64 protein-coding genes and 4 tRNA genes (1 of these 68 only partly in view) are annotated in these 54,023 nt (G+C 62.8%); 58 read left to right on the top strand and 10 right to left on the bottom strand.

The window, feature by feature from the left end; genetic code table 11:
- Window positions 1-719: 719 nt before the first annotated feature.
- Together ABID26_RS11070 and ABID26_RS11065 are read left to right on the top strand one after the other, a co-directional pair.
- Window positions 720-1,283 carry a DUF2569 family protein gene (locus tag ABID26_RS11070; protein WP_354415344.1) on the top strand — a complete coding sequence of 188 codons (564 nt, stop codon included), beginning with the start codon at window positions 720-722 and terminating at the stop codon, window positions 1,281-1,283.
- 316 nt (window positions 1,284-1,599) lie between these two features.
- Window positions 1,600-1,911 carry a DUF3303 domain-containing protein gene (locus tag ABID26_RS11065; protein ID WP_126100212.1) on the top strand — a complete coding sequence of 104 codons (312 nt, stop codon included), beginning with the start codon at window positions 1,600-1,602 and terminating at the stop codon, window positions 1,909-1,911.
- A gap of 138 nt (window positions 1,912-2,049) precedes the next feature.
- On the opposite strand, the gene ABID26_RS11060 is transcribed toward ABID26_RS11065, so the two are convergent.
- Window positions 2,050-2,125, bottom strand: a tRNA-Thr gene (locus tag ABID26_RS11060).
- Window positions 2,126-2,275: 150 nt separating this feature from the next.
- Between ABID26_RS11060 and ABID26_RS11055 the strand changes: the two genes are divergently transcribed.
- The 3 genes from ABID26_RS11055 (at window position 2,276) to ABID26_RS11045 (ending at window position 3,348) form a co-directional block, all read left to right on the top strand.
- Window positions 2,276-2,443, top strand: coding sequence for a hypothetical protein (locus ABID26_RS11055; RefSeq protein ID WP_292303059.1), 168 nt, complete (start codon window positions 2,276-2,278; stop codon window positions 2,441-2,443).
- Window positions 2,444-2,602: 159 nt separating this feature from the next.
- Window positions 2,603-2,800 (top strand): hypothetical protein, encoded by a 198-nt coding sequence (locus ABID26_RS11050; protein WP_292303058.1) that lies wholly within the window; start codon window positions 2,603-2,605, stop codon window positions 2,798-2,800.
- 230 nt (window positions 2,801-3,030) lie between these two features.
- On the top strand, window positions 3,031-3,348 hold the full coding sequence (locus ABID26_RS11045) for a BA14K family protein (RefSeq protein ID WP_292303057.1): 318 nt from the start codon (window positions 3,031-3,033) through the stop codon (window positions 3,346-3,348).
- Between the two features lie 72 nt (window positions 3,349-3,420).
- Here ABID26_RS11045 and ABID26_RS11040 read toward each other — a convergent pair whose 3' ends face one another.
- On the bottom strand, window positions 3,421-3,849 hold the full coding sequence (locus ABID26_RS11040; RefSeq protein WP_292303056.1) for a hypothetical protein: 429 nt from the start codon (window positions 3,847-3,849) through the stop codon (window positions 3,421-3,423).
- 165 nt (window positions 3,850-4,014) lie between these two features.
- On the opposite strand from ABID26_RS11040, the gene ABID26_RS11035 reads away from it, so the two are divergent.
- Complete coding sequence (locus ABID26_RS11035; protein ID WP_292303055.1) at window positions 4,015-4,374, top strand: hypothetical protein; 360 nt, start codon at window positions 4,015-4,017, stop codon at window positions 4,372-4,374.
- Here the strand turns inward: ABID26_RS11035 and bhcR are convergent, their stop codons facing one another.
- Entirely contained in the window at window positions 4,375-5,193 is an 819-nt protein-coding gene (bhcR, locus tag ABID26_RS11030; protein WP_292303054.1) for an HTH-type transcriptional regulator BhcR, read from the bottom strand.
- Window positions 5,194-5,395: 202 nt separating this feature from the next.
- Here bhcR and gcl point away from each other — a divergent pair, with 202 nt between their 5' ends.
- The 3 genes from gcl to ABID26_RS11015 all read left to right on the top strand — a co-directional run bounded on the left by gcl (window position 5,396) and on the right by ABID26_RS11015 (window position 9,079).
- On the top strand, window positions 5,396-7,177 hold the full coding sequence (gene gcl, locus ABID26_RS11025) for a glyoxylate carboligase (protein ID WP_292303053.1): 1,782 nt from the start codon (window positions 5,396-5,398) through the stop codon (window positions 7,175-7,177).
- A gap of 26 nt (window positions 7,178-7,203) precedes the next feature.
- Window positions 7,204-8,001, top strand: a complete 798-nt coding sequence (otnI, locus tag ABID26_RS11020; RefSeq protein WP_292303052.1) for a 2-oxo-tetronate isomerase — start codon at window positions 7,204-7,206, stop codon at window positions 7,999-8,001.
- Window positions 8,002-8,194: 193 nt separating this feature from the next.
- Complete coding sequence (locus tag ABID26_RS11015; RefSeq protein ID WP_292303051.1) at window positions 8,195-9,079, top strand: 2-hydroxy-3-oxopropionate reductase; 885 nt, start codon at window positions 8,195-8,197, stop codon at window positions 9,077-9,079.
- Window positions 9,080-9,198: 119 nt separating this feature from the next.
- Here ABID26_RS11015 and ABID26_RS11010 read toward each other — a convergent pair whose 3' ends face one another.
- Window positions 9,199-10,062, bottom strand: a complete 864-nt coding sequence (locus ABID26_RS11010; RefSeq protein WP_292303050.1) for a TrmH family RNA methyltransferase — start codon at window positions 10,060-10,062, stop codon at window positions 9,199-9,201.
- A gap of 199 nt (window positions 10,063-10,261) precedes the next feature.
- On the opposite strand from ABID26_RS11010, the gene ABID26_RS11005 reads away from it, so the two are divergent.
- Together ABID26_RS11005 and ABID26_RS11000 are read left to right on the top strand one after the other, a co-directional pair.
- Window positions 10,262-10,346: transfer RNA gene (locus tag ABID26_RS11005), tRNA-Tyr, on the top strand.
- 87 nt (window positions 10,347-10,433) lie between these two features.
- Window positions 10,434-10,507 (top strand) — tRNA-Gly (locus ABID26_RS11000).
- Window positions 10,508-10,702: 195 nt separating this feature from the next.
- On the opposite strand, the gene ABID26_RS10995 is transcribed toward ABID26_RS11000, so the two are convergent.
- The 3 genes from ABID26_RS10995 to ABID26_RS10985 form a co-directional block, all read right to left on the bottom strand.
- Window positions 10,703-11,275 carry a dihydrofolate reductase family protein gene (locus tag ABID26_RS10995; protein ID WP_292303049.1) on the bottom strand — a complete coding sequence of 191 codons (573 nt, stop codon included), beginning with the start codon at window positions 11,273-11,275 and terminating at the stop codon, window positions 10,703-10,705.
- Window positions 11,276-11,419: 144 nt separating this feature from the next.
- The gene (locus tag ABID26_RS10990; RefSeq protein ID WP_126100223.1) at window positions 11,420-12,217 is read right to left on the bottom strand and encodes an SDR family NAD(P)-dependent oxidoreductase; all 798 of its coding nucleotides are present in this window, start codon (window positions 12,215-12,217) and stop codon (window positions 11,420-11,422) included.
- 120 nt (window positions 12,218-12,337) lie between these two features.
- A complete protein-coding gene (locus ABID26_RS10985; protein WP_292301383.1) occupies window positions 12,338-12,796 on the bottom strand; it encodes a YidB family protein in 459 nt (152 codons plus the stop codon).
- Between the two features lie 123 nt (window positions 12,797-12,919).
- Between ABID26_RS10985 and ABID26_RS10980 the strand changes: the two genes are divergently transcribed.
- On the top strand, window positions 12,920-13,177 hold the full coding sequence (locus ABID26_RS10980) for a GlsB/YeaQ/YmgE family stress response membrane protein (RefSeq protein ID WP_059184786.1): 258 nt from the start codon (window positions 12,920-12,922) through the stop codon (window positions 13,175-13,177).
- A gap of 152 nt (window positions 13,178-13,329) precedes the next feature.
- Here the strand turns inward: ABID26_RS10980 and ABID26_RS10975 are convergent, their stop codons facing one another.
- Window positions 13,330-14,217: a DMT family transporter gene (locus ABID26_RS10975; RefSeq protein ID WP_292301385.1), complete on the bottom strand. Its 888-nt coding sequence runs from the start codon at window positions 14,215-14,217 to the stop codon at window positions 13,330-13,332.
- Window positions 14,218-14,502: 285 nt separating this feature from the next.
- Here ABID26_RS10975 and tuf (ABID26_RS10970) point away from each other — a divergent pair, with 285 nt between their 5' ends.
- The 15 genes from tuf (ABID26_RS10970) to ABID26_RS10900 all read left to right on the top strand — a co-directional run bounded on the left by tuf (ABID26_RS10970) (window position 14,503) and on the right by ABID26_RS10900 (window position 33,322).
- Entirely contained in the window at window positions 14,503-15,678 is a 1,176-nt protein-coding gene (gene tuf, locus ABID26_RS10970; protein ID WP_066989565.1) for an elongation factor Tu, read from the top strand.
- Between the two features lie 150 nt (window positions 15,679-15,828).
- The gene (locus tag ABID26_RS10965; protein WP_292303517.1) at window positions 15,829-16,959 is read left to right on the top strand and encodes a COG3904 family protein; all 1,131 of its coding nucleotides are present in this window, start codon (window positions 15,829-15,831) and stop codon (window positions 16,957-16,959) included.
- A gap of 115 nt (window positions 16,960-17,074) precedes the next feature.
- Window positions 17,075-18,748, top strand: coding sequence for a COG3904 family protein (locus tag ABID26_RS10960; RefSeq protein WP_435528562.1), 1,674 nt, complete (start codon window positions 17,075-17,077; stop codon window positions 18,746-18,748).
- Window positions 18,749-18,849: 101 nt separating this feature from the next.
- On the top strand, window positions 18,850-19,335 hold the full coding sequence (locus tag ABID26_RS10955) for a group II truncated hemoglobin (protein ID WP_292344914.1): 486 nt from the start codon (window positions 18,850-18,852) through the stop codon (window positions 19,333-19,335).
- Window positions 19,336-19,423: 88 nt separating this feature from the next.
- Complete coding sequence (locus ABID26_RS10950; protein ID WP_292303514.1) at window positions 19,424-19,933, top strand: metal-dependent hydrolase; 510 nt, start codon at window positions 19,424-19,426, stop codon at window positions 19,931-19,933.
- 36 nt (window positions 19,934-19,969) lie between these two features.
- A tRNA-Trp gene (locus ABID26_RS10945) sits at window positions 19,970-20,045 on the top strand.
- A gap of 347 nt (window positions 20,046-20,392) precedes the next feature.
- The gene (gene secE / locus ABID26_RS10940; protein WP_040974128.1) at window positions 20,393-20,596 is read left to right on the top strand and encodes a preprotein translocase subunit SecE; all 204 of its coding nucleotides are present in this window, start codon (window positions 20,393-20,395) and stop codon (window positions 20,594-20,596) included.
- A gap of 27 nt (window positions 20,597-20,623) precedes the next feature.
- Window positions 20,624-21,151, top strand: coding sequence for a transcription termination/antitermination protein NusG (gene nusG, locus ABID26_RS10935; RefSeq protein ID WP_059189556.1), 528 nt, complete (start codon window positions 20,624-20,626; stop codon window positions 21,149-21,151).
- Between the two features lie 174 nt (window positions 21,152-21,325).
- Complete coding sequence (gene rplK, locus ABID26_RS10930) at window positions 21,326-21,754, top strand: 50S ribosomal protein L11 (protein WP_059189557.1); 429 nt, start codon at window positions 21,326-21,328, stop codon at window positions 21,752-21,754.
- A 4-nt stretch (window positions 21,755-21,758) separates the two neighbouring features.
- A complete protein-coding gene (gene rplA / locus ABID26_RS10925) occupies window positions 21,759-22,457 on the top strand; it encodes a 50S ribosomal protein L1 (RefSeq protein ID WP_126100228.1) in 699 nt (232 codons plus the stop codon).
- Window positions 22,458-22,884: 427 nt separating this feature from the next.
- Entirely contained in the window at window positions 22,885-23,403 is a 519-nt protein-coding gene (gene rplJ / locus ABID26_RS10920) for a 50S ribosomal protein L10 (RefSeq protein ID WP_354415331.1), read from the top strand.
- Between the two features lie 54 nt (window positions 23,404-23,457).
- A complete protein-coding gene (gene rplL, locus ABID26_RS10915; RefSeq protein ID WP_126100230.1) occupies window positions 23,458-23,838 on the top strand; it encodes a 50S ribosomal protein L7/L12 in 381 nt (126 codons plus the stop codon).
- A 262-nt stretch (window positions 23,839-24,100) separates the two neighbouring features.
- Window positions 24,101-28,237 (top strand): DNA-directed RNA polymerase subunit beta, encoded by a 4,137-nt coding sequence (gene rpoB / locus ABID26_RS10910; protein ID WP_126100231.1) that lies wholly within the window; start codon window positions 24,101-24,103, stop codon window positions 28,235-28,237.
- 145 nt (window positions 28,238-28,382) lie between these two features.
- On the top strand, window positions 28,383-32,579 hold the full coding sequence (gene rpoC, locus ABID26_RS10905) for a DNA-directed RNA polymerase subunit beta' (RefSeq protein ID WP_292303510.1): 4,197 nt from the start codon (window positions 28,383-28,385) through the stop codon (window positions 32,577-32,579).
- Between the two features lie 77 nt (window positions 32,580-32,656).
- Window positions 32,657-33,322, top strand: a complete 666-nt coding sequence (locus ABID26_RS10900) for an O-methyltransferase (RefSeq protein WP_354415327.1) — start codon at window positions 32,657-32,659, stop codon at window positions 33,320-33,322.
- Window positions 33,323-33,344: 22 nt separating this feature from the next.
- Here the strand turns inward: ABID26_RS10900 and ABID26_RS10895 are convergent, their stop codons facing one another.
- Together ABID26_RS10895 and ABID26_RS10890 are read right to left on the bottom strand one after the other, a co-directional pair.
- A complete protein-coding gene (locus tag ABID26_RS10895; protein WP_354415325.1) occupies window positions 33,345-34,289 on the bottom strand; it encodes a Gfo/Idh/MocA family protein in 945 nt (314 codons plus the stop codon).
- A 200-nt stretch (window positions 34,290-34,489) separates the two neighbouring features.
- Window positions 34,490-34,771 (bottom strand): transcriptional regulator, encoded by a 282-nt coding sequence (locus ABID26_RS10890; protein WP_126100235.1) that lies wholly within the window; start codon window positions 34,769-34,771, stop codon window positions 34,490-34,492.
- Window positions 34,772-35,233: 462 nt separating this feature from the next.
- Between ABID26_RS10890 and rpsL the strand changes: the two genes are divergently transcribed.
- The 31 genes from rpsL to rplQ all read left to right on the top strand — a co-directional run.
- Complete coding sequence (gene rpsL / locus ABID26_RS10885) at window positions 35,234-35,605, top strand: 30S ribosomal protein S12 (RefSeq protein WP_006202128.1); 372 nt, start codon at window positions 35,234-35,236, stop codon at window positions 35,603-35,605.
- A 62-nt stretch (window positions 35,606-35,667) separates the two neighbouring features.
- Entirely contained in the window at window positions 35,668-36,138 is a 471-nt protein-coding gene (gene rpsG / locus ABID26_RS10880) for a 30S ribosomal protein S7 (RefSeq protein ID WP_027170372.1), read from the top strand.
- 30 nt (window positions 36,139-36,168) lie between these two features.
- Window positions 36,169-38,259, top strand: a complete 2,091-nt coding sequence (gene fusA / locus ABID26_RS10875) for an elongation factor G (RefSeq protein ID WP_126100237.1) — start codon at window positions 36,169-36,171, stop codon at window positions 38,257-38,259.
- A gap of 65 nt (window positions 38,260-38,324) precedes the next feature.
- Entirely contained in the window at window positions 38,325-39,500 is a 1,176-nt protein-coding gene (gene tuf / locus ABID26_RS10870; RefSeq protein WP_066989565.1) for an elongation factor Tu, read from the top strand.
- 65 nt (window positions 39,501-39,565) lie between these two features.
- Entirely contained in the window at window positions 39,566-39,874 is a 309-nt protein-coding gene (rpsJ, locus tag ABID26_RS10865; protein ID WP_006205468.1) for a 30S ribosomal protein S10, read from the top strand.
- Window positions 39,875-39,967: 93 nt separating this feature from the next.
- A complete protein-coding gene (gene rplC, locus ABID26_RS10860) occupies window positions 39,968-40,684 on the top strand; it encodes a 50S ribosomal protein L3 (RefSeq protein ID WP_278077422.1) in 717 nt (238 codons plus the stop codon).
- On the top strand, window positions 40,684-41,304 hold the full coding sequence (gene rplD, locus ABID26_RS10855) for a 50S ribosomal protein L4 (protein WP_126094109.1): 621 nt from the start codon (window positions 40,684-40,686) through the stop codon (window positions 41,302-41,304). The genes rplC and rplD overlap by 1 nt, the downstream gene beginning before the upstream one ends.
- The gene (locus ABID26_RS10850) at window positions 41,301-41,594 is read left to right on the top strand and encodes a 50S ribosomal protein L23 (RefSeq protein WP_059188488.1); all 294 of its coding nucleotides are present in this window, start codon (window positions 41,301-41,303) and stop codon (window positions 41,592-41,594) included. Before rplD ends, ABID26_RS10850 begins: the two co-directional genes overlap by 4 nt.
- A gap of 22 nt (window positions 41,595-41,616) precedes the next feature.
- Window positions 41,617-42,450: a 50S ribosomal protein L2 gene (rplB, locus tag ABID26_RS10845; protein WP_040970375.1), complete on the top strand. Its 834-nt coding sequence runs from the start codon at window positions 41,617-41,619 to the stop codon at window positions 42,448-42,450.
- 16 nt (window positions 42,451-42,466) lie between these two features.
- Complete coding sequence (rpsS, locus tag ABID26_RS10840; RefSeq protein WP_006205463.1) at window positions 42,467-42,745, top strand: 30S ribosomal protein S19; 279 nt, start codon at window positions 42,467-42,469, stop codon at window positions 42,743-42,745.
- Window positions 42,746-42,747: 2 nt separating this feature from the next.
- Window positions 42,748-43,137, top strand: a complete 390-nt coding sequence (gene rplV / locus ABID26_RS10835; RefSeq protein ID WP_059188489.1) for a 50S ribosomal protein L22 — start codon at window positions 42,748-42,750, stop codon at window positions 43,135-43,137.
- Window positions 43,137-43,859, top strand: a complete 723-nt coding sequence (rpsC, locus tag ABID26_RS10830; protein WP_126100239.1) for a 30S ribosomal protein S3 — start codon at window positions 43,137-43,139, stop codon at window positions 43,857-43,859. Before rplV ends, rpsC begins: the two co-directional genes overlap by 1 nt.
- 27 nt (window positions 43,860-43,886) lie before the next feature.
- On the top strand, window positions 43,887-44,300 hold the full coding sequence (rplP, locus tag ABID26_RS10825) for a 50S ribosomal protein L16 (protein WP_027170364.1): 414 nt from the start codon (window positions 43,887-43,889) through the stop codon (window positions 44,298-44,300).
- Window positions 44,301-44,312: 12 nt separating this feature from the next.
- Entirely contained in the window at window positions 44,313-44,513 is a 201-nt protein-coding gene (gene rpmC, locus ABID26_RS10820; RefSeq protein WP_095807484.1) for a 50S ribosomal protein L29, read from the top strand.
- A 4-nt stretch (window positions 44,514-44,517) separates the two neighbouring features.
- Window positions 44,518-44,757 (top strand): 30S ribosomal protein S17, encoded by a 240-nt coding sequence (rpsQ, locus tag ABID26_RS10815; RefSeq protein WP_042642192.1) that lies wholly within the window; start codon window positions 44,518-44,520, stop codon window positions 44,755-44,757.
- Between the two features lie 83 nt (window positions 44,758-44,840).
- Window positions 44,841-45,209, top strand: coding sequence for a 50S ribosomal protein L14 (gene rplN, locus ABID26_RS10810; RefSeq protein ID WP_006205457.1), 369 nt, complete (start codon window positions 44,841-44,843; stop codon window positions 45,207-45,209).
- A 12-nt stretch (window positions 45,210-45,221) separates the two neighbouring features.
- The gene (rplX, locus tag ABID26_RS10805) at window positions 45,222-45,536 is read left to right on the top strand and encodes a 50S ribosomal protein L24 (RefSeq protein ID WP_126054440.1); all 315 of its coding nucleotides are present in this window, start codon (window positions 45,222-45,224) and stop codon (window positions 45,534-45,536) included.
- A complete protein-coding gene (gene rplE / locus ABID26_RS10800) occupies window positions 45,529-46,107 on the top strand; it encodes a 50S ribosomal protein L5 (protein ID WP_095777622.1) in 579 nt (192 codons plus the stop codon). Before rplX ends, rplE begins: the two co-directional genes overlap by 8 nt.
- A gap of 26 nt (window positions 46,108-46,133) precedes the next feature.
- Entirely contained in the window at window positions 46,134-46,439 is a 306-nt protein-coding gene (gene rpsN / locus ABID26_RS10795) for a 30S ribosomal protein S14 (protein WP_095777623.1), read from the top strand.
- A 12-nt stretch (window positions 46,440-46,451) separates the two neighbouring features.
- Window positions 46,452-46,850: a 30S ribosomal protein S8 gene (gene rpsH / locus ABID26_RS10790; protein WP_059188496.1), complete on the top strand. Its 399-nt coding sequence runs from the start codon at window positions 46,452-46,454 to the stop codon at window positions 46,848-46,850.
- 90 nt (window positions 46,851-46,940) lie between these two features.
- Window positions 46,941-47,474, top strand: coding sequence for a 50S ribosomal protein L6 (rplF, locus tag ABID26_RS10785; RefSeq protein WP_126084111.1), 534 nt, complete (start codon window positions 46,941-46,943; stop codon window positions 47,472-47,474).
- 138 nt (window positions 47,475-47,612) lie between these two features.
- Window positions 47,613-47,975, top strand: a complete 363-nt coding sequence (gene rplR, locus ABID26_RS10780) for a 50S ribosomal protein L18 (protein ID WP_126100240.1) — start codon at window positions 47,613-47,615, stop codon at window positions 47,973-47,975.
- Between the two features lie 155 nt (window positions 47,976-48,130).
- Complete coding sequence (gene rpsE / locus ABID26_RS10775) at window positions 48,131-48,694, top strand: 30S ribosomal protein S5 (RefSeq protein ID WP_126100241.1); 564 nt, start codon at window positions 48,131-48,133, stop codon at window positions 48,692-48,694.
- Between the two features lie 25 nt (window positions 48,695-48,719).
- The gene (gene rpmD / locus ABID26_RS10770; protein WP_027170355.1) at window positions 48,720-48,917 is read left to right on the top strand and encodes a 50S ribosomal protein L30; all 198 of its coding nucleotides are present in this window, start codon (window positions 48,720-48,722) and stop codon (window positions 48,915-48,917) included.
- A gap of 22 nt (window positions 48,918-48,939) precedes the next feature.
- Window positions 48,940-49,413 carry a 50S ribosomal protein L15 gene (gene rplO / locus ABID26_RS10765; protein ID WP_126100242.1) on the top strand — a complete coding sequence of 158 codons (474 nt, stop codon included), beginning with the start codon at window positions 48,940-48,942 and terminating at the stop codon, window positions 49,411-49,413.
- Window positions 49,414-49,603: 190 nt separating this feature from the next.
- The gene (secY, locus tag ABID26_RS10760) at window positions 49,604-50,944 is read left to right on the top strand and encodes a preprotein translocase subunit SecY (protein ID WP_126100243.1); all 1,341 of its coding nucleotides are present in this window, start codon (window positions 49,604-49,606) and stop codon (window positions 50,942-50,944) included.
- Window positions 50,941-51,531, top strand: a complete 591-nt coding sequence (locus tag ABID26_RS10755; protein WP_126100244.1) for an adenylate kinase — start codon at window positions 50,941-50,943, stop codon at window positions 51,529-51,531. Before secY ends, ABID26_RS10755 begins: the two co-directional genes overlap by 4 nt.
- A 207-nt stretch (window positions 51,532-51,738) precedes the next feature.
- Window positions 51,739-52,107 (top strand): 30S ribosomal protein S13, encoded by a 369-nt coding sequence (gene rpsM / locus ABID26_RS10750; protein ID WP_027170351.1) that lies wholly within the window; start codon window positions 51,739-51,741, stop codon window positions 52,105-52,107.
- A gap of 123 nt (window positions 52,108-52,230) precedes the next feature.
- Window positions 52,231-52,620 carry a 30S ribosomal protein S11 gene (gene rpsK / locus ABID26_RS10745; RefSeq protein WP_006205444.1) on the top strand — a complete coding sequence of 130 codons (390 nt, stop codon included), beginning with the start codon at window positions 52,231-52,233 and terminating at the stop codon, window positions 52,618-52,620.
- 97 nt (window positions 52,621-52,717) lie between these two features.
- Window positions 52,718-53,728: a DNA-directed RNA polymerase subunit alpha gene (locus ABID26_RS10740; protein WP_059188661.1), complete on the top strand. Its 1,011-nt coding sequence runs from the start codon at window positions 52,718-52,720 to the stop codon at window positions 53,726-53,728.
- 104 nt (window positions 53,729-53,832) lie between these two features.
- On the top strand, window positions 53,833-54,023 hold the start of the coding sequence (gene rplQ / locus ABID26_RS10735; RefSeq protein ID WP_126100245.1) for a 50S ribosomal protein L17. It continues 241 nt past the right edge of the window; only the first 191 of its 432 coding nucleotides appear in the window; its start codon is at window positions 53,833-53,835; the stop codon falls past the right edge of the window.

Genomic DNA, 54,023 nt, shown 5'->3' with positions numbered 1-54,023 from the left:
TTCCTGGCAAAAATATAGTGACGACGGGTCTTGCAGGCAGGGCCAGGGTTCGAAGCCCGCTTCCGGCTTTTCGGTTATCTGGGCCACTCTCGCCACTTAGGCCGCGAAAGGCGCTTTTCCGCAAAACACGGCTGCTCTGGCGGCCGAACCTTTGGCATTTATCGGGAACAAGGGACTGGCGATGCCGGTTAATTGGATATGCCAACCAAGGTCAAAGAGATCCAGCGGAAGCCCGACCCGAAGAAGCCTCCTGTCCGTCGTCCCGACGAGGAAGCGTCGCCAGAGCCTGGGCACGCCGATCCGCCCCCACGAGACTGTCGGGAGGCACCGGTACCAAATCCCAACGGCGATACGAAATCCTAGACGGCGACATGTTGCCCAATGATGATGCCAACCATGCCGGAGGGGCCCAAATCTTTGACGAGATAGCGCTCTTCGAAGCATCGCCACGAACGCCGAGTGAGGGGTGGTCGCCAGCCCGCCGGCATGAACATGTGTTCATCGAACTCGTGAAGCGCGACGAGGGAAGATACCTGAGCTGCGCGCGGCGTTACGGCGGCGGAACCGGATTTTGGTGACGGCGATCGGGGTGAGAGGGTGTCTGGAGAGGGCGGGAGAAAATAGTCGTTTAATCGACTAACAAGGCGGTGCCGGCCACTTGCCTCTTGAGTTGAGATTGAAATCTGATACAACTTTTGAGAGCATATGGGAGGGAGTAAATGGGGGCGTTTTCTATTTGGCATTGGGCGATAGTGCTGCTGATTATCGGCGTGCCTGTTTTCTTTGCCGTTCGCTCGGCGACCAAGCCGTCACAGAATCCGGACAGTCTGGTTGGGTTTGGCGGTTGGCTTATGCTGCTAGCAATCGGTCAGGCTTTGTCACCGTTCCGCACGCTGGGCGAGCTGTTCTCCTCGAGTGAGGGTTACCGGCAACTTATGCCGTTGCCCAATGGCCCTTTGGCCGTCTGTGGCGAAATCGTGCTGTTGCTGGCGTTTGCGTTGCTTCAGGTGGTTGTTCTCTTCGCAATGCTGCGGCGCAGTCCCAGCTTCAAGAGGCTATTCCTTTATCAGTGGATCGCAATTCCGGTCGTGTTCATCCTCGACGCCGTTTGGACGTCCACAGTTCTCGGCGTTCCAATGAGCCAAGTCCTTGCCAGAGATGCGCTGGTCGCGCCCATCGCGTCGTTTGTCGTGACCGGAATTTGGGTCGCCTATGTCTACAAGTCCGTCAGGGTGCGGAACACCTTCGGCGGACTGGCGGTCGGTCAGGTTACTGCTGCCTAGAGCCGGATGATTTCAGGTCGAGTCGACCTGAAATCTGAATCCGGCTCTAAATCAATGAGATAGAGCATGATGTTGTCCGAAAACCGCTCCACACTTTTCGGCATCATGCTCTAGTAGTGGGCTGCTCTAGCTGTTTGCAGGTAGCTTGTGCCGCTCTGCACGCTGAAATTGGATCGCCCTCAAATATCGGACGGATTCACCACCTTCGTGTCGTGATGCCTACCTCTATTGGAGCAGCCGAGGAGACGATCTGACGTTCGCGTCGGGAGCTACAATGCCGCTCCGGCATTCGCGATCACCCGAGAGGGAGGAGATTATGAAATACCTTGTAAATTGGAACGAGCGGCCACAGGGCTCGGCGATTGAATACGAGAACGTCCAAAAGCGCATCCTGAAAATCTTCCAGCACTGGGAGATACCCAGCGAAGTCAAGGTGCATGCCTTCGTGGTGCGCGTGGGCGAATGGGGTGGTAGCATGCTCTGCGAGGCAGATGACCCGCTCGTAGTCCACAAAACGTGTTCGACCTTCCCGGCGCTCCAATTCGACGTCCATCAAGTCATCGACATTCAGGACGCGGTCCGCGTCGAGATGGAAGCTATCAAATGGCGGGATGAACTTCCCTCGTGAGCGGCCGCCGGCAAGGCGGCGCATTCGCTGCGTATACTGCCGCTTACCCACCAGGAAACCCCGAAGAGTGAGGCGCGGACGCGCTTTCGTCTGTCGACTTTCTGGTGGCCCGCCATCCGAAGCTCGAAGAGCGAAGGATGGTGCCCCCGGCAGGGATCGAACCCGCGACCTTCGGTTTACAAAACCGCTGCTCTACCAGCTGAGCTACAAGGGCACGGCGCTCCGGTAGCACATTCCGTGCGCCAGTAAAGACAAAACTCCGTTTTGGGTTGCTAATAGATCGCTGGCTTAGCCGGCATGGTGAAATGCGGCGCGTCGCCTCCTACATCTCTGTCAGGTGCAATTGCTCCGTACGGGGTGTCGCATGATCAGATTCGTCATCATCCTGCCGCTCGTCGTCGTGACCTGGCTTCTGCTGGTGAAGGCCGTCAGCGATCTGAAGAAGGCCAACATCGACTGGACGGGCGTTGCCACCATCGCCGGCTTCATCGCGCTCGCTTTCTGGCTGCGCCACATCACGGGGATGGGATGAAAGAGAGCGAATAGGGAATAGCGAATAGCGCATGCCGCCCTTTCCCTACTCGCTATTCGCTACTCCCCATTTGCTCAATTCCTCGAACCTTTTGCCGCTTCGCCGCGACTGATCTCCAGAGGCGAATGGTCGCCTCGATCAAGGATCCAGGAGATCATCATGTTGAGGCGTATGCTTACGTCCGGCCTCGTCGCTGTCTTCGTCGCCACCGGCGCGCTCGCCGCCACGGTCGAGACGTCCTCGGCTCACGGCAATCATCACCACCATCATCACGACAATCATCACAAGAAGCCTTGGTGGTGGTGGCACCACAACCATCACCACCATCACCACGGCAAGGTGATCATCTTCCTTTGACGAGAAGACCTTTTGCCTTCGGAGGGCGGCCATCGGGCCGCCCTTTTCGTTCGATCCTTGGCTGTCTGAGCCGAAACAGGGGCGCTATCCGCTAGGTGCCTATCCGAACGGGCTATTTCTTCGGCCTTGCGAAAAAATCGAAAAAATCTTCGAACCTTTTTCCTGGGTCGAACGACAGATGATCAAGAGGCGGATGGATCGCCTCGGTCAACGGAACCAAGGAGATCATCATGTTCAAGCGCACGCTCGTTTCGACCCTCATCGCAACCACCGTCGCCGCCGGCACCCTGGCGGGCACCGTCCAGCCTTCGGCCGCCCACGGCCATCATCACCGCCGCGAGCTCGGCATCGGCATCGCCGCCGGCGTCGGCGGCTTCGTCCTGGGCAGCCTGCTCGCCCAGCAGCAGCAGCCGCGCACGGTCTACGTCGAGGACGGCTACGACGGTTCATGGCACGTTCGCCGCTGCCTCGCCCGCTACGCCAGCTACGATCCGGGCTCGGACACCTATATCGGCTACGACGGCTATCCGCACTATTGCCGCCTCTGAGAGGAGCCGGAACAACGAAGGGAAGAGGGGCTGCACGCAGCCCCTTTTTCATCTTGAAACAAGTGTTTAGAGTTAAGTCTTCGGGCCAGGGTCGAGGATCGGCAATCCGGCCGTGCGGCAGGCTGCGCCGACGACAAGCCTGCCATTCGGCGACCCGTCGCCCATAGCGACGAGTTCGAAGCTGCTTCCGGCATCCGGGAAAATCTTGGCGATGAAAGGTTCGTCGCCACCATAGGCGCCTGAAGCGTTCCTGGCGTTGACAGTACCGCAGACCACGATCTCCTGGTGGCCGTTCAGCGCCCGCTCGCCGGCAAGCATCGTCCCGAATTTGGAGAAGGCAGGATCATGCAAGCGCTGGTGGATGCCGGTGGTGATGATCTCCTCCAGGGCCAGCGAAATCGGAATAGGATCGACGCGCTGACCGCCGGCATCGGGCTGAGGTGCCGCCGCCACGCATCCGCAAAGTGAGGCGGCGAGCAAAAGCTGAACCGTTTTCCGCATCGATGCCCTTTCGCACGCATTCTAATACCGCGGCAAGACGGGCAAGGCTCAGCCGCTGCGCCCAGCTTGGCTGTGGTTTGGTCGGCCTTTGCCAAGCAGCCAATGGTGTACAGCGATTTTGCGAGCGTTTAATCTGGCTTTGACGCCAATCGAGGGGAGGGTGGCTTGGACGAGAAGGATCCGAAGGAAGACCTGATCGAGCCGGTTTTTCGCAACGGCACGGTCACCACTGTCGGTATCCTGCTGGCCTTCTCGCTGGGCTTCATCACGCATTGGGCGGCGAACCCGATCCCCTGGCAAACCTACCATCTGCTTGCCGTGGTGCCGATCCTCGTCGGCATCGCCCTGCAAATGCGGGCGCTGGCCATGCTGCTCGACACAAGATCGCTGCAGCGGCCGATCTATGCGCGTGCCAACCGGATCTTCATTGCCGGCCTGGTCTGCACCGCCTGCGGCGTTGGGCTGGCGATCCTGCTCGATTTCTTCGACATAGCGGCCAAAAGCGCCCTGCCGGGCGCGTCCTGATCAACCCGTCACACCGCCGATCATCTTTGTCACTTCCGCCGCGGCCTCGCGAACCAGCGGGCCGATCTCGGCAAGACGTTCGGGCGTCACCCGAACGGTCGGGCCGGACACCGAAACGCCGCCGATCGGTTCGCCGAACTCGTTGAAGATGGCCGCGGCCACGCAGCGCATGCCGGGATGGCGTTCCTCGTCGTCGACCGACCAGCCGCGATGCTTGATGGTCGCGAGATCGTGGGCGAGGGCGGAAATATCGGACAGCGTCTTGTCGGTGTAGCGCTGCAGGCCTGCCTTGCGCAGGATGGCGGCCACCCGCTCGGGCTCGAGATGCGCCAGCACCGCTTTCCCGATGCCGGAAGCATGGAATGAACTGCGCGTACCCGGCCGGAAGAAGGCCCGGATCGCCTGGTGCGTCTCGACCTGGCTGACGAACACGACGCAATCGTCCTCGGCGACGCCGAGATTGGCGGTTTCGCCGGTCTTCTCCATCAATTCCTGCATGACGATGCGGGCGCGGTCGACCAGTTTTCTGCGGCGCAGGAAGGCCGCGCCCATGCGGTAGGTCTCGACGCCGATGGACCAGAGTTGGTCGGTCGTATCGAATTCGACCATGCCGTGGTTCTCCAGCGTCGTCAGCATGCGGTAGGCGGTGGAGGCCGCAATGCCGCTGCGCGCTGCGATCTCGCTCAAGGACAGGCCGCTCGCCTCGGCGACGATCGCCAGGATGCGCAGCGCCCGGTCGAGCGACTGCACCGAGGCCGCTTCCGACGGACCGTTGAAGGCGCGCGGCCGCCCGCGCTGGCGTTTCTCCGTGGTTTCCATGCGCGTACTCTGGCCGATTTCCCGCCAAGCGCAATGAAAAAGTTTTCCACTGATTTCCCAACGCGATTTTCTGGAAAACGAAAAGAGAAGCGGAATCAGTGGATAAGAATGGTTTTCTGGAAATGAAAAAATATTCTGAAAAAATTGAAAAATCTGGAGCGCACTGGCATTCTCAAGCCAACCAACGACGTGGAGGCTGGACATGGCCAGGATGCGCGCTGTCGACGCAGCGGTTCTCGTTCTCGAAAAAGAAGGCATCACCAACGCCTTCGGCGTGCCGGGCGCGGCGATCAACCCGCTTTACTCGGCGCTGAAGGCGAGGGGCACCATCCGCCATGTGCTTGCGCGCCATGTCGAGGGCGCCTCGCACATGGCGGAAGGTTTTACGCGGGCCAAGGCCGGCAATATCGGGCTGTGCATCGGCACATCCGGTCCGGCCGGCACCGACATGATCACCGGGCTCTATTCGGCCTCGGCGGATTCCATTCCGATCTTGTGCATAACTGGCCAAGCTCCCCGCGCGCGCCTCAACAAGGAGGATTTCCAGGCCGTCGACATCGCCGCGATCGCAGCACCCGTCGCCAAGTGGGCGGTCACCGTCATGGAGCCCTATCTGGTGCCGATGGCGCTGCAGAAGGCGTTTCATCTGATGCGCTCCTCGCGGCCGGGCCCAGTGCTGATCGACCTGCCGCTCGACGTTCAGTTCGCCGAGATCGAGTTCGACATCGATGCCTATGAGCCGCTCGCTCCATTCAAGCCGGCGATGACGCGCGCCCAAGCCGAGAAGGCGCTTTCGATGCTGAATGAGGCGGAAAAGCCGCTGATCGTCGCCGGCGGCGGCATCATCAACGCCGATGCTTCCGATTTGCTGGTCGAGTTCGCCGAAGTCACCGGCGTGCCGGTCATCCCGACGCTGATGGGCTGGGGCGCGATCCCCGACGACCACCGGCTGATGGCCGGCATGTGCGGCCTGCAAACCTCGCATCGCTACGGCAATGCGACGATGCTGGCTGCCGATTTCGTCTTCGGCATCGGCAACCGCTGGGCTAACCGGCACACCGGCTCGGTCGACGTCTACACCAAGGGGAAAAAATTCATCCATGTCGACATCGAGCCCACGCAGATCGGCCGCGTCTTCGCGCCTGACTTCGGCGTCGTCTCGGATGCGGGCGCTGCGCTGAAGATCCTGCTCGACGTCGCTACAGAATGGCGCACAGCCGGCAAGCTGCGCGACTGGTCGGATTGGGCGAAGGAATGCCAGCAGCGCAAGAAAACAATGAAGCGCAAGACGCATTTCGAGCAGGTGCCGTTGAAGCCGCAGCGCGTCTATGAGGAGATGAACAAGGCTTTCGCCCGAGACACCACCTATGTCACTACGATCGGACTGTCGCAGATCGCCGGCGCGCAGTTCCTGCATGTCTACAAGCCGCGCAACTGGATCAATTGCGGCCAGGCCGGGCCACTCGGCTGGACGCTGCCGGCAGCCCTTGGCGTGCGCGCCGCCGATCCGGATCGGGATATCGTGGCGCTCTCCGGCGACTACGACTTCCAGTTCATGATCGAGGAACTGGCGGTCGGCGCCCAGCATAAGCTGCCCTATATCCACGTCGTCGTGAACAACGCCTATCTCGGCCTGATCCGCCAGGCGCAGCGCGGCTTCTCGATGGACTACGAGGTCAGCCTCGCCTTCGAGAACGTCAACCGCGCCGATGATCCCGAGGCAGGCTATGGTGTCGACCATGTCGCGGTCGCCGAGGCGATGGGCTGCAAGGCGGTGAGGGTGAGGAAGCCCGAAGAGTTCGCCGGCGCCTTCAAGGAAGCGCAGCGGCTGATGAAGGAGTACCAGGTTCCGGTGGTTCTCGAATTCATCCTCGAGCGCGTCACCAACATTTCCATGGGTGCCGAAATCGACAAGATCACGGAATTCGAGGAGCTTGCCGAAAGCCATGAGGATGCGCCGACAGCGATCGTGATGCTCGATTAAGGTCCGGCGCAGAGAAGGAGAAAAGAATGCCGCGTTTTTCAGCCAATCTTTCGATGCTCTTCGGCGAGCACGAGTTCCTCGACCGCTTCGATGCCGCCGCCCGCGCCGGCTTCAAGGGCGTCGAATATATCGGCCCTTACGACCATGCGCCGGATGTCGTAGCCGCGCGACTGAAGAAGAACGGCCTGACCCAGGTTCTCTTCAATCTGCCGGCGGGCAACTGGGCGAAGGGCGAGCGCGGCATCGCCGCGCTGCCCGACCGGGTGCCGGAATTTCGCCAGGGTGTCGCCAAGGCGATCACTTATGCCCACGCGCTGGGCTGCGAGCGGATCAACTGCCTTGCCGGGATCGCGCCGCAGGGCGCGGATCGAACCGTGTTGGAAAACGTCTTTGCCGAGAACCTTGCCTTCGCAGCCGAGAAGCTGGAGCAGGCCGGCATCAGGCTGTTGATCGAGCCGATCAACACCCGCGACATTCCGGGCTTCTTCCTGAACCATACCGACCATGCGCTGGCGCTGATCGACCGCATCGGTTCGAAGAACCTGTTCCTGCAATACGACATCTATCACATGCAGATCATGGAGGGGGATCTCGCCCGTACCATCGAGGCAAACCTCGGCCGCATCGCGCATATCCAGCTTGCGGACAATCCCGGTCGTAACGAGCCGGGGACGGGCGAGATCAACTATCCCTTCCTCTACGAGCACATCGACCGGCTCGGCTATTCAGGCTGGATCGGCGCCGAATACAAGCCGAAGGCCGGCACCGAGGCCGGACTTGGCTGGTTCCGGCAGTTCGCAGGGCAGGGGAGCGCCGCGGCTTAGGCGGATTTCCAACCACGGCCGGCGCTGCCCCTCACCCTTACCCTCTCCCCGTGAAGGACGGGGAGAGGGGATCGCCAGCGTTGCGGTCGTCCCCTTCTCCCCGTCACCATACGGGGGAGAAGGTGCCGGCAGGCGGATGAAGGGCGGCGCCGACCTTCGATACATTTGAAGAAAGACGTTCAGGAGCAAAATCATGGAAACCATAGGCTTCATCGGACTGGGCATCATGGGCGCGCCGATGGCGGGGCACCTGCTCAATGCCGGCCATCCGGTCGTCGCCAGCGACCATCGCTCGAAGCCGCCGGCCGATCTCGTCGCCAAAGGGCTGAAGACCGTGACCGGCAATGATGCCGTGGCCAAGGCTGCCGACATCATCATCACCATGGTTCCGGATACGCCGCAGGTGGCCGACGTGCTGTTCGGCGAGAATGGCGTCGCTTCGGGCCTGTCGAAGGGCAAGCTCGTCATCGACATGAGCTCGATCTCGCCGATCGAGACCAAGGAATTCGCGAAGAAGGTCAACAAGCTCGGCTGCGACTATCTCGACGCTCCGGTGTCGGGCGGCGAAGTCGGCGCCAAGGCGGCCTCGCTTACCATCATGGTCGGGGGCGAGGAAAAGCCCTTCGAGCGCGCCAGGCCGGTGTTCGAGAAGATGGGCAAGAACATCACTTTGGTCGGGCCGAACGGCGTCGGCCAGACCACCAAGGTCGCGAACCAGATCGTCGTCGCGCTGACTATCGAAGCCGTCGGCGAAGCGCTCGTCTTCGCCTCGAAGGCCGGCGCCGATCCGGCCAAGGTCAGGCAGGCGCTGATGGGCGGGCTCGCCGCCTCGCGCATTCTCGAAGTGCATGGCGAGCGCATGATCAAGCGCACCTTCGAGCCCGGCTTCCGCATCGAGCTGCACCAGAAGGACCTCAACCTGGCGTTGGAAGGCGCAAAGACGCTCGGCGTTTCGCTGCCCAACACCTCGACCACGCAGCAGCTGTTCAACTCCTGCGCCGCCAATGGCGGCGCCAAGGAAGATCATTCAGCGCTGGTCAGGGCGCTGGAGCGGATGGCGGGCCACGAAGTGGCGTAGTAGCGAATAGCGAATAGGGAGTAGCGAATAGAGGATTGAAGGCCCAAAGTCATCGTGTTCAGAATATTCGCTATTCGCTATTCGCTATTCGCTATTCGCTATTCGCTATTCGCTATTCGCTATTCGCTATTCGCCAGGAATTTCCTCGCCGCATAAAGGCTCACCGCCGCCGCGTTCGACACGTTGAGCGAGCGGATGGCGCCGGGCATGTCGAGACGGGCGAGCGCGGCCACGGTCTCGCGCGTCTTCTGGCGTAAGCCTTTGCCTTCGGCACCCAGCACCAGGGCGATCTTGTCGCCGGCGAATGTTTTCTCCAACTCCGCCGGCCCGTCGGAATCGAGCCCAATCGTCTGGAAGCCGGCCTCGTGCAATTGGCCGAGCGCATCGGCTAGGTTCTTCACCTCGATCTGGTCGATATGCTCGAGCGCGCCGGAGGCGGATTTCGCCAGTACGCCCGATTCCTGCGGGCTGTGGCGCGCCGTGGTGATCAGCGCGCCGGCGCCGAAGGCAACAGCCGAGCGCAGGATCGCGCCGACATTGTGCGGATCGGTCACCTGGTCGAGCACAAGAACAAGCCTGGTGTCGCCGAGCGCGTCGAGGCGCTTAGGCTTGAGCGGCTCGGCCTCGATCAGCACGCCCTGATGCACGGCGTCTGAGCCGGTGATCCTGTCGATGTCCTTCGGCTCGACCAGCTCGGTCTTGAAGGGCAGGGCGGAGAGATCGCCGATCGCCAAGCGCTCGGCGGCGTTTCGCGTCACCAGCATTTTCTTGATCTTGCGCCGCCGATTGTCGAGCGCCGCCCGCACCGTGTGCAGGCCATAGAGCCGCACCAACCCCTCGGCGGGAGCTTCGCCCGGCGGCACCGGCTGGCGCGGCCTAAATGCCGCCGCGCCGCCGGCCTTCTGGTCGCGATGCGCACGCCTGAGTTTGGCGTAGTGGGTATCCTTTGGCGTACCCGGCTTGTTGCTTTTGTTGTCGCTCATGCGGCTTCTATAGCCGTCCCGTCCGGCTAAGGATATGGCCTGCGGCGGTGAATGCCGAACATCCTCGAAAAACCCTGGCCACGCCGGTTGACACCCACCGGCCTTGCCGCCATAAGGCGCTTCGCTGATTTCGGAGAAGATCCTTACTCGGGCTCCGGATCGGCATGAATGCCTCGTTGCATGGCTCCGGCGGCAGACTGGAGAGGTGCCCGAGTGGTTAAAGGGGACGGACTGTAAATCCGTTGGCTTAGCCTACGTTGGTTCGAATCCAACCCTCTCCACCACTGCCGGCCCGGAAGCCCTGAAACGAAAAGTCTCGGACCGAAAGTGCATGGCGCTTTTCGGGTGAATCCGGTACTTCAGTGTAAGGCGCGGGTATAGCTCAGTGGTAGAGCAGCAGCCTTCCAAGCTGAATATGCGGGTTCGATTCCCGCTACCCGCTCCAGATTTCAGTCAGCATCGCTGATCGCACGAAAATGCCACGCGCCGTAGCGCGCAGCGCATTCGCTTGCGGTCGCCCGAGGCGAAGGCGAGTCCATGCCGGATCGCAGCCGCTGGCGTCGAGCAATGTCTTCGTCGAGGTTGCTCTCCTGGCGCCAGCCCGGCAAAGGGAAGGCCGACCGCCCCAGGAGAGGTCGGGTCACGGCTTCGGGCGGTAGCGCAGGTGGGTGACGTACGGCGACTGGACCGCCCCCAACTGCTCCAGCTCGATATGTTTTACGCCGAGGTGCTCGAAAAGGCGCGTGCCGGAACCGAGCACCACGGGCGCGATCTGCACCCGGATCTCGTCGACGAGCCCGGCCTTGAGGAAGTGCTGGGACACCTCGGCGCCCATCAGCCGCACCACTGTGTCCCCGGCCGCGGCGACGGCCTGCGCGTAAGCGTCCTTCACGTCGGTGACGAAGGTGAACGTGCCACTCTTCTCGACCCGCGGCTCCAGCGGGGCGTGAGTGAGCACGAAGCACGGGGTCGCGAATGGCGTGTCGTTCCACACCCCGTAGCCGACGTCGAAAGTGCGCCGGCCCAGCACCACCGCGCCCGTCGCCTCGTGGCTGTCGCTCTCGGCTTTGGCATCGACCGGGCTGGACGAGCTGTTAGACAGCCACTCGTGCAGCCGCAGGCCGCCCTCACCCATTGGGTGCGCGACGCTGACATTGGGGCCGGCCATGAAACCGTCCAGCGATATGGTGGCGTCAATGAGCACTTGTGTCATCGGCTATCTTCATCGCAGGGCCGACGCGCTCCAGCGCGTCCGAAGGGAACTAGCTAGCTATGGTCGCGGTAATCCTGAAATTCGCCATGTCGTGAATTTTGGGATTTCTGCGACATTCGCTGATCTGCACTGGCCGGAGGAAATCTAGTCTACCACCGCGCCGCCGGTGAGATTGATGACGGCCCCGGTCATTGACGCCGCATGCGGTGAGGCAGCGAATACGGCGGCATTCGCCACCTGATCAAGCGTGGGAAGCTGCCTTAGCATCGTTCCCGCCGCTACTCCCTCCATCATCTCCTCGAGGCTGATGCCTGCGCTTCGGGCGACAGGCTCGAACACATCGCGGGAGTGAGAGCCCATGGCCGCAGCCTCTGGAATTGCGTGCGACCTTATGCACACGACCCGGACACCGGCCGGAGCGAGTTCTGCGGCCAGCAGCCGTGTCATGCCCTCCGTGGCGGCACAGGAAACTCCGTAGCCGAGAAATCCTGTGCCGGGCATTCGAGCGCCCGGTGTCGATGGCATCATGATAACGCCCGAGCCCCGAGACGCCATGTGCGGCGTCACGGCTCGGGCAGTGATGAAGTATGCCGTCGCGTAGGCCGTGATCGGATGAAGGAAGTCTGCTGCCGACAAATCTTTGAGAAGGATGCCCTGCACATGATTTATGCCAAGTCCATTGAACGCGATGTCAATCCCGCCCGCCTTGGCAGCAACCCGCGCTGAATGCAGTGCGACCTCCTTCTCGTTGAGGGCGTCGATGACAGAAACCTCGGCGCGACCGCCTACGCTACGAATGTCATCTGCGACCGCATCCAGCTTTTCCTTTGTTCGGCCAGCGAGGAAAAGTTCGGCTCCTTCTTTCGCAAAAGCGCGTGCAACTGCCCCGCCTATCGCGCCGCCGCCGCCGTAGACGATCGCCACCTTGTTTTGCAGCATCATTGTTCACCTCGAAAACCGATTGCATTTCGCAATTGGTTTCCTGTACCGTCAGTGATACGAAAATGCAATCGGTTTTCGAGGTGAAGAGGGAATGAGCATTCCCCTTTTGGTCCCTGCCGCCTACCTGTTGAAGGCCGAAGCGACCTGATGGTTCTGCGGGATCTGGCCGTTCGGCGTCAGCTTGTCGACGATGCCGGGCAGCGCCGCGGACAATTGCTGCAGCAGCTCCTGTTCGTTCAAACCCGTCCGCTGCGCGATCTCGCGGATGACCTGCGGGCCGATCGCTGCGCCAAGGTCGTTGGCGTTGATCGGCTGGTTCTGGCCGGTGCCGACCCAGGAATCGGCTACGCCGCCATGCCCGGCATCCTTGAGCTTGTCGAGCAGTCCTCCCAGTCCGCCGAGCAGGCCGCCATCGGCGGAGGTTCCGGCTCCGGCGGGAGTCGGTACCGGGGCTTGAGGTTCGGCCGGCTGTTCCTCGCTCCTGCCGCTCAGCATTTTGCCGACCAGCAGCGCACCGAGAGCGATCATCAGCGGTTTGGTGATGTTGCCGCCGGGGACGGCGTTGTCAAAAAGGCCCATCGAGGATCTCCTATCAAGTCCGCCCCGGCGCCAGAATGGCGCAACCGGGGGGAATTTCAAGCTGTATTGAGCTTTTGACAATCATATGAAAATGATTGGCATGGCGGGGATTGGAGGGAAAAAATGGGCATCATCAGCTGGATCATTCTCGGCGTCGTCGCCGGCTTCATCGGCAGCAAGATCGTCAACAAGACCGGCCAGGGCATGATAATGGACATTGTGCTCGGCATCGTCGGCGCCATCGTCGGCGGGGTGATCTTCAGCGCCTTCGGCGCATCGGGCGTCACCGGCCTCAACATCTGGAGCCTGATCGTCGCCGTCATCGGCTCGGTCGTCGTGCTGTGGGCCTATCACCAGTTCTCCGGCAAGCGCACGCTGTAGGCGGATAGGCTCACAGCCCTTCCGGCTGCGGGCGATCGTCATGTTTTGGCCCGGTCGCGGCGCGCGATCGTATGGCGGCGCATTGGCCAGTGATCCCTGCCCGGCGCCCGCTGGAAGCCGGTAGAGCGGCAGGCTCCACGGACAGGGCAGTCTCAGGCGACCACCGCGAGACGCCGCCGTCTTTCGTCTAGCGATACGATGGCCAGGCCGCTGCCGATGACCAGCAGGATGCCGCAGACGGCAAGCGCATTCGGGAATTGGCCGAACACCAGCAAGCCGGAAATCACCGCCCAGACGGTGAAGCAGTAGTAGAAGGGCGCCACCGCGCTTGTCGGTCCGACGCGATAGGCCATGAAGATGAAGAAATGGCCGAAGATCAGGAACAGACCGGCGCCGGCTATGAGCACCAGGTGGCGACCCTCCGGCACCACCCACTGCTCGGAAACGACATGCGCGATCCCTGAGCCGATCAGCACCACCAGGACAGCAGAGATGGCGACGATCATGCCGGGCACCTCGGCGCCCACCTTGCGCCCGGCGAGGTCGCGCGCCGCGGCCATGGCCGCGTTGCCGAGCGCCAGCAAGGCATAGATGGAAATACCTTGCATCGTCGGCTGCGCCACCATGACGGCGCCGACAAAGCCGAGGCCGATCAGCGCCATGCGTGCGGCGCCGATCTTCTCGCCGAACAGGATCGAGGATCCGACCAGCACGATAAGCGGTGTGATCTGCCCCAGCGCCGTCGAATCGGCGATCTGCATGTTGGCCAAGGCAACGACGTAGCAAAGGATCGCGGCCAGTTCGCAAACGTTCCGGCGCAGCACCTTGCGCTCGAATAGCAGCGGGATCTGCCTGCCGTAGCCCAGCATGAAAAGCAGCGGCATGCCCCACAGCGTCGCGGCCGCGCCGCGCAGCAGAAGCACCTCATAAGGCGGCAGTCCTGCGGTCGCGAGCTTCATCATCGTGTCGTTGACGAGGTAGGACCCCGTCGAGACGATCATGAACAGCGGACCGTGGATATTTGCCGGAATGAACTGCATTTGCCGAAGAAATCAGAGGCGCGTCGCCGCGGCAATGGGCCAGTTCCGGTCGATCTTGCTGCTATCCGCGGAAAGCTGTTGATGAGGAGCCGAGGCGTTGAACCACGCCCATTTGAATTCGTCTGCGGCAATCCTATATCCGCGCCATATCCTGAAATCGGATCATAGGTTCGGGTCGAGCGCCAGAACGCTCAGCCACAAGGCACTTGTGTTTTTCGGCCGTTGTCGCTAATCGCCCCGCATTCGACTGAACTGAAGGTCAAAGGCCGCCCAAGGAAAGAGACTATGGCAAAAGGTAAATTCGAGCGCACCAAGCCGCATGTGAACATTGGCACGATCGGTCACGTCGATCATGGCAAGACGTCGCTGACGGCGGCGATCACGAAGTATTTTGGCGAATACAAGCGCTATGACCAGATCGACGCGGCGCCCGAAGAGAAGGCGCGCGGCATCACGATCTCGACGGCGCATGTCGAGTATGAGACGGCCAACCGTCACTATGCCCACGTCGACTGCCCCGGCCACGCCGACTATGTGAAGAACATGATCACGGGTGCTGCCCAGATGGACGGCGCGATCCTGGTGGTTTCGGCCGCTGACGGTCCGATGCCGCAGACCCGCGAGCACATCCTCTTGGCCCGCCAGGTCGGCGTGCCCTCGATCGTGGTGTTCCTGAACAAGGTCGACCAGGTCGACGACGCCGAGCTTCTGGAGCTGGTCGAGCTCGAGGTTCGCGAGCTGTTGACCAAGAACGAGTTCCCCGGCGACGACATTCCGATCGTCAAGGGCTCGGCGCTGGCCGCGCTTGAGGACTCCAACAAGACCATCGGCGAGGACGCCATCCGCGAGCTGATGGCTCAGGTCGACGCCTACATCCCGACGCCGGTTCGTCCGCTGGACAAGCCGTTCCTGATGCCGATCGAGGACGTGTTCTCGATCTCGGGCCGCGGCACGGTGGTGACCGGGCGCGTCGAGCGCGGCGTGGTCAAGGTCGGCGAAGAGCTGGAGATCGTCGGCATCCGTCCGACGGCCAAGACGACCTGCACGGGCGTCGAGATGTTCCGCAAGCTGCTCGACCAGGGCCAGGCCGGCGACAACATCGGCGCGCTGCTGCGCGGCATCGACCGCGAGGGCGTCGAGCGCGGCCAGGTTCTGGCCAAGCCGGGCTCGGTGAAGCCGCACAAGAAGTTCGTTGCCGAGGCCTACATCCTGACCAAGGACGAGGGCGGCCGTCACACGCCGTTCTTCACCAACTACCGTCCGCAGTTCTACTTCCGCACCACCGACGTGACGGGCATCGTGACGCTGCCGGCCGGCACCGAGATGGTGATGCCCGGCGACAACATCACCGTCGACGTCGAGCTGATCGTGCCGATCGCCATGGAAGAGAAGCTGCGCTTCGCCATCCGTGAAGGCGGCCGCACCGTCGGTGCCGGCATCGTCGTCACCATCAAGGAATAATCGATCCGGCATTCGCCGGTTCGAAAGGAAAGGGCGGTCTTCGGGCCGCCCTTTTTCTTTGGTCCAGCGATCGCGTCCGTATTATCGGACGATCCCTGTTGCGAGCCTTTGAACCTCGTCTAGTATAGGTTGTATCGAGGGGGGACTCGAATGGTTTTGCAACACCGTTTGTATGGTCGTGCATGGTGGTCACTGCGACTGATCTGCCTGGTCTCAATGCTGGTCATGGGCAATGGGGCATCTGCGGAGGATACGCCCACTTATTTCGGCCCGACGATGCAGTTCGCTTTTGTCCGCAGCAATGCACCGGGTTGCGAGCCGACCTGTCCGGAATGGATATCGGCCGAAGGCGCGATCCAGGCCGATACGCCTGCTCTGTTCAAGCGCGTCCTCAAAATACTCGATGGACGAAAATTGCCAATCGTCGTCAATTCTCCCGGCGGCGATGTTAATGCGGCGCTGGCACTCGGCCGGCTGATCCGCAAGAACAAGCTCGACATCGCTGTTGGCAAGACGCAGTGCGATCGCAGTGTTTCGAACTGCACAACATATTCCGAAGGAGTGATCATTCATTATCGCGGTGACTCTTTCGATGCCGGTGCCATGTGCAATTCCGCTTGTCCCCTGATGTTTGCTGGCGGCGTCCGACGTCTGGTGGGCGACCAGGCCTTTCTCGGCGTCCATCAGATCACCACGACCTATGTCCGCACCAGACGCCAATATCGCACCACCTATCGCGTCGTGCATGGCAAAAAATATATGGTCACCACAGAAACCATCACCCAGGACAATGCCGGCGGCTACAAGACTTACAAGATGAGCAAGTCGCTGGAGAAAAAACTCGCCGGCTATTTCAGCGAGATGGGCGTTGAGAAGGGCGTGCTGGTGACGATGAAGAACACCCCGGCCAGCGCAATCCACCAACTGGAGTCGCAGAGCATGCTTCGGATGAAGCTGGTTACCAGCCTGGATTCTCTCGATCTGCTAACTGGGGCAAGTATCTGCCGGGCCAGTCCGATGCCGGAAAACTGCAGGGAAATACAGGCCCCAGCGGATGGGCCTGCGCGAGCAACCAGTGCTGCTGACCCTGTTGGCTCATCCGGTGCTGCTGAATCCCACCTAGAGATGGTACTCTGTGCAGACGGAAATGGCGGAACGCGGATAGTTGCGACGAACCCCAGCCTCGGCGAGGCTTGTGGTGGCCCTGGCGGGACGGCGTGGCCGGCTTTGCGTTCGGGCGTGCCGACCAGCCCTTACGCACCGTCGGACATGAAACCATAATCGGCGCGGAGTATGCGACTGGTTGTCATCCGGTAATTGCGCACGTCTTTCAAAACTGTTGCAAGCGGCCTCGCCGCAACTAGTATGGGTTGCACCCGTGGGGGCTTTGCAAAGCGTGGTTCGGGAACGCCGTTTAGACAGCATTCGGTGGTGGCGCGGGCTCTTCCGTCTGGGGTTGGCCGCCGCGATCGGCTCGGCCAGCTTCGTCGTGGAGGCCAAGGAACAGGCGCCCGATCTCGGTCCGACGATGCGCTTTGCCGTGGTACGCAGCAGCGCGCCGGGCTGCGAACCCAATTGCCCGGAATGGATTTCGGCGGAAGGCACCATCGAGGCGGGCACGCCGGCGCTGTTCAGGCGCCTCTTGAAGACGCTCGGCGGCCGGCAGTTGCCGGTCGTGGTCAATTCTCCTGGCGGCAATGTCGATGCCGCGATCCAGCTCGGCCGCATGATCCGCAAGAACAAGCTCGACATCGCCGTGGGCACGACGGAGTTTTCCGGCTGCTCGCCGGATATGAAGAACTGCCGGGACGATGACAGCAAGGCCGCGCCCTATCTCGGCATCGCCTATGACAGCGGCGCCATGTGCAACTCGGCCTGTCCGCTGATGTTTTCCGGAGGCATGCGCCGCGTCGTCGGCGAGTGGGCCTTTCTTGGCGTCCATCAGATCACCACGACCTATCACCGCGAAAAGCTGCTCTACCGCACCACCTACAGAATTGTGAACGGCAAGAAGAAGGTCATCAGCACCAAGATCGTCAGCCGCAAGAATGCAGGCAGCTACAAGACCTATGAGATGAGCAAGGCGGTCGAGAAACGGCTGTCCGGCTATCTGAGGGAAATGGGCGTCGAGCAGGGCGTGCTGGACGTGATGAAGGCGACGCCAGCAACCGACATAAGGCAGATAGAGCCCGAGGATATGCTGGAGATGAAGCTCGTCACCAGCCTCGATACGCTCGACCTTCTAACCGGGAAGACCATTTGCCAACGCAGTCCCGTGCCGGCGAACTGCAGGGAAACACCGACGGACGGCAACGCCAAGCCGGCCGAGGTTGCAACCGTCGAGGTCAAGCCGACTTCTCCTCAATCGGTAGAGGCTGCACCATCCTTCAAGCCGGAACAGGAGATGCGCTTCGTGCTGGTTCGCGGCAGCAACCCGCTCTGCAATCCCGACTGCCCGGAATGGATTTCGGCGGAAGGGACGATTGCCGCCGGCACGCCGGACAGGCTGCGCGAGCTGCTCGATACGGCCGGCGGACGCCGGCTGCCCGTCGTGGTCAACTCGCCGGGCGGCGACGTGCAGGGCGCGCTTGCCGCCGGCCGGCTGATCCGCGAGCGCGGATTGGATGTCGCGGTCGCCCGCACGGCCTTTCTCGATTGCGACCCCGGCGCGCCGGGCTGCATCGACAACGGCCTCCATGCCGGTCTCACCATCGATGCAGGCGCCGAATGCGACGCCGCCTGCGCGGTGATGATCGCCGGCGGCGCCCGGCGCCTGGTTGGCGCCAATGCGCATTTCCGCGTGCATTCGATGGGCATGGAGGAAAAGGTGAGGGCCTATCTCGACGAGATGGCCGTCGGCTCGGGCCTGTTCGCCGCGATGCAGTCAGCCCAGTATGCGAGCCACCGGGAGCTCAGCCAGGACGAATTGCAGAAGTTCGGGCTGACGACCGGACGCCAATCTGTGGACGCGCTGACGGGCGCCACCATCTGCAGGTCGTCGCCCAAGCCCGACAATTGCCGTGTTCTGCCGTCCGCCAATGCCGAGGCGGAGGCGCCGGCGAAGCTGTAAGCGCGGATGCGCCAGCTGGCCATCGAGGCAGGTTGAGCCGGGGAGGGCTTGCGTTATCCTCCGCGGCCTGTCGAGGCGGATAGGCTCGAGGAGGACCAGCGATGAGCGAGGATATCCCGACTTTGTTCGAATGGGCCGGCGGCGCGGAAGCGCTCAACCGGCTGACGCAGACCTTTTACGACAAGGTGGCCCTGGACCCGATCGTCGGTCCGGTGTTCAGGCATATGTCGCCGGATCATCCCGCGCATGTCGCCGCCTTCATCGGCGAGGTTTTTGGCGGACCGAAGACCTACAGCGAAAAGCGTGGCGGCCACCGCGAGATGGTCATGCATCATCTCGGCAAGCACCTGAGCGAGGAGCAGCGGCGGCGCTGGATCAATCTCCTGGCCGACGCGGCGGACGAAGTCGGCCTTCCCGACGACCCCGAATTCCGTTCAGCCTTCATGGGCTATGTCGAATGGGGATCGCGCCTGGCGAAGATGAATTCCAATCTCGGCGAGACCTGCGACCCGGAGACCGAGCCGATGCCGGCCTGGGGCTGGGGCGTACCTGGCGGGCCATACAAGCCGCCGGCGGGGAAATCGTAGCGGAAGATGCTGGGTTTCTGCAAAATTACGAGAAGATGACGCCGCAAAGACACGGCACGGTCCCCGCATCAATGCGGGACGGCCTTGCATGCTGATCGCCCATCTCCCTTCGGGCTATATTCTGGGAAAATTCGCGCGAAGACGGTGGCGGGATGAGCCTGGCATCGTGACTGCTGCAATGCTCGGCAGCGTCATCCCGGACATCGACATGCTCTATTTCCATCTGATCGATTTCGGTCGCATTCACCACCACGCCTACATCACGCATTGGCCGTTGTTCTGGGCAGCGATTGGGTCCGTAAGCCTGTCGGTCGGCCGGTTGCTCGGTTCATTGCATCTGCCATTGATCGCCGTCTTATTTGCTGGAGCCATGCTGCACATGGCGCTCGACACGGTGGTATCGCCGATCATGTGGCTGGCGCCCTTCAGCCATCATCCTTTTGAGATCGTGATCGTTCCGGCCAGATACGGGAACTGGGTGCTGAGCTTCGTTCTGAACTGGACTTTTGGGCTTGAGCTCGTGATTTGCATCTGGGCCTTGTGGCTTGGATGGCAGCGACCGCCACTTCCGGTCGACACGCCTCAAAAGGGCACTTGAGTTCTCATCAGCTTTGTGAAATAGCAGCGCCCGTATACGGGCATAGCTCAGTTGGTAGAGCGGCGGTCTCCAAAACCGCAGGTCGTAGGTTCGAGCCCTGCTGCCCGTGCCATCTCCCAAGTGCCGGTTGCTTCGCCGTTGAAAACAGGCGGGTGGCTTGCCATATAGGGAAAACTGGGGCATAAGGCCTCGCATAGCCGGAACGGAACGACTGGATGGTTCCGAGGCGGCGCTCGAACATAAAGCGGAACACTTGCCACTTGCGTGGACCAAGAATCGGTTTTATGTAGACTGAACAGACACGCGACGCGTGGAGCTGGGAAGCCGGCTTTACGCGTCTGATTTGCGTGGGCGAAATGGTGGCGCTGATTCGGCGCCGGCACGAAGCCCAGGCGGCACGTCCCGGCCAGCGGGATCATCCAGGAGGCCCGGCCAACGGGTCTCGAAGACAGGCGGCACATGGCTTCGAAAACCACTAATCCTTTCACCTTTCTCCAGCAGGTTCGTGCGGAGACGGCCAAGGTGACATGGCCCTCGCGCCGCGAGACCATGATCTCGACGGTGATGGTCCTGGTGTTCGCGGTCATCGCCATGATCTTCTTTTTCGCCGCCGACATAGCCATGGGCTATGCGATCGAGTGGATATTGGGCCTCGGACATTAAGTTCGGCGATTACGGAGAGGTCGTGAAATGACTGCGCGGTGGTACATCGTCCACGCTTATTCGAACTTCGAAAAGAAGGTCGCCGAGGACATCGAGAACAAGGCCAAGCAGAAGGGCCTGTCCGGCGAGATCGAGCAGATCGTCGTGCCGACCGAGAAGGTCGTCGAGATCCGCCGCGGCCGCAAGGTCGATGCCGAGCGCAAGTTCTTCCCGGGCTATGTGCTTCTGAAGGCCAACCTGACGGACGCCGTGTTCTCGCTGGTCAAGAACACGCCGAAAGTCACCGGCTTCCTCGGCGACTCCAAGCCGGTGCCGATCACCGAGACCGAGGCGCAGCGCATCCTGAACCAGGTTCAGGAAGGCGTCGAGCGGCCGAAGCCGTCGGTCACCTTCGAGATCGGCGAGGCGATCCGCGTGTCGGACGGTCCGTTCGCGTCGTTCAACGGCTTCGTCCAGGAAGTGGACGAGGAGCGGGCGCGCCTCAAGGTGGAAGTTTCGATCTTCGGGCGCGCGGTGCCCGTCGATCTGGAATTCGGACAGGTCGAAAAGGGCTGATCCGAAGATCCCTCAGTCGACAGGCAAAAGGGGTCGGCGGCGCGAAGCAAAGCGCTGCCATCAACGGGTGGGAGGCGAAAGCGGCTTAGCCGGCCGCGGGAACCGCACCACCAGACTGCAACCGCCGGCATTTCCCAGATGGTGGGGCCGGCATGAGAAAAGGCAGGAATAGAGATGGCTAAGAAAGTTGCAGGCCAGCTCAAGCTCCAGGTTGCCGCGGGCTCGGCCACGCCGTCGCCCCCGATCGGCCCGGCGCTTGGTCAGCGCGGCATCAACATCATGGAGTTCTGCAAGGCGTTCAACGCGCAGACCCAGGAGCTGGAGAAGGGCTCGCCCATCCCGGTCGTCATCACCTACTACCAGGACAAGTCGTTCACCTTCGTCATGAAGACGCCGCCGGTGAGCTACTTCCTGAAAAAGGCCGCCAATCTGAAGTCGGGCTCGAAGGAGCCGGGCAAGGTGAAGGCCGGCACGATCTCGCGCGACAAGGTGCGCCAGATCGCCGAGCAGAAGATGAAGGACCTGAACGCAAACGACGTCGAGGCGGCCATGCGCATGGTCGAGGGTTCCGCCCGCTCGATGGGCCTGGAAGTGGTGGGCTAAGATCATGGCAAAGATTGCAAAGCGAGTTGCCAAGAGTCGCGAAGGCATCGATCCGAACAAGGCTTACGCCCTCAACGAGGCGCTGCAGCTGCTCAAGGACCGGTCCACGGTGAAGTTCGACGAGACCGTCGAGATTTCGATGAACCTCGGCGTCGATCCCCGCCATGCCGACCAGATGGTCCGCGGCGTGGTCAACCTGCCGAACGGCACCGGCCGCTCGGTTCGCGTCGCGGTGTTCGCGCGCGGCGACAAGGCCGAGGAAGCCAAGGCCGCCGGCGCCGATATCGTTGGCGCCGAGGACCTTGTCGAGATCGTCCAGAAGGGCACGATCGACTTCGATCGCTGCATCGCCACCCCGGACATGATGCCGCTGGTCGGCCGTCTGGGTAAGGTGCTCGGCCCGCGCGGCATGATGCCGAACCCGAAGGTCGGCACCGTGACCCCCGATGTCGCGGCCGCCGTCAAGGCTTCGAAGGGCGGCGCCGTCGAGTTCCGCGTCGAGAAGGCCGGCATCGTCCAGGCCGGCGTCGGCAAGGTCTCGTTCGACGTCAAGGCGCTGGAAGAAAATGTCCGGGCCTTCGCCGATGCGGTGAACAAGGCAAAGCCCGCCGGCGCTAAGGGCAACTACGTCAAGAAGGTGTCGGTCACCTCGACGATGGGCCCCGGCCTCAAGCTCGACATCGCGACGCTCGCCGCGTCGTAAGTGTCGCCTGACCGGCTTCGGCCGGTCGCTAGAGCATGATCCCGAAAAGTGGGAACCGGTTTTCGGAAAAGATCATGCTCCAACAAAGAAGAATTCCGGACCGCCGATCCGTCGGCGGCCCGGTACCCCGGAAGCCGAAAGGTTTCCGGATATCCTGTCCGAGATTGCAGGCGGCCCAAAAGCCTTAATTCGCATGGGCCTGCATGAGACGGGTGAAGACCCGACAAAGGAGCGACAAGCTCCAATGAAAGGTTCGAACCGTGTTTGCCTTTTGTCAGCGCATCGCCGGCTTGGCCGTAGGTGTGGCGAAAGGGGGCAGGATCCTCGAGCGCCGTTCGGGAGATCCATTTTTTGGATGGCCCGGCCGGCAAAAGGCAACCCGACTTCTGACCTCGTGAATGAGGCAGGGGTCAACTGGAGATAGGCAGTGGACAGAGCGGAAAAACGCGAACTCGTCACGGGCCTGAACGAAGCGTTCTCGATCGCGGGTTCAGTCGTCGTGGCCCACTACGCCGGTATCACCGTCGCGCAAATGAACGACCTTCGGTCGAAGATGCGCGCCGCCGGTGGCACCGTCAAAGTCGCGAAGAACCGTCTCGCCAAGATCGCTCTTCAGGGCACGGACTCCGCATCGATCATCGATCTGTTCAAGGGACAGACGCTGGTCGCTTATTCGGAGGATCCGGTTGCGGCGCCGAAGGTCGCGTCCGATTTCGCCAAGGGGAATGACAAGCTGGTCATTCTCGGCGGCGCGATGGGCTCGACCTCGCTCGATGCCGACGGTGTGAAGGCACTCGCCACACTTCCGTCGCTCGACGAGCTGCGCGCCAAGCTGGTTGGCATGATCGCCACGCCGGCAACCCGGATCGCCCAGATCGTCAATGCGCCCGCGGCTTCGGTCGCGCGTGTCATCGGCGCTTACGCCCGGAAGGACGAGGCGGCATGAGGCCGTTCCTCGCTGTCAACAACACACGTTCGAACCTAGTAAAGGAATATACAAATGGCTGATCTCGCGAAGATCGTAGATGACCTTTCGAAGCTGACCGTCCTCGAGGCGGCCGAGCTGTCGAAGCTCCTGGAAGAGAAGTGGGGCGTTTCGGCCGCCGCTCCGGTGGCTGTTGCCGCTGCTGCTGGTGGTGCTGGCGCTGCTGCCGCTCCGGCCGAAGAGAAGACGGAATTCGACGTCGTTCTCGCCGACGCCGGCGCCCAGAAGATCAACGTCATCAAGGAAGTCCGCGCCATCACCGGCCTCGGCCTCAAGGAAGCCAAGGACCTGGTCGAAGCGGCTCCGAAGCCGGTCAAGGAAGGCGTTTCCAAGGCCGACGCCGACAAGTTCAAGGCTCAGCTGGAAGCAGCTGGCGCCAAGGTCGAGCTGAAGTAACAGGCGAGGGCGGACGGTCTCGCGCCGTCCGCCCCCCTCCCTTGACGAAGGGAGGCATGCGTTGCGCGAGGCGTTTGAAAACCTCTTTCCTGAGGGCCGGAAGCGGCCTTCAGGAAACGGGTTTTCTCCCGTTTTAGCCGGCAGCCGCCAAGCAATTGGACCGGCAGCCGGAAAAACAGACAGGGGCAGCCGGCGAGGCGGCCCGTTGGTGCAAGGCGAACCGCGGCGAGGTTCGTCCCGAGTTTTGAGCTAAGGAGCGACGATGGCCCAGACCCAGACTTTCAATGGCCGCAGACGCGTACGCAAGTTCTTCGGAAAGATCCCGGAAGTTGCGGAGATGCCGAACCTGATCGAGGTTCAAAAGGCATCCTATGATCAGTTCCTGATGGTGGACGAGCCCAAGGGCGGTCGTCCTGACGAAGGACTGCAGGCTGTTTTCAAGTCAGTCTTCCCGATCTCCGATTTTTCCGGCTCCTCGATGCTGGAATTCGTGAAGTATGAGTTCGAAGGACCGAAATTCGACGTTGACGAATGCCGTCAGCGCGACCTGACCTATGCCGCGCCGCTGAAGGTGACGCTGCGCCTCATCGTGTTCGATATCGACGAGGATACCGGCGCCAAGTCGATCAAGGACATCAAGGAGCAGGACGTCTACATGGGCGACATGCCGCTCATGACGTCGAACGGCACCTTCATCGTCAACGGCACCGAGCGCGTCATCGTCTCGCAGATGCACCGCTCGCCGGGCGTCTTCTTCGACCATGACAAGGGCAAATCGCACTCGTCGGGCAAGCTTCTGTTTGCCGCGCGCGTCATTCCCTATCGCGGCTCGTGGCTCGACATCGAGTTCGACTCCAAGGACGTCGTGCACGCCCGCATCGATCGCCGCCGCAAGATTCCGGTGACGTCGCTCTTGATGGCGCTCGGCATGGACGGCGAGGAGATCCTGTCGACCTTCTACAACAAGATCACCTACAAGCGCGCCGGCGACCACTGGCGCATCCCGTTCAACGTCGAGCGTTTCCGCGGCCTCAAGGCCGTCGGCGACCTGGTCGACGCGGACACGGGTGAGATCGTCGTCGAGGCCGGCAAGAAGATCACCGCCCGCCAGGCCCGCCAGCTCGGCGAAAAGGGCCTGAAGGCGATCAAGGCGACCGACGAGGACCTGCTCGGCAACTACCTGGCCGAGGACATCGTCAACTACGCCACCGGCGAGATCTTCCTCGAGGCCGGCGACGAGATCGACGACAAGACGCTGAAAGTGCTGCTCGGCACCGGCGAGGACGAGATCCAGATCCTCGACATCGACCACGTCAATGTCGGTGCCTACATCCGCAACACGCTGGCCGTCGACAAGAACGAGAGTCGCCAGGACGCGCTGTTCGACATCTATCGCGTCATGCGTCCGGGCGAGCCGCCGACGCTCGAGACCGCCGAAGCCATGTTCAACTCGCTGTTCTTCGACAGCGAGCGCTATGACCTGTCGGCCGTCGGCCGGGTCAAGATGAACATGCGCCTCGAGCTCAAGGCCGAGGACACCGTGCGCGTGCTGCGCAAGGAAGACATCCTGGCCGTGGTCAAGACGCTGGTGGAACTGCGCGACGGTAAGGGCGAGATCGACGACATCGACAATCTCGGCAACCGCCGCGTGCGCTCGGTCGGCGAGCTGATGGAGAACCAGTACCGCGTCGGCCTGCTGCGCATGGAGCGCGCGATCAAGGAGCGTATGTCCTCGATCGAGATCGACACGGTCATGCCGCAGGACCTGATCAACGCCAAGCCGGCGGCCGCCGCCGTGCGCGAGTTCTTCGGCTCCTCGCAGCTGTCGCAGTTCATGGACCAGACCAACCCGCTGTCGGAGATCACCCACAAGCGCCGGCTGTCGGCGCTTGGACCGGGCGGTCTGACCCGCGAGCGCGCCGGCTTCGAGGTGCGCGACGTGCACCCGACGCATTACGGCCGCATCTGCCCGATCGAGACCCCGGAAGGCCCGAATATCGGCCTGATCAACTCGCTCGCGACTTTCGCGCGCGTCAACAAGTACGGCTTCATCGAGAGCCCGTACCGGAAGATCGTCAACGGCAAGCTGACCAACGAAGTCGTCTATCTGTCGGCGATGGAAGAGGCCAAGCACCATGTCGCGCAGGCCAATGCCGAGCTCGACAAGCATGGCAGCTTCGTCGACGAGTTCGTCATCTGCCGCAATGCCGGCGAGGTGATGATGGCGCCGCGCGAGAACGTCGACCTGATGGACGTGTCGCCGAAGCAGATGGTGTCCGTGGCAGCGGCGCTCATTCCGTTCCTCGAGAACGACGACGCCAACCGCGCGCTGATGGGCTCGAACATGCAGCGTCAGGCCGTGCCGCTGGTGCGCGCCGAGGCGCCGTTCGTCGGCACCGGCATGGAGCCGGTCGTCGCCCGTGACTCGGGCGCCGCCATCGGCGCCCGCCGCGGCGGCGTGGTCGACCAGGTGGACGCCACCCGTATCGTCATCCGCGCCACGGAAGATCTCGACCCTGGCAAGTCCGGCGTCGACATCTACCGGCTGATGAAGTTCCAGCGTTCGAACCAGAACACCTGCATCAACCAGCGTCCGCTGGTGCGTGTGGGCGACCGGGTGAACAAGGGCGACATCATCGCCGACGGTCCGTCGACCGAGCTCGGCGATCTGGCGCTCGGCCGCAACGTGCTGGTCGCGTTCATGCCGTGGAACGGCTACAACTACGAGGACTCGATCCTGCTCTCCGAGCGCATCGTGGCCGACGACGTCTTCACCTCGATCCATATCGAGGAGTTCGAGGTCATGGCCCGCGATACCAAGCTCGGGCCGGAGGAAATCACGCGCGACATTCCGAACGTCTCGGAAGAAGCGCTGAAGAACCTCGACGAGGCCGGCATCGTCTATATCGGCGCGGAAGTGCAGCCGGGCGACATCCTGGTCGGCAAGATCACGCCGAAGGGCGAAAGCCCGATGACGCCGGAAGAAAAGCTGCTGCGCGCCATCTTCGGCGAGAAGGCGTCCGACGTTCGCGACACCTCCATGCGCATGCCTCCGGGCACCTTCGGCACGGTCGTCGAAGTGCGCGTCTTCAACCGCCACGGCGTCGAGAAGGACGAGCGCGCCATGGCGATCGAGCGCGAGGAGATCGAGCGCCTGGCCAAGGACCGCGACGACGAGCAGGCGATCCTCGACCGCAACGTCTACTCGCGCCTTTCCGACATGCTTGTCGGCAAGGAGGCGATCGCCGGACCGAAGGGCTTCAAGAAGGGCTCGAAGCTGTCGAAGGACACGCTCGACGAGTATCCGCGCTCGCAGTGGTGGCAGTTCGCCGTGGAGAACGAGAAGCTCCAGAGCGAGCTGGAAGCGCTGCGCGGCCAGTACGACGACTCCAAGAAGGCGCTCGAGCAGCGTTTCATGGACAAGGTCGAGAAGGTGCAGCGCGGCGACGAGATGCCTCCGGGCGTCATGAAGATGGTCAAGGTCTTCGTGGCGGTGAAGCGCAAGATGCAGCCGGGCGACAAGATGGCCGGCCGTCACGGCAACAAGGGTGTCGTGTCGCGCATCGTTCCGGTCGAGGACATGCCTTTCCTCGAGGACGGCACGCATGCCGATATCGTGCTCAACCCGCTGGGTGTGCCGAGCCGCATGAATGTCGGCCAGATCCTGGAGACGCATCTTGGCTGGGCCTGCGCCGGCATGGGCAGGAAGATCGGCGAACTGATCGACGCCTACAAGTCGGGCGGCGACATCAAGCCGCTGCGCAAGACGCTGGAAAGCTTCATGCCTTCCAACGACCGCAACGAGCCGATCCGCAACTACGACGACGAGAGCATCGTTCGCCTCAGCGAGCAGATGCGCCGCGGCGTCTCCATCGCGACCCCGGTGTTCGACGGCGCGCACGAGGCCGACATCAACACCATGCTGGAGCAGGCCGGCCTGCACACCAGCGGTCAGTCGCAGCTCTATGACGGCCGCACCGGTGAGCCGTTCGATCGCAAGGTGACGATGGGCTACATCTATATGCTCAAGCTTCACCACCTGGTGGACGACAAGATCCACGCGCGCTCGATCGGTCCGTACTCGCTCGTCACCCAGCAGCCGCTGGGCGGCAAGGCGCAGTTCGGCGGCCAGCGCTTCGGCGAGATGGAGGTCTGGGCGCTCGAAGCCTACGGCGCCGCCTACACGCTGCAGGAGATGCTGACGGTGAAGTCGGACGACGTCGCCGGACGCACCAAGGTCTACGAAGCGATCGTCAGAGGCGACGACACGTTCGAAGCGGGCATCCCCGAGAGCTTCAACGTTCTCGTCAAGGAAATGCGCTCGCTCGGCCTCAATGTCGAACTGGAGAACACCAAGTTCGACGAAGCCCAGGTCCGGCTGCCAGATGCTGCCGAATAGGGGCGCAGCCGAGTAAGGCAATGGCGCGCCGCAAAACCACGCGGCGCGCCCCTCAAATTCTCGGCCGGTCAGGCCGGCCAGTCTGCGGGCATTCGGTCCGCGCTCGATGCAAGGGGTTTTCGAGGACCCCGAAAAGGAGAACGGCATGAACCAAGAGGTCATGAATCTCTTCAACCCCCAGGCGCCTGCGCAGGTGTTCGATTCCATCCGGATCTCGCTCGCCAGCCCTGAGAAGATTCTGTCCTGGTCGTTCGGCGAGATCAAAAAGCCGGAGACCATCAACTACCGCACCTTCAAGCCGGAGCGTGACGGTCTGTTCTGCGCGCGCATTTTCGGTCCGATCAAGGACTATGAGTGCCTGTGCGGCAAGTACAAGCGCATGAAGTACAAGGGCGTCATCTGCGAGAAGTGCGGCGTCGAAGTCACGCTGTCGCGCGTCCGCCGCGAGCGCATGGGCCATATCGAGCTCGCCGCGCCCGTCGCCCACATCTGGTTCCTGAAGTCGCTGCCCTCGCGCATCGGCACGCTGCTCGACATGACGCTGAAGGACATCGAGCGCGTCCTCTACTTCGAGAACTACATCGTCACCGAGCCCGGCCTCACCGCGCTGAAGGAGCATCAGCTGCTCAGCGAGGAAGAGTACATGCTGGCCGTCGACGAGTATGGCGAGGATTCGTTCACCGCCATGATCGGCGCCGAGGCCATCCACGACCTGCTTGCCGGCATGGACCTGGAGAAGATCGCCGGCGACCTGCGCTCGGAGCTGGCTTCGACCTCGTCCGAGCTCAAGCAGAAGAAGCTCTTGAAGCGGCTCAAGGTCGTCGAGAACTTCATGGAATCCGGCAACCGTCCGGAATGGATGATCATGAAGGTGGTTCCGGTGATCCCGCCGGACCTGCGCCCGCTGGTTCCTCTGGATGGCGGCCGCTTCGCGACGTCCGACCTCAACGACCTCTATCGCCGCGTCATCAACCGTAACAACCGCCTGAAGCGGCTGATCGAGCTGCGCGCGCCGGGCATCATCGTGCGCAACGAAAAGCGCATGCTGCAGGAAGCCGTCGACGCGCTCTTCGACAACGGCCGCCGCGGCCGCGTCATCACCGGCGCCAACAAGCGTCCGCTGAAGTCGCTGTCCGACATGCTGAAGGGCAAGCAGGGCCGGTTCCGCCAGAACCTGCTCGGCAAGCGCGTCGACTATTCCGGCCGCTCGGTCATCGTGACCGGTCCGGAGCTCAAGCTGCATCAGTGCGGCCTGCCGAAGAAGATGGCGCTGGAACTTTTCAAGCCCTTCATCTACGCCCGCCTCGACGCCAAGGGCTTCTCCTCGACCGTCAAGCAGGCGAAGAAGCTGGTCGAGAAGGAGCGTCCGGAGGTCTGGGATATCCTCGACGAGGTCATCCGCGAGCATCCGGTGCTCTTGAATCGCGCGCCGACGCTGCACCGCCTCGGCATCCAGGCGTTCGAGCCGATCCTGATCGAAGGCAAGGCGATCCAGCTGCATCCGCTGGTCTGCACGGCCTTCAACGCCGACTTCGACGGCGACCAGATGGCGGTCCACGTGCCGCTGTCGCTGGAAGCGCAGCTCGAAGCCCGCGTGCTGATGATGTCGACCAACAACATCCTGCACCCGGCCTCCGGCGCGCCGATCATCGTGCCGTCGCAGGACATGGTTCTCGGTCTCTACTATCTGTCGATCGTCAACCAGAACGAGCCGGGCGAAGGCATGGTGTTCGCCGACATGGGCGAGCTCCAGCATGCGCTGGAGACCAAGGCCGTGACGCTGCACGCCAAGATCAAGGGCCGCTTCCGCACGGTCGACGCCGACGGCAAGGTCGTGTCGAAGATCTACGACACCACGCCTGGCCGCATGATTATCGGCGAGCTGCTGCCGAAGAACGTCAACGTGCCCTATGAGACCGCCAACCAGGAGATGACCAAGAAGAACATCTCCAAGATGATCGACACCGTCTACCGCCACTGCGGTCAGAAGGAGACGGTCATCTTCTGCGATCGCATCATGGCCCTCGGCTTCGCCCATGCGTGCCGCGCCGGCATCTCGTTCGGCAAGGACGACATGCTGATCCCGGACACCAAGCTGAAGCTGGTCTCCGACACCGAGGCTTTGGCCAAGGAGTACGAGCAGCAGTACAATGACGGCCTGATCACCCAAGGCGAGAAGTACAACAAGGTGGTCGACGCCTGGGCCAAGTGCTCGGAAAAGGTCGCCGACGAGATGATGGCCCGCATCAAGGCCGTCGAGTTCGAGGACAACGGCCGTCAGAAGCCGATGAACTCGATCTACATGATGTCGCATTCGGGTGCGCGCGGTTCGCCCACCCAGATGCGCCAGCTCGCCGGCATGCGCGGCCTGATGGCCAAGCCTTCGGGCGAGATCATCGAGACGCCGATCATCTCGAACTTCAAGGAAGGCCTCACCGTGCTCGAGTACTTCAACTCGACCCACGGCGCCCGCAAGGGTCTGGCCGACACCGCGCTCAAGACGGCGAACTCGGGTTACCTCACCCGTCGTCTGGTCGACGTGGCGCAGGACTGCATCGTCAATTCGGTGGATTGCGGCACCGACAAGGGCCTCACCATGCAGCCGATCGTCGATGCCGGCCAGATCGTCGCTTCGGTCGGTCAGCGTGTGCTGGGCCGTACGGCGCTCGACGACATCAGCCACCCGGTTTCCGGCGAACTGCTGGTCAAGGCCGGCAAGCTGATGGACGAGCGCGACGTGGAGCAGATCGAGAAGGCCGGCGTGCAGTCGGTGCGCATCCGCTCGGCGCTGACCTGCGAGGTCAGGACCGGCGTCTGCGCGGTCTGCTACGGTCGCGATCTTGCCCGCGGCACGCCTGTCAACCAGGGCGAGGCTGTCGGCGTCATCGCGGCGCAGTCGATCGGCGAGCCGGGCACCCAGCTCACCATGCGCACCTTCCACATGGGCGGCACCGCGCAGGTGGTGGACTCTTCGTTCCTTGAAGCCTCCTACGAGGGCAAGGTCGAGATCCGCAACCGCAACGTGGTACGCAACTCCGACGGCCAGCAGATGGTCATGGGCCGCAACATGGCGGTCCTGATCCTCGACGAGACCGGCAAGGAGCGCGCCACGCACCGCGTCGCCTACGGTTCGCGCATCTTCGTGGACGATGGCGACAAGGTGAAGCGCGGCCAGCGCATCGCCGAGTGGGATCCTTACACCCGCCCGATCCTCACCGAAATCGAGGGCAAGGTGGCGTTCGAGGATCTGGTCGACGGCATCTCCGTTCAGGAAACGGCTGACGAGTCGACCGGCATCACCAAGCGCGAGGTCATCGACTGGCGTTCGACGCCGCGCGGCAGCGACCTGAAGCCGGCGATCGTCGTTCAGGACGCCAAGGGCAAGGTGGGCAAGCTGTCGAAGGGCGGCGATGCGCGCTTCCTGCTCTCGGTCGAGGCCATCCTCTCGGTCGAGCCGGGCGCCCATGTCCGTCCGGGCGACGTGCTTGCGCGTATCCCGATGGAAAGCGCCAAGACCAAGGACATCACCGGTGGTCTGCCGCGCGTGGCCGAACTGTTCGAGGCTCGCCGTCCGAAGGATCACGCCATCATCGCCGAGATCGATGGCACGATCCGCTTCGGCCGCGACTACAAGAACAAGCGCCGCATCATCATCGAGCCGCATGACTCGACGCTGGAGCCGGTCGAGTACCTGATCCCGAAGGGCAAGCCGTTCCACCTCCAGGACGGCGACGTCATCGAGAAGGGCGACTACATCCTCGACGGCAACCCGGCGCCGCACGACATCCTGGCCATCAAGGGCGTGGAGGCGCTTGCGTCCTACCTCGTCAACGAGATCCAGGAAGTCTACCGCCTGCAGGGCGTGTCGATCAACGACAAGCACATCGAGGTGATCGTTCGCCAGATGTTGCAGAAGGTCGAGATCACCACGCAGGGCGACTCGACCTACATCCCGGGCGACCACGTCGACGTGATCGAGCTGGAAGAGGTCAACGAGCGGCTGATCGAGGACGGCAAGAAGCCGGCCGAAGGCCAGCCGGTGCTGCTCGGCATCACCAAGGCCTCGCTGCAGACGCCGTCCTTCATCTCGGCCGCCTCCTTCCAGGAGACGACCAGGGTGCTGACCGAAGCTGCGGTTGCCGGCAAGACCGACATGCTGCAGGGCCTGAAGGAAAACGTCATCGTCGGCCGTCTGATCCCGGCCGGCACCGGCGGCACGATGAGCCAGATCCGGCGCATCGCCACCTCGCGCGACGAGCTCATCATCGACGAGCGCCGCAAGGCCTCGGGCGTCGAGGTCGCCGAGCCGATGCTGACCAACATGGTCAATGCCGCGCAGTAAGCGCGGGACGAGAAGAAAAGAAGGAAAGGGGCCCGCGTGGCCCCTTTCCGCATTTTGGCTCAGCGAGGAAGAGAACCATGAGCAGCAGGACCTGGACGGCTGTCGACGACTACATTGTTTCCTCGCTCTTCGAGACCGATCCCGCCCTCGACGCGGTGCTGGCAACCAACCGGGACCAGGGCCTGCCGGCGATCGACGTCTCCGCCGCGCAAGGCAAGCTTCTGTCGCTGCTGGTGCGGATACGCGGTGCGAAAAAGGTGCTCGAGATCGGCACGCTTGGCGGCTATTCAACCATCTGGATGGCAAGGGGATTGCCTGCAGACGGCAAGGTCGTGACGCTGGAGCTCGACCCGCATCACGCCAAAGTCGCACGCTTGAACTTCGAGCGGGCAGGGGTTTCCGACAAGGTGGAACTGCGCCTCGGCCCGGCGCTTCAGTCGTTGACCGAGTTGAGCAGCGAAAATGCCGGTCCGTTCGACCTGATCTTCATCGATGCCGACAAGCCGAACAACCCGAATTACCTGAATTGGGCGATGCGGCTGTCGCGCGCCGGAACTGTGATCGTCTGCGACAATGTCATCCGCGACGGCGCGGTCGTGAAGAAGGACAGCGGCGATGCCAATGTCGAGGGCGCCCGCGAAGCGTTTTCCTTCATTGGCAGCGAAAAGCGGCTGGACGGCACCGCCATCCAGACCGTCGGCGCCAAGGGCTATGACGGCTTCGCCATCGCCATCGTGGACTGACGGGCCCGCCAGTCCCGTCAACTCAATCGAAAAATGCCTCGACCACGTTGCGCTTGCCGAGCATGAAGGCATCGGCGACATGCTGCAGCGGTGCCAGGTCGACGTCGGAGACGCCGGCCCGCACGATCTCGGCGAAACGCTTGTAGAGCATCGGATATTCGGCTTCCGGCTCGTCATGGACGATCTTGCCGTCGACGGCGAGCTTTGCGCCGCCGCCCGAAAGCACCATCTTGCCCTTGTCGGTCTCGGCCAGGATGTCCCAGCTCTGCGGACCGGTCTGCAGCCAGTCGAGCTCCATCGTCACCGGCAGCCCGTTCGAGGTGCGGAAGCTGACATGCGCCGCGACCGGCGACGCGCGGTTCTCGGGGAAGTCGAGAACGGCCGAGGTGATGAACATCGGCGGCAGGATGTGGGTGGCGATCGACAGCGCGTTGATGCCGGGATCGAACACGCCGAAACCACCCGGCGCCCAGATCCATTCCTGGTTCGGGTGCCAGCGGCGCACGTCTTCCTTCCAGTTGATGGCGGCCGAGCTGATCCTGGCCGAGGCGAGGAAGGCGCGCGCGGCTTCGACCGCCGGCGCATAGCGCGAATGCCAGCTGGCGAAAAGCGAGACGCCGTTCTTCACGGCAAGCGCCTTGAGGTCTTCGACCTCGCTGACGGTTGCGCCTGGCGGCTTCTCCAGGAAGACATGCTTCCTCGCTTCGAGCGCCGTGCGCGCCGCGTCGTAGCGGAACTGCGGCGGCATGCAGAGCGAGACGGCTTCCAGGCCGGGTTCGGCGTCAAGCATCGCCTCGATCGTCGGATAGTTCGGGATGTCATCGACCTTGCCGTGGCGGCTGGCCGCGGCGGCAAGCTGGTAGTTGGCGTCCTTCGCCAGGGCGGGAAGATGCTGGTCGCGGACGATCTTTCCCACGCCGACTATGCCGAGCTTGATGGGGCCGAGCCTGGTGGGATTGCTGGTCATGGGAACTCCGAGGATTGGAAGAGGTGGATGTTTCTAAAGCATGTCTCCCGAGAGTGGGAACCGGTTTCGGGGCGAAGACATGCGCAAAATCAAAACCTAAAGCGCGCTGAGCGAATCTGAAAGATCGCGATGCGCTTTAGGCAAGACAAAAAGGGTCCGGCAAGCCAGACGCATCGCGATCTCGCGATCGCCTTCGGGAATCAGACCGGTTCGTCGAAGGTGACGATCGACACTTCGCCCTCCAGCGCGCCCTGATAAGCCGATAGATGCGGCTCTTCGTCGGGCGCGCCCTCCATGTCGCCGATCTGGTCCAGCTCGGCTTCCGCGAATCCTTCGGCCGCGAGCGATTCGAGCGCGCGGCGCACGGCAGAATCATCGTCGGGCGCGACCAGCATCACATGCACGCCTTCCGGCTTGCCGCCCTTGCGCCGCCAGACCCGGCCGGTGATGATGGTGACCGGACGCTCTTCATTGTCGTTCACGGGCTGATTCCTCCGGAAGAGGGGGGATTTGCCATTCATGCCGCCTTCTTGCACGAAGCCGGCTGAGAAGACAGCCGGAAGCCGGTCACTTTCTTCCTCGTCCTTGAAAAAAGGCGCAAGAAAATTACATGCGTTTTTCGCATGGCTGCCAAGCTCCGGATCGGGCGCAATATTTGCCGTTCCGGGGTTGACGGATAGCGACCTTGCGAGTAGAAGCCGCCCCGTCAGAACCGATGTGAGACTTGCCTTTCCGAGGCGACGCGCCTTGGAGTTTGCCTCAAACAGGGTTCGTTTTACGAGCGAAAAGACATTTCCGGCGCGCATGAAGCGGCTTCCGCTTCCTCTGCAATTTGTTCGGGCAGGACCGCGAGACGCGGTGTGTTGCCCGAATTCGCGTATGGAAATGACGCTTTGAGCGGCCCTGACAGGGCAAGACACGGAATTGAGAGACAAGAGGGTTTAATGCCTACCGTCAACCAGCTGATCCGCAAGCCGCGCCTGGCGCCGGTGAAGCGCAACAAGGTCCCGGCCATGCAGCAGAACCCGCAGAAGCGGGGCGTCTGCACGCGCGTCTACACCACGACGCCGAAGAAGCCGAACTCGGCGCTGCGCAAGGTCGCCAAGATTCGCCTGACCAACGGTTTCGAAGTGATCGGCTACATCCCGGGCGAAGGCCATAACCTTCAGGAGCACTCGGTGGTCATGATCCGTGGTGGCCGCGTCAAGGATCTGCCGGGCGTCCGCTATCACATCATCCGCGGCGTGCTCGACACGCAGGGTGTGAAGAACCGCAAGCAGCGCCGTTCGAAATACGGTGCCAAGCGTCCGAAGTAAGGGTTTCCGGCTTCGGCGCTTTTTTTGACTGCGCCGTGCCCCGAGATTGAGAGACAAGAGCCATGTCCCGTCGTCACAGTGCAGAAAAGCGTGAGATCAACCCGGACCCCAAGTTCGGCGACCTGATCGTCACCAAGTTCATGAACGCCGTCATGTATGACGGCAAGAAGTCGGTAGCCGAGACGATCGTCTACGGCGCGCTGGACCAGGTCCAGGCCAAGACCAAGCAGGAGCCGGTCACCGTCTTCCATCAGGCGCTCGACAACGTCGCGCCGCATGTGGAAGTGCGCTCGCGTCGCGTCGGCGGCGCCACCTACCAGGTTCCGGTCGACGTGCGCCCCGAGCGCCGTCAGGCGCTGGCCATCCGCTGGCTGATCGCCGCCGCGCGCAACCGCAACGAGACCACCATGGTCGACCGCCTCTCCGGCGAGCTGATGGACGCGGCCAACAACCGCGGCACCGCCGTCAAGAAGCGTGAAGACACCCATAAGATGGCGGAAGCCAACCGCGCCTTCGCGCATTACCGCTGGTAAAGCGCGAACGAGACTGAGAGGCACCTCCCAATGGCCCGCGAATACAAAATCGAAGACTACCGCAATTTCGGTATCATGGCGCATATCGACGCCGGCAAGACGACGACGACCGAGCGCGTCCTGTACTATACGGGCAAGTCGCACAAGATCGGCGAAGTCCATGACGGCGCTGCCACCATGGACTGGATGGAGCAGGAGCAGGAACGCGGCATCACCATCACCTCGGCCGCGACCACGACCTTCTGGAAGGGTCGTGACGGCAAGATGCGCCGCTTCAACATCATCGACACTCCCGGACACGTCGACTTCACCATTGAGGTCGAGCGTTCGCTGCGCGTGCTCGACGGCGCCATCGCGCTGCTCGACGCCAACGCCGGCGTCGAGCCGCAGACCGAGACCGTGTGGCGCCAGGCCGACAAGTACCATGTGCCGCGCATGATCTTCTGCAACAAGATGGACAAGATCGGCGCCGACTTCTACCGCTCGGTGGAAATGATCGGCTCGCGCCTCGGCGCGCAGGCCGTGGTCATGCAGCTGCCGATCGGCGCCGAGACCGAGTTCAAGGGCGTCGTCGACCTCGTCGAGATGAACGCGCTCGTCTGGCGTGACGAGACGCTGGGCGCTGCCTGGGACATCGTCGAGATTCCGGCCGACCTCAAGGAGAAGGCCGCGCAGTATCGCGAGAAAATGATCGAGGCCGCCGTCGAGATGGACGAGACCGCGCTCGAGAACTACCTCGAAGGCAACATGCCGTCGAACGACGAGATCCGCGCGCTGATCCGCAAGGGCACCATCGCGGTCAAGTTCTTCCCGATGTTCTGCGGCTCGGCCTTCAAGAACAAGGGTGTGCAGCCGCTGCTCGACGCCGTGGTCGAATACCTGCCGTCGCCGATCGACGTGCCGGCGATCAAGGGCGTGGACGCCAAGACCGATGCTGAGATCGAGCGTCACGCCGACGACAACGAGCCGCTGTCGATGCTGGCGTTCAAGATCATGAACGACCCGTTCGTCGGTTCGCTGACCTTCGCCCGCATCTATTCGGGCAAGCTCACCAAGGGCACCTCGCTCGACAACACCGTGAAGGGCAAGAAGGAGCGCATTGGTCGCATGCTGCAGATGCATGCGAACTCGCGCGCCGATATCGAGGAAGCCTATGCCGGCGACATCGTCGCGCTGGCTGGCCTCAAGGACACGACCACCGGCGATACGCTGTGCGATCCGCTGCATCCGGTCATCCTCGAGCGCATGGAATTCCCCGATCCGGTCATCCAGATCGCCATCGAGCCGAAGACCAAGAACGACCAGGAAAAGATGGGCCTCGCGCTGCATCGCCTGGCGGCTGAGGATCCGTCCTTCCGCGTCAAGACCGACGAGGAAAGCGGCCAGACCATCATCGCCGGCATGGGCGAGCTGCATCTCGACATCATCGTCGACCGCATGCGCCGTGAGTTCAAGGTGGAAGCCAATGTCGGCGCTCCGCAGGTGGCCTATCGCGAGACGATCACCCGCACCCACGAGCAGGATTACACGCACAAGAAGCAGACCGGCGGTACCGGCCAGTTCGCGCGCGTCAAGATCGTGTTCGAGCCGAACACCGAGAGCGAAGAGTTCGTGTTCGAGTCCAAGATCGTCGGCGGCGCGGTGCCGAAGGAATACATCCCGGGCGTCGAGAAGGGCATCCAGAGCGTCATGGGCTCCGGCCCGTTCGCAGGCTTCCCGATGATCGGCGTCAAGGCGACGTTGATCGACGGCGCCTTCCACGATGTCGACTCCTCGGTGCTGGCGTTCGAAATCGCTTCCCGCGCCTGCTTCAAAGAGGCGGCGCCGAGGCTCGGCGTGCAGCTCCTGGAGCCGATCATGAAGGTCGAGGTCGTGACGCCGGAAGACTATGTCGGCGGCGTCATCGGCGACCTCAACGGCCGTCGCGGCCAGATCCAGGGCCAGGAAGCGCGTGGCGTGGCGGTTGTCATCAACGCCATGGTGCCGCTCGCCAACATGTTCAAGTACGTCGACAATCTGCGTTCGATGTCGCAGGGCCGCGCCCAGTACACGATGCAGTTCGACCACTACGAACCGGTTCCGACCGCGGTCGCCCAGGAAGTCCAGAAGAAATACGCGTAACTCGAGCGGGTTGCACGAGACCTTAATTTGAGCCCCGCACGGGCAAGCAGGAATGGAGACATCACATGGCAAAAGGTAAATTCGAGCGCACCAAGCCGCATGTGAACATTGGCACGATCGGTCACGTCGATCATGGCAAGACGTCGCTGACGGCGGCGATCACGAAGTATTTTGGCGAATACAAGCGCTATGACCAGATCGACGCGGCGCCCGAAGAGAAGGCGCGCGGCATCACGATCTCGACGGCGCATGTCGAGTATGAGACGGCCAACCGTCACTATGCCCACGTCGACTGCCCCGGCCACGCCGACTATGTGAAGAACATGATCACGGGTGCTGCCCAGATGGACGGCGCGATCCTGGTGGTTTCGGCCGCCGACGGTCCGATGCCGCAGACCCGCGAGCACATCCTCTTGGCCCGCCAGGTCGGCGTGCCCTCGATCGTGGTGTTCCTGAACAAGGTCGACCAGGTCGACGACGCCGAGCTTCTGGAGCTGGTCGAGCTCGAGGTTCGCGAGCTGTTGACCAAGAACGAGTTCCCCGGCGACGACATTCCGATCGTCAAGGGCTCGGCGCTGGCCGCGCTTGAGGACTCCAACAAGACCATCGGCGAGGACGCCATCCGCGAGCTGATGGCTCAGGTCGACGCCTACATCCCGACGCCGGTTCGTCCGCTGGACAAGCCGTTCCTGATGCCGATCGAGGACGTGTTTTCGATCTCGGGCCGCGGCACGGTGGTGACCGGGCGCGTCGAGCGCGGCGTGGTCAAGGTCGGCGAGGAGCTGGAGATCGTCGGCATCCGTCCGACGGCCAAGACGACCTGCACGGGCGTCGAGATGTTCCGCAAGCTTCTCGACCAGGGCCAGGCCGGCGACAACATCGGCGCGCTGCTGCGCGGCATCGACCGCGAGGGCGTCGAGCGCGGCCAGGTTCTGGCCAAGCCGGGCTCGGTGAAGCCGCACAAGAAGTTCGTTGCCGAGGCCTACATCCTGACCAAGGACGAGGGCGGCCGTCACACGCCGTTCTTCACCAACTACCGTCCGCAGTTCTACTTCCGCACCACCGACGTGACGGGCATCGTGACGCTGCCGGCCGGCACCGAGATGGTGATGCCCGGCGACAACATCACCGTCGACGTCGAGCTGATCGTGCCGATCGCCATGGAAGAGAAGCTGCGCTTCGCCATCCGTGAAGGCGGCCGCACCGTCGGTGCCGGCATCGTCGTCACCATCAAAGAGTAATTGGACCGAAACGATCTGTCGCGGGCGCGGGATGCCCGCGCCGCGCCAGAACAAGGAATTGACGCATGAACGGACAGAATATCCGCATCCGCCTTAAGGCGTTTGACCACCGGGTGCTCGACGCCTCGACGCGCGAAATCGTGTCGACCGCCAAGCGCACCGGCGCCAACGTCCGCGGCCCCATTCCGCTGCCGACGCGGATCGAAAAGTTCACGGTCAACCGGTCGCCTCACGTCGACAAGAAGAGCCGCGAGCAGTTCGAGATGCGCACCCACAAGCGGCTGCTCGACATCGTCGATCCGACTCCGCAGACGGTCGATGCTCTGATGAAGCTCGATCTGGCCGCCGGTGTCGACGTCGAGATCAAGCTCTAAGGAACAAGAGGGCGGGGCGACCCGGAACTCTGAAGGAACAAGAGGCGTGGAGGGGCGCTAGCCCCGACAGGGAACTCTAAAGGAATTGAACCGATGCGTTCAGGTGTGATTGCAAAGAAGGTGGGAATGACCCGCATCTACAACGATGCCGGGGAACACGTTCCCGTCACCGTTCTCCAGATGGAGAACTGCCAGGTCGTGGCGCAGCGCACGCAGGAGAAGAACGGCTACACCGCCGTCCAGCTCGGCGTTGGCCTTGCCAAGGTGAAGAACACGTCGAAGGCGATGCGCGGCCATTTCGCTGCCGCCTCCGTCGAGCCGAAGGCGAAGCTTGCCGAGTTCCGCGTCTCCGCCGAGAACATGATCGATGTCGGCGCCGAGCTCACCGTCGAGCACTTCGTCGCCGGCCAGAAGGTCGACGTGACGGGCACCTCGACCGGCAAGGGTTTCCAGGGCGTGATCAAGCGGCACAACATGGGTGGTGGCCGCGCCACACACGGTAACTCGGTCTCGCACCGCACGCACGGCTCGACCGGTCAGCGCCAGGACCCCGGCAAGGTGTTCAAGGGCAAGAAGATGGCCGGCCACATGGGTGACGTTCGCGTCACCACGCAGAATGTCGAGGTCGTTTCGACCGACGCCGACCGCGGCCTGATCCTGATCCGTGGCGCCGTTCCGGGCGTCAAGGGCGCCTGGATCCTGGTCCGTGATGCGGCCAAGGTCGCGCTGCCGGCCAATGCGCCGAAGCCTGCCGCGATCCGCGCTGCTGCCGCCAAGAACGAAGCCCCGGCCACCGAGGGAGCGGAATAATGGACCTCAAGATTACAACGCTCGGCGGCAAGGACGCCGGCAAGGTGAAACTCTCCGAGGAGATTTTCGGCCTTGACCCGCGCGAGGACATCCTGCAGCGCGTCGTGCGCTGGCAGCTCGCCAAGAAGCAGCAGGGAACGCACAAGGCCAAGGGCCGCGCCGAGATCGCGCGCACCGGCGCCAAGATGTACAAGCAGAAGGGTACGGGCCGCGCCCGTCACCATTCGGCTCGCGCTCCGCAGTTCCGCGGCGGCGGCAAGGCGCACGGCCCGGTCGTGCGCAGCCACGAGCACGAGCTGCCGAAGAAGGTGCGCGCGCTGGGCTTGAAGCACGCTCTCTCGGCCAAGGCCAAGAGCGCCTCGTTGATCATCGTCGACGAGCTGAAGCTCGCCGAAGCCAAGACCAAGGCGCTGGCGGCGAGCCTCGAGACGCTCGGGCTCACCAACGCCCTGGTGATCGGCGGCGCCGAGCTCGACCAGAACTTCAAGCTGGCGGCGACCAACATTCCGAACATCGACGTGCTGCCCATCCAGGGCATCAACGTCTACGACATTCTGCGCCGCGGCACGCTGGTCCTTTCCAAGGCCGCCGTCGAGGCTCTCGAGGAGCGCTTCAAATGACCGACCTTCGTCACTACGACGTGATCGTCTCGCCGGCGATCACTGAAAAGTCGACCATGGCTTCCGAGCAGAACCAGGTCGTCTTCAACGTCGCCAAGAAGGCGTCGAAGCCGGAAATCAAGGCCGCCGTCGAAGCGCTCTTCGGCGTCAAGGTGATGGCCGTGAACACGCTCGTCCGCAAGGGCAAGATCAAGCGCTTCCGCGGCACGGTTGGCCGCCAGGGCGACGTCAAGAAGGCGGTTGTGACGCTGGCCGACGGCCAGTCGATCGACGTCGCGACGGGTCTCTGAGCAAGGCCGCGAGGACAGGACAATGGCACTCAAGAAATTCAACCCGGTAACGCCGAGCACCCGCCAGCTGGTCATCGTCGACCGCTCGGGCCTCTACAAGGGCAAGCCCGTCAAGGGCCTGACCGAAGGCCTGACCAAGTCGGGCGGCCGCAACAATTACGGCCGCATCACGGCCCGCTTCATCGGCGGCGGTCACAAGCGTTCGTACCGCATCATCGACTTCAAGCGTAAGAAGTACGACGTCGTCGGCACTGTGGAGCGTATCGAATACGATCCGAACCGCACCGCCTTCATCGCGCTGATCAAGTATGACGACGGCGAGCTGTCCTACATCCTGGCGCCGCAGCGTCTGGCCGCCGGCGACAAGATCGTGGCCGGCGAAGCGGTCGACGTGAAGCCGGGCAACGCGATGCCGCTGGCCTCCATGCCGGTCGGCACGATCGTCCACAACATCGAGCTGAAGCCGGGCAAGGGCGGCCAGGTCGCCCGTTCGGCGGGCGGTTACGCCCAGCTCGTCGGCCGCGACCAGGGCATGGCGATCTTGCGCCTGAACTCGGGCGAGCAGCGCGTCGTGCACGGCTCCTGCATGGCCACCGTCGGCGCCGTGTCGAATCCCGACCACGGCAACATCAACGACGGCAAGGCCGGCCGCACGGTGTGGCGGGGAAAACGCCCGCACAATCGCGGCGTGGCCATGAACCCGGTCGATCATCCGCACGGCGGCGGTGAGGGTCGCACCTCGGGTGGCCGTCATCCGGTTTCGCCCTGGGGCAAGCCGACCAAGGGCAAGAAGACGCGGTCCAACAAGGCGACCGACAAGTTCATCGTGCGCTCGCGCCATCAGCGCAAGAGCTAAGAAGAGGTAACGCCAAGTGACTCGTTCGATTTGGAAAGGCCCCTTCATCGACGGCTACCTTCTCAAGAAGGTGGACAAGGTTCGTGAAGGCGGTCGCAATGAGGTGATCAAGATGTGGAGCCGTCGCTCCACCATCCTGCCGCAGTTCGTCGGCTTCACCTTCGGTGTCTACAACGGCCAGAAGCATGTCCCGGTCTCGGTGAACGAGGACATGGTCGGTCACAAGTTCGGTGAATTCGCTCCGACCCGGACCTATTACGGCCATGGTGCGGATAAGAAGGCGAAGAGGAAATAATCATGGGCAAGGCCAAAGCTCCGCGCAGGCTTGCTGACAACGAGGCGCGCGCCGTTCTGCGCACGATCCGTATCAGCCCGCAGAAGCTGAACCTGGTTGCCGCGCTGATCCGCGGCAAGAAAGTCGCGACAGCGCTTTCCGACCTCGAATTCTCGGCCAAGCGGATTTCCGGAACGGTCAAGAAGACGCTGGAGTCGGCGATCGCCAACGCGGAAAACAACCACGACCTCGATGTCGACTCGCTGATCGTATCGGAAGCCTATGTCGGCAAGTCGATCGTCATGAAGCGGTTCCACGCTCGTGGCCGTGGTCGCGCCAGCCGTATCGAAAAGCCGTTCTCGCACCTCACGATCGTCGTTCGTGAAGTCGAGGAAAAAGGGGAGGCCGCATAATGGGCCAGAAAGTCAATCCGATCGGGCTGCGTCTCGGTATCAACCGCACCTGGGATTCGCGCTGGTTCGCGAACACCGGTGAATACGGCCAGCTGCTGCATGAGGACATCAAGATCCGCAAGTATCTTGAGAAGGAACTCAAGCAGGCCGCGATCTCCAAGGTCGTGATCGAGCGTCCGCACAAGAAGTGCCGCGTCACCATCCATGCCGCGCGTCCGGGCCTGATCATCGGCAAGAAGGGCGCCGACATCGAGAAGCTTCGCAAGAAGCTGATGGAGATGACGAAGTCCGAGACGCACTTGAACATCGTCGAGGTGCGTAAGCCGGAGATCGACGCCACGCTGATCGCGCAGTCGATCGCTCAGCAGCTCGAGCGCCGCATCGCGTTCCGCCGCGCCATGAAGCGGGCCGTTCAGTCGGCTATGCGTCTCGGCGCCGAAGGCATCCGCATCAACTGCGGCGGCCGTCTCGGCGGCGCCGAGATCGCGCGCATGGAGTGGTACCGCGAAGGCCGCGTGCCGCTGCACACGCTGCGCGCCGATGTCGACTACGGCACGGCCGAGGCGCAAACGGCGTACGGCATCTGCGGCGTCAAGGTGTGGGTGTTCAAGGGCGAGATCCTCGAGCACGACCCGATGGCATCGGAGCGTCGCGCGACGGAAGGCGATCATGGCGGTCAGGCCGGCGAGCGCGAGCGCGGTCGTCGTCGCGAGAACGCCTGAGACATTTGAGAATTTGGAGTTAGGACGATGCTGCAGCCAAAGCGCACAAAGTTCCGCAAGCAGTTCAAGGGCCGTATCCACGGTACCGCCAAGGGCGGCACCAACCTGGATTTCGGCGGTTTCGGGCTGAAGGCGCTTGAGCCGAACCGCGTCACCGCGCGCGAGATCGAGGCGGCCCGCCGCGCGATCACCCGCGAGATGAAGCGCGCCGGCCGCGTCTGGATCCGGGTGTTCCCGGATCTGCCGGTCACTTCGAAGCCGACCGAAGTGCGTATGGGTAAGGGCAAGGGCGCCGTCGACTACTGGGCGGCGCGCGTCAAGCCTGGCCGCATCATGTTCGAGATCGACGGCGTCAGCGAGGAGACCGCGCGTGAAGCGCTGCGCCTCGGCGCCGCCAAGCTCTCGGTCAAGACGCGCTTCGTGCAGCGCATCGCAGAATAAGGACAGGCGATCATGAAAGCCGAAGACATCCGGACCAAGACCCAGGATCAGCTGACCGACGACCTGGCCAGCCTGAAGAAGGAGCAGTTCAACCTGCGCTTCCAGAAGGCCACCGGTCAGCTCGAGAAGACCGCGCGCGTGAAGCAGGTCCGCAGGGACATCGCGCGCATCAAGACCATCGCCGCGGAAAAAGCCGCGGCCAAGAAGGGTTAAGACCATGCCAAAGCGCATTTTGCAGGGCACCGTCGTCAGCGACAAGAACGAGAAGACGGTTGTCGTCAAGGTCGAGCGGCGCTTCACGCATCCCGTGATGAAGAAGACCGTGCGCATGACCAAGAAGTACAAGGCGCACGACGAGAACAACGCCCACAAGGTCGGCGACCAGGTGTTCATCCAGGAATCGAAGCCGATTTCCAAGGACAAGCGCTGGGTCGTCGTCACTTCGGATCAGGCTTGATCCGGGCGAACGAAAACGAATTTTGGACAGACCGGGGAGGGGCTTCGAGCCTGTCCCGTTAGAAAAGAAGAAGGCGGCCAGTCATGATTCAGATGCAAACAAACCTCGACGTCGCGGACAACTCCGGCGCCCGTCGTGTCATGTGCATCAAGGTGCTGGGCGGCTCGAAGCGGAAGTATGCCTCCGTCGGCGACATCATCGTGGTGTCGATCAAGGAAGCCATCCCGCGCGGCCGCGTGAAGAAGGGCGATGTGATGAAGGCGGTCGTGGTTCGCACGGCCAAGGACATTCGCCGCCCGGACGGCAGCGTGATCCGTTTCGACAAGAACGCGGCCGTTCTCGTCGACAACAAGAAAGAGCCAATCGGCACGCGTATCTTCGGGCCGGTTCCGCGCGAGCTTCGCGCCAAGAACCACATGAAGATCATCTCGCTCGCGCCTGAAGTGCTGTAAGGAGCCGGACCAATGCAAAAGATCAGAAAAGGCGACAAGGTTGTCGTGCTTGCCGGCAAGGACAAGGGCCGTTCGGGCGAAGTCCTGTCGGTGCAGCCGAAGGAAGACACCGCGCTCGTGCGCGGCGTGAACCTCATTCGCCGTCACCAGAAGCAGACCCAGTCCCAAGAGGGCGGGATCATCACCAAGGAAGCGCCGATCCACCTGTCGAACATCGCGCTGGCCGACCCCAAGGACGGCAAGCCGACCCGCGTCGGCTTCACCATCCAGAAGGACGGCAAGAAGGTGCGCGTCGCCAAGCGTTCGGGAGAAGTCATCAATGGCTAAGGCTGAAACCAAGCAGGCGGCTGCCAAGAACGAGCCGCGCCTCAAGAAGGTCTACCAGGAGACCATCCGCAAGGCGTTGCAGGAGCAGTTCGGCTACGACAACGAGATGCAGGTTCCGCGCATCGACAAGATCGTGCTGAACATGGGCGTCGGGGAGGCGACCGGCGATTCCAAGAAGCCCTCGGTCGCGGCCGAGGATCTCGCGCTGATCGCCGGCCAGAAGGCTGTCGTCACCCGCGCCCGCAACTCGATCGCAGGCTTCAAGGTGCGCGAGAACATGCCGATCGGCGCCAAGGTCACGCTGCGCAAGGAACGCATGTACGAGTTCCTCGACCGTCTCGTGAACATCGCGCTGCCGCGCGTCCGCGACTTCCGCGGACTGAACCCGAAGAGCTTTGACGGCCGTGGCAACTACGCCATGGGCATCAAGGAGCACATCGTGTTCCCGGAGATCAACTACGACAAGGTTGATCAGGTCTGGGGCATGGACGTCATCGTTTGTACGACGGCGAAGACGGACGACGAGGCGAGAGCACTGCTCAAGGCCTTCAACTTCCCCTTCCGCCAGTAACGGCAGCGAAAAAGGAAAAATCTGAAATGGCAAAGACCAGCTCAGTCGAGAAGAACAACCGGCGCCGCAAGCTCGCCGGCCAGTACGCCGCCAAGCGCAAGGCGCTCAAGGAAATCGTCATGGATCAGTCCAAGCCGATGGAAGAGCGTTTCCGCGCCCAGTTGAAGCTTTCGGCGCTGCCGCGCAACTCGGCCAAGATCCGTATCCGCAACCGCTGCGAAGTCACCGGCCGTCCGCGCGCCTACTATCGCAAGCTCAAGCTTTCGCGTATCGCGCTTCGCGATCTGGGCAACAACGGCCAGATCCCGGGCCTGGTCAAGTCGAGCTGGTAAGGAGACACTGAGATGTCATTGAGCGATCCTCTCGGCGATATGCTGACCCGCATCCGCAACGCCTATGGCCGCAAGAAGTCGAGCGTCTCGACCCCGGCCTCGCGTCTGCGCGCCCGCGTTCTCGAGGTGCTGAAGTCGGAAGGCTATATCCGCGACTACAGCCAGACCGACTTCGACAACGGCAAGTCGGAAATCGAGATCGAGCTGAAGTATTTCGACGGCGCGCCGGTCGTGCGCGAGATCGAGCGCGTCTCGAAGCCTGGCCGCCGCGTCTATGTCTCGGCCAAGTCGATCCCGCAGGTCGCCAACGGCCTCGGCATCGCCATCCTTTCGACGCCGAAGGGCGTCATGGCCGATCACGAGGCACGCGAGCAGAATGTCGGCGGCGAGATCCTCTGCCAGATCTTCTGATCCGGCGCGAGATTGATGAATGGGCTTCGGTTCTCGGGATCGCGCCCGGGAACTGGAACCTGAAACGAAAGAAGTGACGAGGACAACAAAATGTCTCGTATCGGAAAGAAACCCGTTTCGCTGCCGCAGGGCGTGACCGCGACCGTCAACGGCCAGACCGTGACGGCGAAGGGCCCCAAGGGCGAGCTGAAGTTCGTGGTGAACGACGAAGTGCTGGTCAAGATGGAAGGCAGCGAGATCGCTGTCGAGCCGCGCGACCAGTCGAAGACCGCCCGCTCCAAGTGGGGCATGTCGCGCACGCAGATCGTCAACATCCTGCAGGGCGTCAAGGACGGCTTCGAGAAGAAGCTCGAGATCACCGGCGTCGGCTATCGCGCCGCCATGCAGGGCAAGAACCTGCAGTTGGCGCTCGGCTTCAGCCACGACGTGGTCTATGAGACGCCGCAGGGCATCACGATCTCGGTGCCGAAGCCGACCGAAATCACGGTCTCGGGCATCGACAAGCAGCAGGTCGGCCAGGTCGCCGCCGAGATCCGCGAATATCGCGGTCCGGAGCCCTACAAGGGCAAGGGCGTGCGTTATGCCGACGAGCGGATCGTGCGCAAGGAAGGCAAGAAGAAGTAATAGGCTTGGCCCCGAAAAGTTGCAGACTTTTCGGAAAGAGCCAAGCCAGAGAAGTGTAACGCCGCGGGGCGCGATCGCGGGAGGCTTGGCCTATCGCACAGGGTTGCCCCCGTTTTCTGAAGGCAAGGAACTGACATTATGGCAAGCCCCAAGGAAACCACCCAACGCCGCGCGCAGCGCGTGCGCCGCCAGCTGAAGAAGGTCGCCGGCGAGCGTCCGCGCCTCTCGGTGCACCGCACCTCGAAGAACATCTACGTCCAGGTCATCGACGACGCGAAGGGCCGCACGCTGGCCGCCGCCTCGACGCTGGAGAAGGACCTCAAGGGTTCGCTCAAGACCGGCGCCGACACCGCGGCCGCTGCCGCGGTCGGCAAGCTGATCGCCGAGCGCGCCACGAAGGCTGGCGTCAAGGAAGTCGTCTTCGATCGTGGCGCCTACATCTATCATGGCCGTGTCAAGGCGCTGGCCGAGGCCGCCCGCGAAGGTGGTCTTAGCTTCTAAGCATGATCCCGGACGGAAGGTCCTCGCGGCGAAAAAGTTGCAGACTTTCCGGACCAGATCATGCAATGGAGAAAATGAATTTCACCGCCGGCAACCCACGAGAGGCGCCGGCATTTCAGCAACCCGTGCTTCCGGAAAAGAACAAGGACTAGGATATGGCACAGGAACGTAGGGAAGGCGGCCGCGGCCGCGAGCGTGAAGAGCGCGATGACGGCATGGTGGACAAGCTCGTCCACATCAACCGCGTCGCCAAGGTGGTGAAGGGCGGCCGTCGCTTCGGCTTTGCCGCTCTCGTCGTCGTCGGCGACCAGAAGGGCCGGGTCGGCTTCGGCCACGGCAAGGCGCGCGAAGTGCCGGAAGCGATCCGCAAGGCGACCGAGTCGGCCAAGCGCGACATGATCTTCGTGCCGCTGCGCTCGGGCCGCACGCTGCATCACGACGTCGAGGGCCGCTGGGGAGCCGGACGCGTGCTGCTGCGCGCCGCCAAGCAGGGTACCGGCATCATCGCGGGTGGCCCGATGCGCGCCGTCTTCGAGACGCTCGGCATGCATGACGTGGTCGCCAAGTCGATGGGTTCGTCGAACCCGTACAACATGGTTCGCGCCACCTTCGACGCGCTGAAGAGCCAGATGCATCCGAAGGATGTGGCTGCCGCGCGCGGCATCAAGTACTCGACCCTTCAGGCCCGCCGCGGCACCGCCGTCGCGACTGAAGAATAGTCGACGCTGACCAGGGATTTCGACCATGGCCAAGAAAGCTACCAAGACCATCACCGTCGAGCAGATCGGTTCGCCGATCCGCCGGCCGAAGGAGCAGCGCGCGACGCTGGTCGGCCTCGGCCTCAACAAGATGCACAAGCGGCGCACGCTGGAAGACACCCCTTCCGTGCGCGGCATGATCGCCGCCGTCCAGCATCTCGTCCGCGTCGTGGACGAGGCCTGAACGGAACCGCAGGAGAACGAAGATGAAACTCAACGATCTGCGTGACAAGGACGGCGCCACGCACTCCAGGAAGCGCCTCGGTCGCGGCATCGGCTCCGGCTCGGGCAAGACCGCCGGTCGCGGCGTCAAGGGCCAGAAGGCGCGCTCCGGCGTAGCCATCAACGGCTTCGAGGGCGGCCAGATGCCGCTCTACCGGCGCCTGCCGAAGCGCGGCTTCAACAACCTGTTCGGCAAGAGCTTCACCGTCGTGTCGCTCGCCCGCATCCAGGCCGCTATCGACGCCAAGAAGCTCGACGCCAAGGCGACCGTGACGGCCGAGACCCTGATCGCTGCCGGCGTCATCCGGCGCGCCAAGGACGGCGTGCGCGTGCTCTCCGACGGCGAGCTCAAGGCCAAGCTCAACTTCGACGTCGCCGGCGCCTCCAAGGCGGCGATCGAGAAGATCGAGAGGGCCGGCGGCTCGGTGAAGCTGCCGGAAGCGGCCGCCGCCGAGTAACGGCGATTTGAAGCGCGGCCGGCGGGAATGATTTGTTTTTGCCGGCGAACCGCGTTTCGATCTGATCAATTAGGCGGCCGCGTCAACGCGGCCGCTTGCATGTTTACGGTCCGGAGCTTATCTCGTGAGCTTCGGTGACACGCGCCGCCTGAGCTGCGGGCATCGAGCGTGACCTAGCGGAGAATCAGGCATGGCTTCGGCTGCTGAACAACTAGCCTCCAATCTGAATTTCGCGGCCTTCGCCAAGGCCGAGGATCTGAAGAAGCGCATCTGGTTCACCATCGGCGCGCTGCTCGTCTACCGCCTTGGCACCTATATCCCGCTCCCCGGCATCAACCCCGACGCTTTCGCGCAGGCCTTCTCCTCGCAGAGCAAGGGCGTGCTCGGCATGTTCAACATGTTCGCCGGCGGCGCCGTGCAGCGCATGGCGATCTTCGCGCTAGGCATCATGCCCTACATCTCCGCCTCCATCATCATGCAGCTCATGACCTCGGTCATCCCCTCGCTGGAATCGCTGAAGAAGGAAGGCGAGCAGGGCCGCAAGATCATCAACCAATACACGCGCTACGGCACCGTGCTGCTTGCCTTGGTGCAGGCCTACGGCATTTCGATCGGCCTCGAGGGCGGCAACGGCATCGTCAACGATCCCGGCATGTTCTTCCGCATATCGACCGTCGTCACGCTGGTCGGCGGCACCATGTTCCTGATGTGGCTCGGCGAGCAGATCACCGCGCGCGGTATCGGCAACGGCATTTCGCTGATCATCTTCTCGGGCATCGTCGCCGGCCTGCCGCGCGCCATTTCCGGCACGCTGGAACTCGGCCGAACAGGTGCGCTGTCCACGGGCCTCATTCTCGCGATCATCGTTCTCGCCATCGTCGTCATTGCGGTCATCGTGTTCTTCGAGCGCGCGCAGCGCCGCCTGCTCATTCAGTATCCGAAGCGGCAGGTCGGCAACCGCATGTTCCAGGGCGATACCTCGCACCTGCCGCTGAAGCTCAACACCTCGGGCGTCATCCCGCCGATCTTCGCGTCCTCGCTGCTGCTCCTGCCGGCAACGGTCGCCGGCTTCTCGCAGACGACCAACCTGCCGGCCTGGGCAAGCACGGTTCTGGCGTCCCTCGGCCACGGCCAGCCGCTCTATATGGCGTTCTACGCGGCGATGATCATCTTCTTCGCCTTCTTCTACACGGCGATCGTCTTCAACCCGAAGGACACGGCCGACCAGCTCAAGAAGCATTCCGGCTTCATCCCGGGTTATCGGCCAGGTGAGCGCACGGCCGAATATATCGACTATGTTCTGACGCGTATCACCGTCATCGGCGCCATCTACCTGGTGCTGGTGTGTCTATTGCCTGAGTTCCTGATTTCAGCGACTGGCGTACCTTTCTACCTCGGTGGCACATCGCTTCTGATCGTGGTCAGTGTCACGCTCGACACGGTGGCGCAGATTCAGGGTCACCTGATCGCGCACCAGTATGAGGGCCTGATCAAGAAGTCGAAGTTGCGCGGGGGTAAGAGGAGCAGATGAGGCTGATATTGCTTGGGCCGCCAGGAGCGGGCAAGGGGACGCAAGCACAGAGACTGGTAGAAAAACACGGCATACCCCAGCTTTCGACGGGTGACATGTTGCGTGCCGCCGTTCAGGCCGGGACCGAAGTCGGCAAGCGCGCCAAGGCGGTGATGGATGCCGGCGAGCTGGTGTCCGACGCGATCGTCAACGCGATCGTCGCCGAGCGAATCGACCAGCCCGATTGCGCCAGGGGCTTCATCCTCGACGGGTATCCGCGCACGCTGGTGCAGGCCGACGCCGTCGAAGCGATGCTTGCCGAGCGTGGCATTGCGCTCGACAGCGTCATCGAGCTCGTCGTCGATGACAAGGCGCTGGTCGGGCGCATCGTCAAACGGGCCGAGGACGCCAAGGCCGCCGGGCAGCCGGTGCGCAAGGACGACAACCCGGCGGTATTCGAGGAGCGCCTGCGCGAATATTACAAGAAGACGGCGCCGCTAACCGGCTATTACTATGCCAAAGGCAGGCTGAGAACCGTCGACGGCATGGCCAGCATCGACGCGGTGACCGCGGAGATCGAGAAGGTGCTCGCGGTGACGGCGAAGTAGGCCGTTCCGACAAGTAACGATTGCGCTTGACTGGAAGGAGCCGTTGGGGTATGGCGGCCCGTCTTCCTGTCAGGCATGGACTTTGCTTGCCCGCAAGGGCAGGGCAGTCGTTTTGAACCAGGAAACTCCCGCAAGGGCCGGCCTCCACCGGACGCGGGGCAACTTAGATAGCGCCGGCTTGTCCGGCCCATATGGAGATGAGAAGAAATGGCTCGTATAGCCGGCGTCAACATTCCGACCAACAAGCGCGTCGTCATCGCGCTTCAATATATTCACGGCATCGGCAAGAAGTTTGCCCAGGAGATCGTCGACAAGGTCGGCATCCCGGCCGACCGCCGCGTCAATCAGTTGACCGACGCGGAAGTGCTGCAGATCCGCGAGACGATCGACCGCGACTATCAGGTCGAAGGCGACCTGCGCCGCGAAGTCTCGATGAACATCAAGCGGCTCATGGACCTCGGCTGCTACCGCGGCCTGCGTCACCGCCGCTCGCTGCCGGTCCGCGGCCAGCGCACGCATACCAATGCGCGCACCCGCAAGGGCCCGGCCAAGGCGATCGCCGGCAAGAAGAAGTAATTGAGCGAATAGTGAGTAGTCATTAGCGAGTAGGGTTCTATTCGCTACTCACTACTCGCTACTCGCTTCCAAGGTGGAGCCGCTGGCATTACGGCGGTGTAGAGATCAACTGAAAGGACTACCATGGCCAAGGAAGCCGCTCGTGTTCGCCGTCGCGAACGCAAGAACATCTCGTCGGGCGTTGCCCATGTCAATTCGACCTTCAACAACACGATGATCACCATCACCGACGCGCAGGGCAATTCGATTGCCTGGTCGTCGGCCGGCGCACAGGGCTTCAAGGGTTCGCGCAAGTCGACCCCGTTCGCCGCCCAGATGGCTGCCGAGGACGTCGCCAAGAAGGCCCAGGAACACGGCATGCGCATGCTCGAGGTCGAGGTCTGCGGACCCGGCTCCGGCCGCGAATCGGCGCTGCGCGCCCTGCAGGCTGCCGGCTTCACCATCACCTCGATCCGTGATGTGACGCCGATCCCGCACAATGGCTGCCGCCCGCGCAAGAAGCGTCGCGTCTAACATTTGAACGCCGCGTGAGCGCCGAGACGCTCCTCCGTGGCAATTCCAGGCTGCCCGCCACGATTGGATGGTGGCGGGTCCAAGGAAGGAAGACAACATGATCCAGAAAAACTGGCAGGAACTGATCAAGCCGAACAAGATCGAGTTCTCGTCGAAGAAAAAGACGCTGACCACGCTGGTGGCAGAGCCGCTCGAGCGCGGCTTCGGCCTCACCCTCGGCAACGCGCTGCGGCGCGTGCTTCTGTCTTCGCTGCGCGGCGCGGCCGTCACCGCTGTGCAGATCGACGGCGTGCTGCATGAATTCTCGTCCATCGCCGGCGTGCGCGAGGACGTGACCGACATCGTCCTCAACATCAAGGAAATCGCCATCCGCATGGAAGGCGATGGTCCCAAGCGCATGGTCGTGCGCAAGCAGGGTCCGGGCGCCGTGCTCGCCGGCGATATCCAGACTGTCGGCGACGTCGAGATCCTCAACCCCGACCACGTGATCTGCACGCTGGACGAGGGTGCGGAGATCCGCATGGAGTTCACCGTCGACACCGGCAAGGGCTACGTGCCGGCCGAACGCAACCGCGCAGAGGACGCGCCGATCGGCCTGATCCCGGTCGACAGCCTCTACTCGCCGGTCAAGAAGGTCTCCTACAAGGTCGAGAACACCCGCGAGGGCCAGGTCCTCGACTATGACAAGCTGACCATGACCATCGAGACCGACGGTTCGATCTCGGGCGAGGACGCAGTGGCTTTCGCCGCCCGCATCCTGCAGGACCAGCTCAGCCTGTTCGTCAACTTCGACGAGCCGCAGAAGGAAGTCGCCACCGAGGCCGTCACCGAGCTCGCCTTCAACCCGGCGCTGCTCAAGAAGGTCGACGAGCTCGAGCTGTCGGTGCGTTCGGCCAACTGCCTGAAGAACGACAACATCGTCTACATCGGCGACCTGATCCAGAAGACCGAAGCCGAGATGCTGCGCACCCCGAACTTCGGCCGCAAGTCGCTGAACGAGATCAAGGAAGTGCTGGCGGCGATGGGCCTGCACCTCGGCATGGAAGTGCCGGACTGGCCGCCGGAAAACATCGAAGACCTCGCAAAACGTTACGAAGACCAATATTGAGCATGAATTCCAAGGATCGGCGGCGCGAGCCGCTCGATCCGACGGTCATGCGGAAAACCATCAGAGGCCGTGGCCTCTTGAACAACTGAAGAAGGAAAAGAGCCATGCGCCACGGTTTCAAAGGCCGTCGCTTCGCCCGCAGCGTAAGCCACCGCAAGTCGATGTTCGCCAACCTCGCCGTGTCTCTGATCGAGCACGAGCAGATCGTCACCACCCTGCCGAAGGCGAAGGACCTGCGTCCGATCGTCGAGAAGCTCGTCACGCTCGGCAAGCGCGGCGACCTGCATGCCCGTCG

The organism is Mesorhizobium shonense, assembly GCF_040545255.1.
In the GTDB taxonomy this organism is placed as follows: Bacteria; Pseudomonadota; Alphaproteobacteria; order Rhizobiales; family Rhizobiaceae; genus Mesorhizobium; species Mesorhizobium shonense.
This window is presented reverse-complemented; position numbering and strand designations above follow the sequence as displayed.

Coding starts and splice junctions, on each gene's coding strand:
- rplB (WP_040970375.1), top strand. CDS start 41,617: ATGGCACTCAAGAAATTCAACCCGGTAACGCCGAGCACCCGCCAGCTG.
- bhcR (WP_292303054.1), bottom strand. CDS start 5,193: ATGGAAACCACGGAGAAACGCCAGCGCGGGCGGCCGCGCGCCTTCAAC.
- nusG (WP_059189556.1), top strand. CDS start 20,624: ATGACTGCGCGGTGGTACATCGTCCACGCTTATTCGAACTTCGAAAAG.
- ABID26_RS10975 (WP_292301385.1), bottom strand. CDS start 14,217: ATGCAGTTCATTCCGGCAAATATCCACGGTCCGCTGTTCATGATCGTC.
- ABID26_RS10740 (WP_059188661.1), top strand. CDS start 52,718: ATGATCCAGAAAAACTGGCAGGAACTGATCAAGCCGAACAAGATCGAG.
- gcl (WP_292303053.1), top strand. CDS start 5,396: ATGGCCAGGATGCGCGCTGTCGACGCAGCGGTTCTCGTTCTCGAAAAA.
- ABID26_RS10965 (WP_292303517.1), top strand. CDS start 15,829: ATGGTTTTGCAACACCGTTTGTATGGTCGTGCATGGTGGTCACTGCGA.
- fusA (WP_126100237.1), top strand. CDS start 36,169: ATGGCCCGCGAATACAAAATCGAAGACTACCGCAATTTCGGTATCATG.
- rpsE (WP_126100241.1), top strand. CDS start 48,131: ATGGCACAGGAACGTAGGGAAGGCGGCCGCGGCCGCGAGCGTGAAGAG.
- rplN (WP_006205457.1), top strand. CDS start 44,841: ATGATTCAGATGCAAACAAACCTCGACGTCGCGGACAACTCCGGCGCC.
- rplK (WP_059189557.1), top strand. CDS start 21,326: ATGGCTAAGAAAGTTGCAGGCCAGCTCAAGCTCCAGGTTGCCGCGGGC.
- ABID26_RS11055 (WP_292303059.1), top strand. CDS start 2,276: ATGATCAGATTCGTCATCATCCTGCCGCTCGTCGTCGTGACCTGGCTT.
- rpsL (WP_006202128.1), top strand. CDS start 35,234: ATGCCTACCGTCAACCAGCTGATCCGCAAGCCGCGCCTGGCGCCGGTG.
- rplV (WP_059188489.1), top strand. CDS start 42,748: ATGGGCAAGGCCAAAGCTCCGCGCAGGCTTGCTGACAACGAGGCGCGC.
- ABID26_RS11010 (WP_292303050.1), bottom strand. CDS start 10,062: ATGAGCGACAACAAAAGCAACAAGCCGGGTACGCCAAAGGATACCCAC.
- rpsJ (WP_006205468.1), top strand. CDS start 39,566: ATGAACGGACAGAATATCCGCATCCGCCTTAAGGCGTTTGACCACCGG.
- ABID26_RS10990 (WP_126100223.1), bottom strand. CDS start 12,217: ATGATGCTGCAAAACAAGGTGGCGATCGTCTACGGCGGCGGCGGCGCG.
- tuf (WP_066989565.1), top strand. CDS start 14,503: ATGGCAAAAGGTAAATTCGAGCGCACCAAGCCGCATGTGAACATTGGC.
- ABID26_RS11065 (WP_126100212.1), top strand. CDS start 1,600: ATGAAATACCTTGTAAATTGGAACGAGCGGCCACAGGGCTCGGCGATT.
- rpsH (WP_059188496.1), top strand. CDS start 46,452: ATGTCATTGAGCGATCCTCTCGGCGATATGCTGACCCGCATCCGCAAC.
- rpsQ (WP_042642192.1), top strand. CDS start 44,518: ATGCCAAAGCGCATTTTGCAGGGCACCGTCGTCAGCGACAAGAACGAG.
- rpsM (WP_027170351.1), top strand. CDS start 51,739: ATGGCTCGTATAGCCGGCGTCAACATTCCGACCAACAAGCGCGTCGTC.
- ABID26_RS11050 (WP_292303058.1), top strand. CDS start 2,603: ATGTTGAGGCGTATGCTTACGTCCGGCCTCGTCGCTGTCTTCGTCGCC.
- ABID26_RS11015 (WP_292303051.1), top strand. CDS start 8,195: ATGGAAACCATAGGCTTCATCGGACTGGGCATCATGGGCGCGCCGATG.
- ABID26_RS11045 (WP_292303057.1), top strand. CDS start 3,031: ATGTTCAAGCGCACGCTCGTTTCGACCCTCATCGCAACCACCGTCGCC.
- ABID26_RS10900 (WP_354415327.1), top strand. CDS start 32,657: ATGAGCAGCAGGACCTGGACGGCTGTCGACGACTACATTGTTTCCTCG.
- rpmD (WP_027170355.1), top strand. CDS start 48,720: ATGGCCAAGAAAGCTACCAAGACCATCACCGTCGAGCAGATCGGTTCG.
- rplE (WP_095777622.1), top strand. CDS start 45,529: ATGGCTAAGGCTGAAACCAAGCAGGCGGCTGCCAAGAACGAGCCGCGC.
- ABID26_RS11040 (WP_292303056.1), bottom strand. CDS start 3,849: ATGCGGAAAACGGTTCAGCTTTTGCTCGCCGCCTCACTTTGCGGATGC.
- ABID26_RS10995 (WP_292303049.1), bottom strand. CDS start 11,275: ATGACACAAGTGCTCATTGACGCCACCATATCGCTGGACGGTTTCATG.
- rpsK (WP_006205444.1), top strand. CDS start 52,231: ATGGCCAAGGAAGCCGCTCGTGTTCGCCGTCGCGAACGCAAGAACATC.
- secY (WP_126100243.1), top strand. CDS start 49,604: ATGGCTTCGGCTGCTGAACAACTAGCCTCCAATCTGAATTTCGCGGCC.
- tuf (WP_066989565.1), top strand. CDS start 38,325: ATGGCAAAAGGTAAATTCGAGCGCACCAAGCCGCATGTGAACATTGGC.
- rplF (WP_126084111.1), top strand. CDS start 46,941: ATGTCTCGTATCGGAAAGAAACCCGTTTCGCTGCCGCAGGGCGTGACC.
- rplO (WP_126100242.1), top strand. CDS start 48,940: ATGAAACTCAACGATCTGCGTGACAAGGACGGCGCCACGCACTCCAGG.
- rplP (WP_027170364.1), top strand. CDS start 43,887: ATGCTGCAGCCAAAGCGCACAAAGTTCCGCAAGCAGTTCAAGGGCCGT.
- ABID26_RS10850 (WP_059188488.1), top strand. CDS start 41,301: ATGACCGACCTTCGTCACTACGACGTGATCGTCTCGCCGGCGATCACT.
- ABID26_RS10955 (WP_292344914.1), top strand. CDS start 18,850: ATGAGCGAGGATATCCCGACTTTGTTCGAATGGGCCGGCGGCGCGGAA.
- rplD (WP_126094109.1), top strand. CDS start 40,684: ATGGACCTCAAGATTACAACGCTCGGCGGCAAGGACGCCGGCAAGGTG.
- rplL (WP_126100230.1), top strand. CDS start 23,458: ATGGCTGATCTCGCGAAGATCGTAGATGACCTTTCGAAGCTGACCGTC.
- rpsG (WP_027170372.1), top strand. CDS start 35,668: ATGTCCCGTCGTCACAGTGCAGAAAAGCGTGAGATCAACCCGGACCCC.
- secE (WP_040974128.1), top strand. CDS start 20,393: ATGGCTTCGAAAACCACTAATCCTTTCACCTTTCTCCAGCAGGTTCGT.
- rpsC (WP_126100239.1), top strand. CDS start 43,137: ATGGGCCAGAAAGTCAATCCGATCGGGCTGCGTCTCGGTATCAACCGC.
- ABID26_RS10895 (WP_354415325.1), bottom strand. CDS start 34,289: ATGACCAGCAATCCCACCAGGCTCGGCCCCATCAAGCTCGGCATAGTC.
- ABID26_RS11070 (WP_354415344.1), top strand. CDS start 720: ATGGGGGCGTTTTCTATTTGGCATTGGGCGATAGTGCTGCTGATTATC.
- rpmC (WP_095807484.1), top strand. CDS start 44,313: ATGAAAGCCGAAGACATCCGGACCAAGACCCAGGATCAGCTGACCGAC.
- rplR (WP_126100240.1), top strand. CDS start 47,613: ATGGCAAGCCCCAAGGAAACCACCCAACGCCGCGCGCAGCGCGTGCGC.
- ABID26_RS10985 (WP_292301383.1), bottom strand. CDS start 12,796: ATGGGCCTTTTTGACAACGCCGTCCCCGGCGGCAACATCACCAAACCG.
- rplC (WP_278077422.1), top strand. CDS start 39,968: ATGCGTTCAGGTGTGATTGCAAAGAAGGTGGGAATGACCCGCATCTAC.
- otnI (WP_292303052.1), top strand. CDS start 7,204: ATGCCGCGTTTTTCAGCCAATCTTTCGATGCTCTTCGGCGAGCACGAG.
- rpsN (WP_095777623.1), top strand. CDS start 46,134: ATGGCAAAGACCAGCTCAGTCGAGAAGAACAACCGGCGCCGCAAGCTC.
- ABID26_RS10950 (WP_292303514.1), top strand. CDS start 19,424: ATGCTGATCGCCCATCTCCCTTCGGGCTATATTCTGGGAAAATTCGCG.
- rpoC (WP_292303510.1), top strand. CDS start 28,383: ATGAACCAAGAGGTCATGAATCTCTTCAACCCCCAGGCGCCTGCGCAG.
- rplA (WP_126100228.1), top strand. CDS start 21,759: ATGGCAAAGATTGCAAAGCGAGTTGCCAAGAGTCGCGAAGGCATCGAT.
- rpoB (WP_126100231.1), top strand. CDS start 24,101: ATGGCCCAGACCCAGACTTTCAATGGCCGCAGACGCGTACGCAAGTTC.
- ABID26_RS10980 (WP_059184786.1), top strand. CDS start 12,920: ATGGGCATCATCAGCTGGATCATTCTCGGCGTCGTCGCCGGCTTCATC.
- rplX (WP_126054440.1), top strand. CDS start 45,222: ATGCAAAAGATCAGAAAAGGCGACAAGGTTGTCGTGCTTGCCGGCAAG.
- ABID26_RS10755 (WP_126100244.1), top strand. CDS start 50,941: ATGAGGCTGATATTGCTTGGGCCGCCAGGAGCGGGCAAGGGGACGCAA.